Annotated in this window: 45 protein-coding genes (1 of these 45 running past the window's edge); 11 read left to right on the top strand and 34 right to left on the bottom strand. The window is 32.4% G+C overall.

Annotation, left to right across the window (positions count from 1 at the left end):
- The 14 genes from ACJJVO_RS02760 to ACJJVO_RS02695 all read right to left on the bottom strand — a co-directional run.
- Positions 1–867, bottom strand: the beginning of a protein-coding gene (locus tag ACJJVO_RS02760; protein WP_405570149.1) for a virulence factor SrfB. It extends 2106 nt beyond the left edge of the window; the window shows 867 of its 2973 coding nt (coding positions 1–867); it begins with the start codon at positions 865–867; the stop codon falls past the left edge of the window.
- Between the two features lie 15 nt (positions 868–882).
- Complete coding sequence (locus ACJJVO_RS02755; protein ID WP_405570146.1) at positions 883–2241, bottom strand: SH3 domain-containing protein; 1359 nt, start codon at positions 2239–2241, stop codon at positions 883–885.
- Between the two features lies 1 nt (position 2242).
- A complete protein-coding gene (locus ACJJVO_RS02750; protein ID WP_405570145.1) occupies positions 2243–4012 on the bottom strand; it encodes a hypothetical protein in 1770 nt (589 codons plus the stop codon).
- A complete protein-coding gene (locus ACJJVO_RS02745) occupies positions 4005–5204 on the bottom strand; it encodes a hypothetical protein (protein ID WP_405570142.1) in 1200 nt (399 codons plus the stop codon). Before ACJJVO_RS02745 ends, ACJJVO_RS02750 begins: the two co-directional genes overlap by 8 nt.
- Before the next feature lie 9 nt (positions 5205–5213).
- Complete coding sequence (locus ACJJVO_RS02740; RefSeq protein ID WP_405570139.1) at positions 5214–6311, bottom strand: hypothetical protein; 1098 nt, start codon at positions 6309–6311, stop codon at positions 5214–5216.
- A gap of 281 nt (positions 6312–6592) precedes the next feature.
- Complete coding sequence (locus ACJJVO_RS02735; protein ID WP_405570137.1) at positions 6593–6886, bottom strand: TM2 domain-containing protein; 294 nt, start codon at positions 6884–6886, stop codon at positions 6593–6595.
- Positions 6887–7293: 407 nt separating this feature from the next.
- Positions 7294–7959, bottom strand: coding sequence for a DNA-binding response regulator (locus ACJJVO_RS02730; RefSeq protein WP_405570136.1), 666 nt, complete (start codon positions 7957–7959; stop codon positions 7294–7296).
- A gap of 1 nt (position 7960) precedes the next feature.
- Entirely contained in the window at positions 7961–9583 is a 1623-nt protein-coding gene (locus tag ACJJVO_RS02725; protein WP_405570133.1) for an ATP-binding protein, read from the bottom strand.
- A 255-nt stretch (positions 9584–9838) separates the two neighbouring features.
- The gene (locus ACJJVO_RS02720) at positions 9839–10201 is read right to left on the bottom strand and encodes a hypothetical protein (RefSeq protein WP_405570131.1); all 363 of its coding nucleotides are present in this window, start codon (positions 10199–10201) and stop codon (positions 9839–9841) included.
- A 72-nt stretch (positions 10202–10273) separates the two neighbouring features.
- A complete protein-coding gene (locus ACJJVO_RS02715) occupies positions 10274–11356 on the bottom strand; it encodes a hypothetical protein (protein ID WP_405570128.1) in 1083 nt (360 codons plus the stop codon).
- Positions 11357–11629: 273 nt separating this feature from the next.
- Positions 11630–12835, bottom strand: a complete 1206-nt coding sequence (locus tag ACJJVO_RS02710; RefSeq protein WP_405570126.1) for an aspartyl protease family protein — start codon at positions 12833–12835, stop codon at positions 11630–11632.
- 211 nt (positions 12836–13046) lie between these two features.
- Positions 13047–18914 carry an immunoglobulin-like domain-containing protein gene (locus tag ACJJVO_RS02705; RefSeq protein WP_405570124.1) on the bottom strand — a complete coding sequence of 1956 codons (5868 nt, stop codon included), beginning with the start codon at positions 18912–18914 and terminating at the stop codon, positions 13047–13049.
- Between the two features lie 371 nt (positions 18915–19285).
- Positions 19286–20290 (bottom strand): PorP/SprF family type IX secretion system membrane protein, encoded by a 1005-nt coding sequence (locus ACJJVO_RS02700; RefSeq protein WP_405570121.1) that lies wholly within the window; start codon positions 20288–20290, stop codon positions 19286–19288.
- A 7-nt stretch (positions 20291–20297) separates the two neighbouring features.
- Positions 20298–26051: a PKD domain-containing protein gene (locus ACJJVO_RS02695; RefSeq protein ID WP_405570119.1), complete on the bottom strand. Its 5754-nt coding sequence runs from the start codon at positions 26049–26051 to the stop codon at positions 20298–20300.
- 800 nt (positions 26052–26851) lie between these two features.
- Between ACJJVO_RS02695 and ACJJVO_RS02690 the strand changes: the two genes are divergently transcribed.
- Positions 26852–29659 (top strand): LamG-like jellyroll fold domain-containing protein, encoded by a 2808-nt coding sequence (locus ACJJVO_RS02690; RefSeq protein ID WP_405570116.1) that lies wholly within the window; start codon positions 26852–26854, stop codon positions 29657–29659.
- A gap of 59 nt (positions 29660–29718) precedes the next feature.
- On the opposite strand, the gene hisS is transcribed toward ACJJVO_RS02690, so the two are convergent.
- Entirely contained in the window at positions 29719–31101 is a 1383-nt protein-coding gene (gene hisS, locus ACJJVO_RS02685) for a histidine--tRNA ligase (protein ID WP_405570114.1), read from the bottom strand.
- Between the two features lie 223 nt (positions 31102–31324).
- Here hisS and ACJJVO_RS02680 point away from each other — a divergent pair, with 223 nt between their 5' ends.
- A complete protein-coding gene (locus ACJJVO_RS02680) occupies positions 31325–32566 on the top strand; it encodes an ABC transporter permease (RefSeq protein ID WP_405570112.1) in 1242 nt (413 codons plus the stop codon).
- Between the two features lie 194 nt (positions 32567–32760).
- On the opposite strand, the gene ACJJVO_RS02675 is transcribed toward ACJJVO_RS02680, so the two are convergent.
- The 5 genes from ACJJVO_RS02675 to rpsF all read right to left on the bottom strand — a co-directional run bounded on the left by ACJJVO_RS02675 (position 32761) and on the right by rpsF (position 35376).
- On the bottom strand, positions 32761–33237 hold the full coding sequence (locus tag ACJJVO_RS02675) for a DUF6495 family protein (RefSeq protein ID WP_405570110.1): 477 nt from the start codon (positions 33235–33237) through the stop codon (positions 32761–32763).
- 26 nt (positions 33238–33263) lie between these two features.
- Positions 33264–34133 carry a glycerophosphodiester phosphodiesterase family protein gene (locus ACJJVO_RS02670; RefSeq protein WP_405570109.1) on the bottom strand — a complete coding sequence of 290 codons (870 nt, stop codon included), beginning with the start codon at positions 34131–34133 and terminating at the stop codon, positions 33264–33266.
- A gap of 118 nt (positions 34134–34251) precedes the next feature.
- Positions 34252–34713, bottom strand: coding sequence for a 50S ribosomal protein L9 (gene rplI, locus ACJJVO_RS02665; RefSeq protein WP_405570107.1), 462 nt, complete (start codon positions 34711–34713; stop codon positions 34252–34254).
- Positions 34714–34726: 13 nt separating this feature from the next.
- Positions 34727–35026 (bottom strand): 30S ribosomal protein S18, encoded by a 300-nt coding sequence (gene rpsR / locus ACJJVO_RS02660; RefSeq protein WP_173588564.1) that lies wholly within the window; start codon positions 35024–35026, stop codon positions 34727–34729.
- On the bottom strand, positions 35026–35376 hold the full coding sequence (gene rpsF / locus ACJJVO_RS02655; RefSeq protein ID WP_115818131.1) for a 30S ribosomal protein S6: 351 nt from the start codon (positions 35374–35376) through the stop codon (positions 35026–35028). Before rpsF ends, rpsR begins: the two co-directional genes overlap by 1 nt.
- A 201-nt stretch (positions 35377–35577) precedes the next feature.
- Here rpsF and ACJJVO_RS02650 point away from each other — a divergent pair, with 201 nt between their 5' ends.
- The gene (locus tag ACJJVO_RS02650) at positions 35578–36273 is read left to right on the top strand and encodes a LytTR family DNA-binding domain-containing protein (protein ID WP_020894444.1); all 696 of its coding nucleotides are present in this window, start codon (positions 35578–35580) and stop codon (positions 36271–36273) included.
- A 75-nt stretch (positions 36274–36348) separates the two neighbouring features.
- Here the strand turns inward: ACJJVO_RS02650 and priA are convergent, their stop codons facing one another.
- The 6 genes from priA to ACJJVO_RS02620 form a co-directional block, all read right to left on the bottom strand.
- Positions 36349–38802 (bottom strand): primosomal protein N', encoded by a 2454-nt coding sequence (gene priA, locus ACJJVO_RS02645; RefSeq protein ID WP_405570105.1) that lies wholly within the window; start codon positions 38800–38802, stop codon positions 36349–36351.
- A gap of 101 nt (positions 38803–38903) precedes the next feature.
- A complete protein-coding gene (locus ACJJVO_RS02640; RefSeq protein ID WP_405570103.1) occupies positions 38904–39425 on the bottom strand; it encodes an outer membrane beta-barrel protein in 522 nt (173 codons plus the stop codon).
- 232 nt (positions 39426–39657) lie between these two features.
- Positions 39658–40194 carry a DUF6252 family protein gene (locus ACJJVO_RS02635; RefSeq protein WP_405570101.1) on the bottom strand — a complete coding sequence of 179 codons (537 nt, stop codon included), beginning with the start codon at positions 40192–40194 and terminating at the stop codon, positions 39658–39660.
- Positions 40195–40227: 33 nt separating this feature from the next.
- Positions 40228–41118, bottom strand: coding sequence for a tetratricopeptide repeat protein (locus ACJJVO_RS02630; RefSeq protein ID WP_405570099.1), 891 nt, complete (start codon positions 41116–41118; stop codon positions 40228–40230).
- Between the two features lie 19 nt (positions 41119–41137).
- Complete coding sequence (locus ACJJVO_RS02625; RefSeq protein ID WP_405570096.1) at positions 41138–41572, bottom strand: hypothetical protein; 435 nt, start codon at positions 41570–41572, stop codon at positions 41138–41140.
- A gap of 42 nt (positions 41573–41614) precedes the next feature.
- Positions 41615–42148 (bottom strand): hypothetical protein, encoded by a 534-nt coding sequence (locus tag ACJJVO_RS02620; RefSeq protein WP_405570094.1) that lies wholly within the window; start codon positions 42146–42148, stop codon positions 41615–41617.
- Between the two features lie 229 nt (positions 42149–42377).
- Between ACJJVO_RS02620 and ACJJVO_RS02615 the strand changes: the two genes are divergently transcribed.
- Both ACJJVO_RS02615 and ACJJVO_RS02610 read left to right on the top strand, forming a co-directional pair.
- Entirely contained in the window at positions 42378–44102 is a 1725-nt protein-coding gene (locus ACJJVO_RS02615) for a histidine kinase (RefSeq protein ID WP_405570092.1), read from the top strand.
- A gap of 1 nt (position 44103) precedes the next feature.
- Positions 44104–44838 carry a LytR/AlgR family response regulator transcription factor gene (locus ACJJVO_RS02610; protein ID WP_405570090.1) on the top strand — a complete coding sequence of 245 codons (735 nt, stop codon included), beginning with the start codon at positions 44104–44106 and terminating at the stop codon, positions 44836–44838.
- Here the strand turns inward: ACJJVO_RS02610 and ACJJVO_RS02605 are convergent.
- Both ACJJVO_RS02605 and nadC read right to left on the bottom strand, forming a co-directional pair.
- The gene (locus tag ACJJVO_RS02605) at positions 44831–45829 is read right to left on the bottom strand and encodes a YihY/virulence factor BrkB family protein (RefSeq protein ID WP_405570088.1); all 999 of its coding nucleotides are present in this window, start codon (positions 45827–45829) and stop codon (positions 44831–44833) included. The two genes, ACJJVO_RS02610 and ACJJVO_RS02605, sit on opposite strands and share 8 nt — an antisense overlap.
- Positions 45830–45924: 95 nt before the next feature.
- Entirely contained in the window at positions 45925–46782 is an 858-nt protein-coding gene (nadC, locus tag ACJJVO_RS02600) for a carboxylating nicotinate-nucleotide diphosphorylase (protein WP_405570085.1), read from the bottom strand.
- A 118-nt stretch (positions 46783–46900) separates the two neighbouring features.
- Between nadC and rlmH the strand changes: the two genes are divergently transcribed.
- Entirely contained in the window at positions 46901–47374 is a 474-nt protein-coding gene (gene rlmH, locus ACJJVO_RS02595; protein ID WP_405570082.1) for a 23S rRNA (pseudouridine(1915)-N(3))-methyltransferase RlmH, read from the top strand.
- 36 nt (positions 47375–47410) lie between these two features.
- Here rlmH and hpf read toward each other — a convergent pair whose 3' ends face one another.
- On the bottom strand, positions 47411–47710 hold the full coding sequence (gene hpf, locus ACJJVO_RS02590; RefSeq protein ID WP_115818143.1) for a ribosome hibernation-promoting factor, HPF/YfiA family: 300 nt from the start codon (positions 47708–47710) through the stop codon (positions 47411–47413).
- 100 nt (positions 47711–47810) lie between these two features.
- Positions 47811–48848, bottom strand: coding sequence for a DUF4421 family protein (locus ACJJVO_RS02585; RefSeq protein WP_405570078.1), 1038 nt, complete (start codon positions 48846–48848; stop codon positions 47811–47813).
- A 73-nt stretch (positions 48849–48921) separates the two neighbouring features.
- Between ACJJVO_RS02585 and ACJJVO_RS02580 the strand changes: the two genes are divergently transcribed.
- Positions 48922–49497 carry a non-canonical purine NTP diphosphatase gene (locus ACJJVO_RS02580; RefSeq protein ID WP_405570076.1) on the top strand — a complete coding sequence of 192 codons (576 nt, stop codon included), beginning with the start codon at positions 48922–48924 and terminating at the stop codon, positions 49495–49497.
- Between the two features lie 112 nt (positions 49498–49609).
- On the opposite strand, the gene ACJJVO_RS02575 is transcribed toward ACJJVO_RS02580, so the two are convergent.
- A complete protein-coding gene (locus ACJJVO_RS02575; protein ID WP_405570072.1) occupies positions 49610–51034 on the bottom strand; it encodes an ATP-binding protein in 1425 nt (474 codons plus the stop codon).
- A 369-nt stretch (positions 51035–51403) separates the two neighbouring features.
- Between ACJJVO_RS02575 and ACJJVO_RS02570 the strand changes: the two genes are divergently transcribed.
- The gene (locus tag ACJJVO_RS02570) at positions 51404–53275 is read left to right on the top strand and encodes a DEAD/DEAH box helicase (protein ID WP_405570069.1); all 1872 of its coding nucleotides are present in this window, start codon (positions 51404–51406) and stop codon (positions 53273–53275) included.
- Between the two features lie 275 nt (positions 53276–53550).
- The gene (locus tag ACJJVO_RS02565) at positions 53551–54366 is read left to right on the top strand and encodes a carboxypeptidase-like regulatory domain-containing protein (protein ID WP_405570067.1); all 816 of its coding nucleotides are present in this window, start codon (positions 53551–53553) and stop codon (positions 54364–54366) included.
- Positions 54367–54377: 11 nt separating this feature from the next.
- Here ACJJVO_RS02565 and ACJJVO_RS02560 read toward each other — a convergent pair whose 3' ends face one another.
- Positions 54378–55043 carry a TrmH family RNA methyltransferase gene (locus ACJJVO_RS02560; RefSeq protein ID WP_405570064.1) on the bottom strand — a complete coding sequence of 222 codons (666 nt, stop codon included), beginning with the start codon at positions 55041–55043 and terminating at the stop codon, positions 54378–54380.
- Between the two features lie 32 nt (positions 55044–55075).
- Between ACJJVO_RS02560 and ACJJVO_RS02555 the strand changes: the two genes are divergently transcribed.
- Positions 55076–56284: a tetratricopeptide repeat protein gene (locus ACJJVO_RS02555; RefSeq protein WP_405570061.1), complete on the top strand. Its 1209-nt coding sequence runs from the start codon at positions 55076–55078 to the stop codon at positions 56282–56284.
- A gap of 11 nt (positions 56285–56295) precedes the next feature.
- Entirely contained in the window at positions 56296–56970 is a 675-nt protein-coding gene (locus tag ACJJVO_RS02550; RefSeq protein WP_405570058.1) for an SIR2 family NAD-dependent protein deacylase, read from the top strand.
- 13 nt (positions 56971–56983) lie between these two features.
- Here ACJJVO_RS02550 and ACJJVO_RS02545 read toward each other — a convergent pair whose 3' ends face one another.
- Together ACJJVO_RS02545 and ACJJVO_RS02540 are read right to left on the bottom strand one after the other, a co-directional pair.
- Positions 56984–57184 carry a helix-turn-helix transcriptional regulator gene (locus ACJJVO_RS02545; protein ID WP_405570056.1) on the bottom strand — a complete coding sequence of 67 codons (201 nt, stop codon included), beginning with the start codon at positions 57182–57184 and terminating at the stop codon, positions 56984–56986.
- Positions 57184–57633, bottom strand: a complete 450-nt coding sequence (locus tag ACJJVO_RS02540) for a hypothetical protein (protein WP_405570053.1) — start codon at positions 57631–57633, stop codon at positions 57184–57186. The genes ACJJVO_RS02545 and ACJJVO_RS02540 overlap by 1 nt, the downstream gene beginning before the upstream one ends.
- Positions 57634–57671 lie beyond the last annotated feature (38 nt).

Below are 57671 nucleotides of genomic sequence, written 5' to 3'. Positions count from 1 at the left end.
CTTGGATGACGTAAAATCGAATGTAGTGTTAGGTTTTGGGGATGTCGTTTCAACAATTAATCCACAAGTTCTCGAATTCCCAATGTCTAAAACCAAACCAGTTTCAATTGTTTTATCGTCAGTTAAAAGTGCAATTTCGGGAAAACCATTGGCTTGATCCAAGATATCTAAGAGCACAAAATAGTTAGCATAATGCCTAAAGTAATTTTTTGACCGATTTACTTTTAAATCATAAATATTGGACAACCAACTATCAATTTCAGCTCTACTATAGAAATCAGTAAAAAAACGCTCCTTAATAACACATTTAAATCGTGTATTTCCTGATGATGTAGCGTCAGAATGGTTAGGTTTTAAATAATTGCCTTGCTCATTATCTATAGTATCAGTATCAAAGGCTAGAACAATTTTATGCGTGCTATTTTCTTTTTTCTGAGTTTCTAAATCTACTTCCCCAAACCACATTCTACACCAGTCGTGTGGTCCAGAATGAAATGGTTTTGATCGGTCATTTCTAGTTCTAAAATATGGTAATGGAATCCAATGACCTGTATAAACATCGAACGCTTCACGACCTCTAACTTTGTAAATATTACTCTTATCTATAATTTTAATGAAATCTTCTCGTATTTCTTCAGGAATTACATCACCGTTTCTATCAATAGCTTCGGCATTAATCGAGTCAAAATCAACATAGCTATCATTCCATTTATAAGGAAATAATATGGAACCAGATTCTTCCTTTCCATTTTCATCATAAATGATTTCCTCTGCAAAACTTTTTTCACTACTTAAGTTGTCATCCTCATTTATCTTAAGTGGAATTTCTATAAATTGTATGCCTGTATTTTGAATTAGTTCAATCATGTATTATAGAATTATTTAATGATATATAAAGTCTTTTCTTTTTAAAAAACCATTATATATATTATTATTTTTTTTTAGCTGAACACTATACCAATTATTCTTTAAAATTTTATTTTTTACAAAAACCTTATCATTTTTATCTAAAAATATCAATCTTGAATCAGGATCTTCATTTCCTATTTCTTGTGGAAAAGCATATAATGCAATCCTACCATAGGTCCATCCTACTTTTGCAGATTTATTAATAGGTTCTATACGATTTTTAGCTATATTTTTAGAAACAAACCGATTAGACACATAACCTATTTCACTCCGATCATTATAACTGATTTTTGCCCAAAGTGTCTTTTTATCAAACCCAAGTACAAAAACCTCATCACCATCAGATAATACTGTTTGTAAATTATCTACTGCTGCGTTATAAAAAGGTGCACTTCTAACGTTAACATTGTATGCAGTATTACTAATATACATTTTGTCTTCAATTGGGTATATGGAACTGTCTGCGGTTTCGTCTGAAGTTCTACCAGATCTATTCATCGCAAACATTAGAACTAGAAAAATTGAGACACAAAAAAGTATTATTGACAAAATTCTATATATCTTTTTGTCTTTTTTTTCCCTGTTTAGCTCAGTAGTAACATTTTCCAGCTTATTTTGAAATTCAACATTGACTTCATTCTTATTAATAGGTGGAATGATAGTTTTCTTTACTTCTTTTATAGGACGTTTTAATGTTTCTTTATTTATTTTTACATAACCATTATCATTACGTTCCAATTCACTAAACATAGAATCTGAAGACACCAATAAAAGGCTTACTATATTTGAAAATGACTTATTCGTACAAAAATGATGTAAATACTTTTTTGCGTCAGTACTAGAAAATGAAATTAGATTATAACCGTTTATGTAATTTTTAATAGACTTATGTCCTAACTTTTCATCCTTAAATATTTTAAAATCTTTGTTGGTACTAGGTAATATTACACCTAAATCATTATCCTCAATATTATAATCATTCTCAAAATTACGCTTCAATTGACTTAATAAATATTGAACACCATTTATAATTTTATCTTCATTTACTTGTAAATCCTTAAAACAAATAGCACTTCCTAAAATAAAGTTTTGATTGTTTTTGTTAACCCATTCTAATAAAACAACTAAATAAGTATCTTTAATATTTTGGTTACTTTGTGTACTGCTAACTCTCTTAAAACAGAGTAATTTTTGTCCAACTTCATTTTGTGTAAATAAGGTATTTGTAATTGTGTTAATTTTATTTTCCAACTGCAAGTCTTCAAACAAACCGTTTGAATCTATAACTAGATTCGAGGTTTTTTTTAATATGGCATATCCAATATTATTCAAGTCAATTATTTATTTTATAAAATGGTAGTTTTATTTTATTCCCTTTTTTTAAATCTTCTAGCTTTCCGTTTTCTTTATAAATCACCCATTTAAAATGCGATTCTATTAGGTTTGAATCCTTCAAGACCTCGGGATTTACGTTTTGGTATATATCGTTAGGTTCTTTCATATAATTCTCTAATTGCTCAGCTATTTTATCTTCTCCTCTCCATGCAACCTGAGGCTTTAGTTGTTTTATTTCATTTTCAATGGTTATAAAATATGTCTTTTTAGAATTAGGACTTAATCTATTTACTAATGCATCATCTTTATAATCAAATTCCCAAAATTGCCATTTATGATCTACAATAAATCGATACTCATCAGAATTTTTATTGTCCATAAAATTTTTCAACAAATCATCGGCTGCTTTCCTGAATTCAAAATGGTTAGCCGTTGTGCTACTATTTTTAAACTTATTTAGTTTGTCTAAAAATTCTTTTGATTTTTTCTGTGCCGCTGCAATTTCAGCATTCTCAGCGTTGACTATTTGCTCTTTTTTCTCTGTATCTGCGATATGTTCATTTAACTCAATTTCTTTGAATATAAATAAGCCAATAAAAGTTAACAGTAAAAAAGTAAGAATTATAAATAATGAAATAATTTTCTTCCAAGCCTTAGATTTTCTTTTTGGCATTTGTTCAAAATAAGTATCTACATAAGCCTTATTTCTAATTTCTTCAGAATTAGAACTCTCTGCGATTTTTATATTTGAATATTCCCTTATTCTATGAGATGCTTCTTCAATAGTTCTTCTTAATGCTTCATATTTACGATCATTTTCACTTGGCATACTATTATTTTTGCTAAAACCTATTGGTCGCTGAAAGTTTGTGTTTCTAGAAACTTTCCTATTTTTGTTTACGACTTCCTCCAACTGATTTTTAGCATGTAAAAGCTCTTTATCAACAATTTCAAGTTCACTTTTATAAGAAGATATTTTATCTTCTAAACGTTTTGCCTCATCGTTATCAATAGCAATTTTATTTTGAAGATTAGCAGCATTTCTATTAATAAATTTCAACTTCTCATCGTCTTTTACTAACCTGTCTTTAAAGAAGATTAAATAACTATTATAATTGAATAATTCAGCAAGTGGTAACTGTTTAAAACCATTTGGCTTCATTTTCTCAATAACTGAGTTCGATGTGCTTGCATATAAATAATCTACCGAATGAAAAGAACGGTTTAAGGCAAAATTATATAGAAGTGATGCGGCTTCTTTCTCTAAGCTATTAAGTTTAATAACTATATTATTATTCGATGAAGATATTGGTGCATAATTTAATTTACTTTCTTCTAGTCCGAATTTTTTATTGGCATCGGGTAAACTTACATTCCAGTTATCAGCATCAATTGAATTAAATCGATTATCTGTATCTACATTTTCTTTCATTTTAGAAAACAAATACACTAGTCCAGAAATCATTTCTTCAGCATTTGGCATTTTACCTTTAAAACAAATAGCGCTACCTACAAAACCTCCAGCCCTATTTTCGCCATACTGTAATGCATTTTCGTATAAAGCTATGAGTAACGCGTCTTTTTGTTCTAAATTATTTAAGTTAGAAGGAATTCTTCTTATCACAATGATTTGTTCTCCTTTATCAAGAACAATATGCGAATTATTTAAGTATAAAGACTTATCTAAATTTAAACTCTTAAATAAACCGTTTGAAACTACTGCTATTCCTTTAGGACTTCCAAATACTGCATATCCGATATTATTCATTTGAAAATATGTTTTTTATCGACTTTAAAAATTTATTCAAAGTAGATGTATTAACTTCTTCATAGAGAGATCCACCCGTTGCTGTTTCATACATCCAATCCAATAATTTTCTTGAGTCTTCAGGTTTAAATATGTAGGTATCTCCTTTTATTGTGTCTGACACCACATCTCCTATGGAAAATTTCATATAAGCCATTTCCCTATTTGTGTCGAATAAATTATTTGTAAGTATTGGTAATTTCTCTTCTAAATAATCTTTTACACTATCGTATTGATTCGCAATTTTATCCCATTTATTTACTGTTATTAGGACTGGGTTAGTAGTATGGCCCTCCTTATGCACATACATTAAAAACTGATTTATTAAATCTTCACTGTTCTCAGGTGTATCGACATCCACCACGCATATAAATTTCATATTGCATTCTGGATGCTGAAGGTAGGCATTAATACGAGCATCAAAATCACCTCCTGCCTTACCTTCGTCTCGAAGTTCTATCTCTCTTAAATCTTCTCCCGCCATTTCTAATAAACAGAAAGGCATATTTGTTTTTCCATTAGGCTCAAATTCTAAATTTATTTCTGTAGGAAATACAAATTCAGTAGTATCTAAAGTTTGAGTTCCAGCAATAAATTCACCATTTCTGACTTTTTTGGTCATTTGACTTAAAGCATAGTCCCCTTTTCTATGATGTGCTTGATCATTTAATCCAAGTGACCTTAATTGACCAATTCTCGATGTTTGTATGTAATATAAAAGACCTGATAGCATTGCTGACTTACCAGCGGTAGAGTTCCCAAAAACGAAAAAATAAGGCATATTAGGATCAATTACTAAATCTACATTTGGTGTGTTTGGAATTATTGGCTCATCGATGCTTATATTATCGATACTTGAATCTTCATCAAAAGTTTGGTCGATTGAATTAAATGGGTCTTCAGGTTGAACATCATCAAAATCCTCCACATTATCCGCAAAAGGATTTTTAGTAGTTTCTAAATCATCTAATGTATCTCCATCAAAAAGCGTTGGTCTTTTATCTTCTAATTCTAAACTAGAAAAAGGATTTGATTCTTTTGTACTTTCGCTTTCAACTTCAGACCTTAATGGCATTTCTTTTTTGCTTTCGGTATCAATTTCATCAATCCTTTTGCGATTGAGCGGTAATTTTGTTTTACTATTCTTAGCCATAACTGTATTTTATAATCTTCTTGGACCTGTAGGTATTTGTTTTCTTTTATTAGAATTATAGGGAAAAACTAAAAACAAAAATCCAAGAGGAATTAAATCAATGATTAAACTAAAAAATGAAGCAAAAATACTTGCTGTTGGATTCTCCCATTTTACAAATGCACTTTCTAAAGAATGCTTAATAGTACCAACTTGCCTTTGGTCACTTTCCTTTAATTCATTAAAGTTAAAATCAACTTTGTTCGTCAAGCTCCCTAAATAACCTTTAACAGGATTCCCAATGACTTCATTGTTTGTTTTTCTTAAATCTTCAAGCATTTGAAACCCTAGTACTTTTACCGAGTCATTTTTAACCATTGAATCATATTGGTCATTCACAATTTTATATTTGGATTTTATAGGATCGAAAACTTTATTTAGTTCAGCTTGTTTTGCTTTTTCTATAGAATTATAATAACTTATTGCTGTTTTTTTGAAATTATTAAACTTTGTTGTGTTTTGAACCTTAGTTAATTCTCCTATACTATGATCTAAATATTTAATATTATAATTTTCAAAAAGATTATTAATATCTGTCCATTTCTTTTTGGCAGCTTTACCATAGCCATTGTAAGGTCCTTGTTCTTCCATTTGAACTCGTAACTGTTCTAACTCAGAATCTAAATTCACCTTCAAGTCTAACAACCCTGTAGATTTATCCATAGCTGAAATAGCAGAATTGTATGTATTATTAAGCGCTGTTGAATAGACAGCTAATTCACTTCCTACTAATTCCCCTTTCATTTGAGCTCCATAAATTGCATTGAAGTTTCCAAAAAAACTAATACCAAGTGGTAAAAGATATCCAAGAATTAGCATTTTATGAGGGATTCCAGCAATTCTTTTCTCCATTATGGTGTAATTAAGACCGAAAAATATTAAACCACTGACAATTGCAATTAATATTGCAGGAATAAATCCGAGAAATTTTTCATAACCAATAAATGTTTGATACGAACTAAATGGTACAAGCAAAAAATTTAATGCAAAGTATATTATTTTCATTCCCAGACCTTGCTTATTATCAGTCTTTTTTGGGTTGTTTCTAGTAGTGTAATTTATTGCCATCGTTGGTTATTAGTTAGCGTCAATATTTAATATGTCACTTAGTTTTTATTATAAAAAATAAATGCATGTTGCGGTTAGGTTAAATTTAGTTTTTAAATATAATAGTTCTAATTTAAACACATTCAATATTTTATTGGAAATGCAGAAAAATAGTGTTGATGTGTTAACTTATTTTACAACTATCCCAAATCTAATTTTCTCAATGAAAAAATCTTTACGATTTCCCGTAAAGATGTATAATTTTAGCAGAGATAAAACTACTTATTAATTTAAAAATAATTTTATTTATTTTTTGATGCTGCTATCATTGCCATATTTCTAGAATGCATTTCTTCTTTTTCATTTTTTTCAATGTCTGCAATTTGACTACTGATTAACATATTGTGATTGCTGATTTTAGTTGGAATATGAAATAGATCAACTAAACACCAGACGCCTATCCCTCCAAAAGTGAACCAATACAAGAATTGTAAACCCCATTTTCCTAAATAGGCATAGTGGCACCCTAAAAAGAACCAACATAAATATGCTGTTCCTGATGATTTCATTTTTGATACTAAATAATGTTTATTCATTTGTTATTTGATTTTTTAACTGTTTTTATTTACGAGTAATTATTTTACTATATTTCAATAATTGATTTGAGTGTTACTTTGAATTATTACCTAATTCAAAATTTATTTCTTTTATTCATTTTGCACTGCACTCGACGTTATACAAATCATTACGTTTAATACTAATTTTTTCAAACATAAAACCATTAAAAGCCAAAACCTTACGGTAAACCGTAAGCAAAAAAAAAAAAAAAAAAAGACAATTTAATAACCATAGCACCATTTTTAAAAGGCTAAATAAAAAAGTGCACATTTAAAATGTGCACTTTTCATTCCCCTCAAAACTACTTTAATAGCAAAATAATAATGAATTGCAAACTTATAAGAGCTTGATCTATTCTTATTACGGTTTACCTCAATCGTGTAAATTAAATAAGCCCTAAATCTTTTACGATTGCCACTAAGTGTATGGCATTATTGGCTTTGAATTGTATACGTAGTTTATTTAAATGTTTTTCTACCGAGCTTAAACTGCTTGGTGCTATGGCATTGCTTTTAAGAAAATTACTTATTTCATCTTGTGATAAGCCGTTGGAAAGCTGTTTTAGCAATTCTATGTCGTAGTCGTCAATTTCTAAATTTGAATTAGAACTTAATGCATGCTCAACTTGTTGTGAGACATAAATACCACCTGCATACACCGTATTAATTGCTGCATCTATTTCCTTTAGCCCATTTCTTCCTTTACACACATAAGCATCAGCTTTGTACGTTTGAATTAATGTTCTCACTTTTTGCAACCGATCTTCCACGGAATACACAATAACTTTTAGATCTGGATATTCTTGTTTTAATTGTTTAACTAAATCTTCACCTGAAGCGTACGTTTGGGCTCTATGGTCTGATTTAAAAGATAAATCTGTTATTAATAAATGAAAGGACTCTGCATTTTGATAGGCACTTTTTATTTTTAAATAAGCGTCATCACAGTATTGTACTTGTGTTACATTTGTAATTCCCAGGGCATCTAAAACCGTGCGCACCCCTTGGTTGATACTTCCTAAATCGTCGGATATTAATACTTTTGAAAACATACTAAATTATAACTTGTGCTTTAAAGCCTTTATTAATTTGAGACTCAAAAGTAATTGATCCGTTGATAGATGCGATACGGTTTTCCGCATTTTGCAAACCATCACTTTTAGTTATGTCACTTCCTACACCGTTATCTTTATATTCGATAGTTATTTTTTTATTGGTTTGACTGAAATTTAAAACCACTATGGATGCTTTGCTATGTTTGCGCATATTGGTCATTAATTCTTGTAATACTCTGTAAAGGATTGTTTTTTTGATATCAGACACACCATCCCAATTGATATTAGAACTATTTTTAGTTATCACATTGACCTCTTTGGTTCTATAACTCCATAGTAAATCACTGATTTGCTCATTAAAATTACCTTTTACATCTATTACACTATTTTCTTTTGAAATATCTCTTGTTCTGATATAAATATCCTCTAAATCGTCTAAAAGCTCTTCATTTACATTTTCGCTATTTTGAAGTTTAGCCATAACGTGATACACATCGTTAGCCACTTCATCATGCACTTTTTTTGAAATACGTGTTTCTGTATTATATACCTGCTGTAGTTTTTCTTTTTTGTGTCTATCGTTAAGCTTTAGCACAATAAATACTGTTAACAGTATAATGAATGCTGCTATTGATTGATACATCAATCGTTTCGACTTCTCTTTTTCTTTTAAAATTTCATTTTCATCTGCGCGTTTTTTCTCTTTAAAAAATTCATACTTGCTTGATGCAAATTGATTTTTGAATACTTGATTGGCTAGATTGATGCTATCATTTAATGTTTTAAACCTAATGACCTCATCATCGTTATTCAATGTCATTTTAAACCCTAAAACATTAGCTTCGTAATACTTATTACCACTATTCTTTGCTATTTTTAAGGCTTTATTAGTGGCATCTAGTGCTTTAATTTTATTGTTTCTATCACTATAATATTCCGCCAAATGTAAGTAGCTGGTTATTAATCCGGAATTTGACTCTTCATCCGCTCTCATCTTCAATCCTTTTTCTAAATTGACTAAAGCCTCAGGATGATTAATTTTTGATTGTGCGTAACCTAAATTATCATATAGTCTTGCGACTTTCCTTTTAGACTCATTTGCTAAACTAAAATCTAAAACACTTAAATAATCTGCTATAGCATCTTGATACCTCTCTTCTTTAAGGTACACATTTGCGCGATTTTTTATGACAGAATTCTTACTACTCAACTCATCGGCAATTACAATGGCTTTATTATAATAATTGAGTGCTAAGGCATTGTTCTCTAACTCTTCGTTAATAAGTCCTAAATGATTATATAATGCTGTTCGAGATTCATTATCTAAGGCATCGTTTTTATTAGAATGGTCTAATAGTTTTAGCGCTTCAATAGCATAATTCTCACTTTCATGCAAAAGTCCTTTTTTTCTAAGCGCGATAGAAATTAAGCGTAGGTCATATATGGCTCCAATAGTATCTGATCTTTTTAATTTATCTTCTTTAGCATTTAAAAAGAATCGAAACCCCTTTGTTAAATCTGAAATATTTTTAGGTTTTAGAATTAAACTTCGGAAGTCTATAGTGTCTCTATTTTCTTGTCCATAGAGGTTTTGACTAGTGCTAAAACTAAGTATTAGCATTAAAAAAAAACAAAAAAAGAGGCATGAAATTTTGGTTGAATTCATTCCTCTAAAATAATAATAAATTTAATATTAACCACCAATAATTGGTGTTGTAATTGTAGAATTTGAAGACAGTATCCCTTCATATTTAACACAACAGGAGTCTAGATATTTTAAATCTCATTCTCACTACAACGGTAAAAGTCTAGCACGACCTAATTAGAGTTTTTATACATTAAAAAGAAACGAGAACAAAACCAGAAAAACAAAACCTCAATTCACTAGCTCACGGCTTTGCGTCCCTACCCTATAACAACGTTCCTCACCAAGATACAACGGATTGCCATGCTTCTCTGACCAAAAGCCATCTAAAACATCTTTAGTGATGCATTTATACACCACAACGCCTTTATAAATAACGGCATCATCGCCTTTATAATTAAAGTTAATGACCAAGATGTTATCTTTAAAAAAGCCAGTGCCCAACTGTTCTTGGCTATTATTAATTAGCCATGTTGCTTTTATTCTGTTGTTCTCATCTAAAGCTAATTCTAATATCCCTTTGTAAGCTATACCTTCCTCGTTTTGATTGCTTCCTATAATATTGTAGGTTCCTGGTAGTTGATCTATGGTCATTTGATGTTTTGTATAATTTGTTTGGGATTTAGCCGTTCTGCGCTTTTTAGTTTACTATACTAAAAATGGTACCTACTCGATTTCAGTTATACTAAAATCTGCAAATAATACCTCTTCATCTCTAAGGTCTTGCGCATTTATTAAACTCCTATAAATTCCCCATTTTGGTCTCACAAAACTAGCATCTGCTCTCCAGTTTATAATTGAAGCATTTGAATAGGTAAATAAAACAGTGCCATCACTTACTTTTTTTATCTCAATATCATAAGTTCCGGATGTGCCATATTTTATGGTTTCAGTCACCTCTAACCATGAATCTATAAAAGCAGCTAAATTAGCTTCTGCGACGTTAATTTGAGTATCCGTTTCAGCATATCGTAATTGCAATTTATCAGGACTCCCTTTCTTAGCAGATAACGTATACATTGGCATGCTTGCTAATGATCCACCTACTGACTTGAGTTGATGTAAATGTGTGAAATTTGTAGAGGATTGAAATCCTGCTTTTAATTTAAATTTCCATTTGTAAACCACTTTCTCATTCTCTATGCCTAATAAATTATCGGGTGACTGGTCATACGTTTTTATCTCATTTCGTTGTCGATCAAAATTTATACAGCGATCGTTGTCTGGTGACGTATGCATGTAAAATCGAAAAACATTTTTATTCAATTCATTATCAAATAACTCATCGATATGATCACCAAATTCGGGATGATTACAGTCTGGCGCTTCTATAGGATCATAACCTGGAGCCAACACTGAGGTAATTAAATCATAAGTATTTCCTGGACCATCAGCACTTAGAACAACTCCTTGCGGAATTGGATTTTCTATGTCTTTTACAAGCGCAATGGTGACTGAATTATTAGTTGAGTTTGAATCGTTATATACACTCTGATTTTCTATTTTAAAAGCTATTGTTGCAATCACTTGAGTTGTATCCGCATTGAAACTTAGCTGTTTTTCGATTTCACTTTCTAAAGCTATTCCGTAATTATAACTTATTGCATTTTCTAATTTTTGCATTAAATCTGCCGCATCACCCCAAGAAATTAAGCTTTCTGATGATGAAATAGAAATGTCTGTTGTCACTGGCTCTATAGTTTCATCATTTTCATTGTTATTGCAACTACTTAAAATAATTACGAACATTAAAAAGCATACTCTTATACTATTTAAAGGATGTCTTATCATATGCTATTCATTTATAAAATTACGCGCAACCTGTTTATGCCCAATTAGTCGTGTGGTTGGCTACTAATTTAGTAAATAAATCACAGTTAAAATATGCAATAGTAATGTTTGAAAGTTGGCCAAGACCAAGCCATCTAATTATATGAGTTTGGCAAATTGTTTTAATCCTTAATTAACGAAAAACTTAATTTGCTATTTATAGTATTAGCTATTTGGCTTTGATTTTTTTTTTTAAAGTAATTCAGTTTTTAATAATTGAAACGTCAATTCTTTTCCTTCTCTCAAGACTGTAATAGAAACTGTGTCTGTTCCATTATCATAACCGTCACGATAGAAACCACAATAGTCCTCTTCTGTTATACTATCATAACTCGCATCATCTATACGTATTATTTTATCGTCTTGCTTTAAAAATTGAGATGCACTCGACGTTTCTACAATTCTATTTACGTAAATACCTTCATTTTCAAAAAGTGTAGAAAACCCATAACTTTTATAAGAATCGTTACCTGCTTTAGTAACTTCTATCAGTCTCAGCTTTTTCTTATTCCAGTTTAAGATGACTCTATAGTTTTTAAAGAATGTTAAACCTAAATTATTACCAGCGCCACTTTTTACCCTTGCATGTATATTATTAACCGTATGATTTCCAATTTTCAATTCATCAATATTAGTTTGGTAAAACGTTTTGGCCTCAGTACGTCCAAAGCCACCAAACGCTTTTTCAGTACCTCTTACATACCTTGTAATTAGATTGGCATCCCTTTGTTTTACAAAATAGTCTCCTCTTAATAGATTAGTGCCACCATTTCCAAAATCTACTGTATTATTTAGCACTTTCTCTCCATTAATTTTTAATGTAATAGAAGGTATTCCTGCAGTTCCTATATACATTTTAGAATCTATCGTTTCTGAAGGAATATCTAATTTACTTTCGTCATTAACGATTGTAATTAACTGATTTTCAAAATCGAAATCCCAAACGGCTTTTCTCATTAAGTTAGACCCAATAAATCCATCAATTTTAACACAACCAATTTCGGTTATTTTATTGAGATCAACGATACCAGCAATCGTATTTTGAAAATCAACATTTCCTATTTTAATATTACTAAGTCTTGTATATTCAGTTGAATTCGCAGTATCATTGATGTCCTCTATTTTCTCAGCACCGAGCACTCTACTATTCAATTCCTCTGCGAATTCTTTTGTTATTAAGTTTGAAGAACCTGTATCTAAAATAAAATTATGAGCTTTACCTTGGATTTCTACTTCTAAAACAATCCAGCCACTAACGTATGTAAAGGGAATGGTTGTTTTAAAATTTTCTTGAAGCACATTACCTTGTTCTAATACTTTGTCAATTTTAGAACCTGCACAACTCGTCAGCAATACTAGTAATGTAATAATTGAATAAAATAGTTGGTTTAATTTCATGATTAGCGTTTTTTGATTGATTTTTTTTATATAGAACAAACAGTCGTTCATCCCTTCTTAATAATAGACGCTAATTTTTATGATATGGTTGCCTGAGTTGTTTTTTAATGATACTTATTTTAAAGCGAATTGACATAAAAAAAACCTAACAAATAAGACAATATGACATCTTACTTGTTAGGCTTTAACCCTTTAAAGCTGCTTAAAAGAATTACATTTTAATCAACTTCTTTTGATATAATTCACCTTTACTTGAACTTGCTTTAACAGTATAAACACCATTAGGTAAGCCTTGCACAGAAATTTGCTTGCCTTCTTTATCTATTTTACCACCATTAAAACGTTTTACCATACGTCCGGTTAAATCGTAGATCTCAATAGACTCAATCTCTGTCACCTCCTCAAAACTTAGCCATGCATAGCCTGACGTAGGATTAGGCGAGAGCTTCATTAAATCAGATATGTTTTCTGGTCTTAATGGAACTTGATATGCCTCTGGTAAATACTGTATAAGTGTGGCTTTAGTTTCAGTACCACTATCATTTCTATAATTAGATATACCTCCACGACCTCTAAGATGAATACTTACCAAATCGGTTTCTCCATCGCTATACACTTGTACTCGTAATGCAGCAGCAGTTATTGTTGACTCATATCTGCCATCCCATTCGTAGATACCACTATCAATCCAGCCTCCTTGGCCTTCTTCTATAGTGATCCATTCGTCATTGTTTAAATAACTCACTCTCCACATCGCATTGGGTTGTGGTTGGTTAGCATAAGTACCTCCAAAAGTAACATAGTTAATGGCTTTTGGTACTGTCCAATCTACTTGCCATACAAAACCATTATCTGCCTCTGGACGTCCTAAATTCTGCCCAAATGCTACACCATACTCATTCCAATCTGTTCTTATAAAATAATCATCTATAGACGGATCATATAAAATAGCTTGTGGTCTGCCACGGCCATCAGGTGTTGATCCTGTTACGGTTGCATCTTCCAAGAGTGCTAAGTTGATACTCTCATCTGGTTCATTTACTGCGGTACCATCACTTACCGTGACTTCCTTAGAAATTGTACCTTCTAATCCATCGTTATCTGTAACTTGTAACGTTACTACATAAATCCCTGGAGATGCATAATTATGCACTACTATTGGTCCAGAACTAGAAGTATTACCATCACCAAAATTCCATTGATAATTTACTATACTACCATCTTCTATAGTGGTACTACTATCAAAAGTAACATTAAGTGCATCTGTAGCAGCCGTAAAATTGGCTATTGGTGTACCTACAGGAGCCAAATACTGAATGAGTGTTGCCTTTGTAGCTGTATTACTATCATTTGTTCTATTAGAAATACCACCACGGCCTCTAAGATGAATACTTACTAAATCGGTTTCTCCATCGCTATATACTTGCACGCGTAATGCCTCTGCAGTTATTGCTTGTGATGCTGTGCCATCCCATTCATAAATACCACTATCTATCCAGCCTCCTTGGCCTTCGTCTAAGGTTATCCATTCCTCATTATTGAGGTAACTTATTCTCCACATCGCATTGGGTTGTGGCTGATTATAATACGCGCCACCAAAAGTAACATAGTTAATCGCTTTTGGAGTAGACCAATCTACTTGCCATTTAAAACCATTATCTGCGTCTGGACGCCCTAGATTCTCACCAAAACCAACTCCGTATTCATTGTAATCGGTTATTATATGGTAATCATTAATTAAAGGATCATAAAGTATAGCCTGTGGTGTACCACGACCGTTAGAAACAGAACCTGATAAAGTGGCCTCCTCTAATAATGCTAAGTTGCTGTTTTCATCTGGGTCGTTGTCTGCAATTACGATATCACAACCATCTGGTATACCATTGCCATTAAGGTCTATGTTGTCATCAAAACCTTCACATATATCAAATTCATTACAAACACCGTCTCCATCTGAATCTGCGGTGTCGTTGTTTTTGTAGATTGAGAATCTATGATCACCACTTACTTGAATTAGTTCTAAAGAACCTCCCACATATAACCTTTGTCCATCCAAATAATTATCATTTCTTGGGACAGTTACTTGATGCGACGTATTGGTATCAACTAATGTTATTAGAAAATAGTAAGAATTACTAGGTATTAAGCTCACCGTATCACTAAATTTAAAATCAAACCCGTCACCACCAATAGAAATAGATTGAGGCCCTTCTGTAACTAAAAAAGTAGCAAATGCCGAAATAATAGGGTTAGTTGGGACTATACCTTCTCCACTTCCTTCATATAAACCTAAACTAAATTCAATATCGGAATTTGGATTAGTAATTTCCATATTAATTTGAATACCATCTACTTCAGTTATACCTTCTGGCATTTTAAACGATTGACCTACGACTTGATTAGGAAATGTAATACCTGCATAACCTGATGCTACTGCGCCATTTTCTATGACACCTACAGAACTTCCATTAACACAACCTTGCACATTAACCATTCTAGTCACTTCAGTAGCTGCATTAGCAGCAGCATCAGATACATTATAGGTTACCAAGTAATTACCAGCACTACTTGTATCTACTGCTGAGGCATCTATAACAATAGTATCCGTAAGATCGCCATCTACGTCATCTAGTGCTGTAGCGCCAAACTCTTGGTAAGTATCGCCTACATTGAGTTCTATAGGGTTATCGCCAAGTAAAGTGATTATTGGTGCTGTCTCATCAATTATATCAGGTCCACACTTATAAATTGAAAAAGTGATATCAGCATTAGCGTCGTGGTGATAAAAGGTACCATCATCGTTTAATTGAAAGGAAGCTCCATCAGGGTAAGGGTTTGCCCATGGTGTAGAATTTAATGCATATCCGCCATATCCATGATAATCATCATACGTTTCTGGAGTAAGTATAAAATAATAATTATCTCCTGGTATAAGACTTAAAGTGTTAGCAAATTGAAACTGCACTTCATAACCTCTATTTGTTTCCTCGCTCGCTGCTTGTGTATAAATAGAAGAAGAAGCAATAACTGGATCTAGTCCATCCGTAGTTAATCCTTTATAAAGTTTTACAGTGAATTTATAATCTGCTCTCAATTCGGAAAATGCCAAAGTAATGCCATCTATTTCGTTAACACCTATAGGTACAACAAAAGATTGACCAAAGCTCATACGTATCGAAGGAACCGAGGCAATACCACCGGTCCAAACGTTATTTTCAATTTGAGGAATTCTATTTATACAAGGTTCAATAAATACTAATGAATCATTAACAGTAACTACTCTAGTAACTTCTGTAGCCGCATTACCTGCAGCATCAGATACATTATAGGTTACCATGTAATTACCTGCAGTACTTGTATCTACTGCTGAGGCATCTATAACAATAGTATCCGTAAGATCGCCATCTACGTCATCTAGTGCTGTAGCGCCAAACTCTTGGTAAGTGTCACCTACATTGAGTTCTATAGGGTTATCGCCAAGTAAAGTGATTATTGGTGCTGTTTCGTCTATTTCAACCATCAACACATCAACATTATCGGATGCTGAACCTGTACAACCACTTGCGTTTGTAAAAGTATATGTTAGCGTATGCGTATCAACTTCTGCTACTGCTGGGTCAAAACTATAGGTAAGTCCATTACCATCATCTGTAACACCAGGTCCAGAATATGTACCACCTATTGGCGATCCGCTACCAAGACCTGTCTGTACTCCTGCATTTTCATCTAAGTCTGCTGGTGCTGTAAAAGTTACTGTTGGTGAAGGTGTAATATATATAGTTACAGCTGAACCAGATACCGCAGTACAGTCATCAGATAAATCACCTGGTGTTGTATTGTCTGATTTCACAACTATTCTGTAATAATAATTGTCTGGTACGGTTGGTGTCACTGTTACAGTAGAGCCTGTTGCACCTACTATATCTTGCCATGGCGTACTAAAATCTGATGGTAAGAACTGCCATTGAAAACTTAGGCTACCATTACCAGTAAACTCAGATTCTAATAGAAAACTATCCGTACTGCCTTCACAAACCTGTAAATAAGATTCTCCATTTACTGTAGTGGTTTGTATAGCTACTTCGCATGTAGGAGTTTCATCTACATCTGTAACATTAATTGATAAATTTTGGAGGGTCTGTGCACCTTGAGAATCTGTGATTAGCACTCTAATATTATAGCCATTATTTCCACCATAATCCTGTGGGTTTTCAAAATCAGGAGCTACAGTAAAAGTAACCACGCCTGTATTAGCTTCAATATCAAACAAGTTGCGATCAATTCCATCAATAGTCGATATTGCATATGTTAAATCTAAGCCTGCAAGATCATCTTCCACATCTGTAGCATCAACATCATAAGCAAATGTTTGATTTTCTTCTACAGATACAGTTATCAAATTTCCGCCTACTGCTATTGGTGGTGTATTACTCGCAACCGCAAACACCTCAACATTATCGGATGCCGAACTTACACAACCACTTGCATTTGTAAAAGTATATGTTAGTGTATGTGTATCAACTCCTGCTACTGCTGGGTCAAAACTATAGGTTAGGCCGTTACCATCGTCTGTGACACCAGGTCCAGAATATGCACCTCCTGTTGGTAATCCGCCACCAAGGTTTGCCTGTTCTCCTGCATCTTCATCTAAGTCTGCTGGTGCTGTGAATGTTACCGTGGGATTTGGGTTCTCTACAGTTGTAACAGAACCCGTACCTATACACCCATTTTCATCAGTAACTGTAACTGTAAATGTTTCGGCTGTATTTACAGAAATGGTTGGCGTAGTTTCACCAGTCGACCAAAGGTAATTTGTATATGCTCCAGCGTCTAAAACGGTTGAGCTGCCTATACAAAAATTAGTTGCACCGCTTATTGTGGGTGTTGGTAATGCGTTTACTGTTATTTCCACATATGGTCGGTTACTAAATGAGCTTCCACAACCACTAGTTACATCTAGATCTAATAAAGTATATGTAGTGTCACTTGTTGGGTTTACGTCTAGACTCCAAGATCCATTACCTGAGCTATCCACATGAATATAATCAAAATTACCGTTAGCATCTTCTGACAATATTGTTAGACGCCAACCCTCATCTATACCTGATTGAAGACCGTTTAACGTTACAGTACCGCCTATTGTTGTACCGTTTCCGTTGCAAATATTACTACTACCAATAACCTCTAGTGTTGCTGTTGAAGGATTAGGAACAGTAAATGAAGGGGAAAAAGCACTTTCGCTGTTGCCGTCGTAGGCAGTTACTTGCACAACATCTCCTGGTGAAAATCTAGGGTTAATATCGGCAATCCAATAATTTCCATTACCATTGTTAGGATTATAAACCGTAGTTGTATAAGCTATACTGCCATTTTTATATATTCTAATAATAGTACCAACTGGATTAGATGTATATCCTGTTAAAACTGAGCTAGCAGTGCATATAGGATTTTGAATAATTGTTGGGACTTCTAGTGTGTTGCTCACAGCCATAATATCCACGTTAATATTATGGAACCCAAAATTATTTAAATCAGAAACTCCTGTTGGAGTAATTTTTACCTGAGAAATATCTAGAGCATTAACCGGATTAGAGGTCACCAAAGTTCCACTACCTACACCATAGGTAGTAGGATTAGAAATAACATCACCATCTTGATTTGTAACTGATATAGTGCCTTGTCCAAGTGTATCATAATCAATACTATTAAGACTGAAGTTTGTAGGGCTTCCATTCTTTGTAATAGATAACGTGTAAGGCGTCAATGGATCTATAGCACTTAAGTAAAATACAAGATCTCCTCCTCCAAGATGATCGAGCTCTTCATTACCGGAATGAAAAACAGTTAATACATAAGTATCGCCTCCACTAACAATCGTTTCTGTAATACTTGTACCATTATCAACAGCTGTATCAATTGTAAAATTCAAGTTTTGAGCATTACTTTGCCAACTAAAGGCAAGCATAACCACCAGTAAAAACTTTGTTATGCCGTTACGAGCGAGATGAATTGCATCTTTATCGAAAATTGAAAAAGAGAATTTCTTGTTTTGAAATTGGAATGTTGTTTTTGTTTTCATCTAAGATAATTGTTTTAGTTCAACAGAAAACACTTTTAAATACTGAAAATGCACAAAAGACCACACCAGTTTATGGTGCAGCCTAAATGCAATTTCTATATGAAAATTGTGTTGTAATGTTGAGGGTTGATTAATTAATAGCTTGTTAAAATTAAGCATTAAAAATCAGTAAATCAGACTCTTATAATAAAAAATCGACGAATTGTATTAGAAATCGGTTTGGTAGAAATTGTTTTCGGTAAAAAGTAAATAAATGCGTTTAAACAAGGCCCGAAATACACATAAAAGCCACTAACACACCTCTTAAAATACTGAAAATGAATACTATATTTTAAAATAAATGCTTAAACTAAAATTTACCGACTAATGCATTAACGCTTTCGATTTCGATTAGTAGGACAACTACGACAACGCGACATATAGGTAAGCGAAAACTCGTACACTCCATTGGTATTCCCAATTTTTGAAATATTGGCATCATATGACAATCCGAATCTAAAATTGGTGTATTCTAATCCTAGAAATCCATTTAATGAGGTGACCAAATGACTGTTATTATCATTACGGGCTGGATTTGTAGCTGCTGTAAGACCTAATAAAAATTGATTCACCTGAAACAAAGTACCAACATCTAAACGATTATACTGACCTTGTTGCATGTAGTTCACTGTCATCATTATATTATAATCTATCATAAACGGAAAACGATAATTACCATGTATAGAATAAAAGATATCTAAGGGCACATTCTCATCTCTTAGGAACGAAATATTTGGTCGGTTTAAATGTTTTGCCGAAATCCCAAACCAGTATGTGGTACCGTTGTAGCCCTGTTTCTCGAAAACAAAACCAGAAGACACATCGAAAAAGAATACATTTTCTGTATTACCACTAAATGGATCTACAGATACCGACGCAATTTCGCCTGTATTAATATTTATTTGATCGGCAAGCGTTAAACTTTTAAACCCAATATCTTTAAATCCAAAACCAACTTCTATCGCTGGTCTAAAATACCAACCACCATTAAGATTTACACGATGCATATAATTTACATTCGCCTGATAATAATTATAATTGCTAAACGATTCATTTTGCCATAACGCATTAAAACCTATGCCTGAACCTGAGCCATTTCTATTTTCGTAAGATTTATTAATATAAAAATATTGTGTTCGCACTTTTAAACCTAAGTTAGGCCATTGCGTTCTGCTTAGCAGACCTGCACTAATTCTGTCATTATCCTCAAAACCAGAGAACCCTGGATTTATGGTTTCTTGTATATAATTAGACTGCGTAAATATTGGGTCTTGAGCATTAGAATTAAAGCCTAATAAAACCGCTATAATGATGGTAATTTGTATTCTTTGTGTCATTTTGGTTTTATTTGATAAATATAAAAGCTCCTTGTTTTTTAATTTCATTTCCGTAGAAGGTCCTGGCTGTAAACGTGTAATAATAATTACCATTTTCGGCGTCTTCATCTTTTACTTTTCCGTCCCAACCTCTAATAGCATCACCTGTTTCATTATAGATTAGACCTCCCCAAGTATCGTAAACATTCATTTCTAAACTATTGAGCCCAATAAAAACAGGACCAAAAAAATCATTAATACCATCTTCGTTTGGTGTAAATGCATCTGGCATTACCAATTTATAACCTTCTTCAACGATTAGAGTAATTGTTTTTTGGTACACACAACCATAAGGATAAGTAACGGTTTGTTTTACCACGTAGCTGCCAGGAGTGAAATAGGTATGAAAAGGATTTTCTTCTCCAGAGAAACTACCATCACCAAAGTCCCACAGAATAGTTTCGTAATGTCCTGTTGCTGTATTAATAAATTCAATAGGATCTTGAATGGCATAAAGACCATAATTTAAATAACCAAAGGAAGTAGTATCAAAATCAGCATCACCTAAAACCGTTAATTCCACATTAAAGGTGTAATTAGTTGAACAACCCAAACTATCTATAACGTCTAAAATAACTAAGCCATTTTGATCAGTAGTCATCAACTCATTGTTAACACCACTTACAGTTCCGCTAGACCAATTGTATTGAAACGGTGGCACTCCTCCACTTGCTACAGCCACAAAAGTTTGATCTATAGTTTTGGTGTCGCAATTGACCTCAACTTGTTCTTCAACATTTAAAACCAATGGCTCAAAACGTGTAACCTCCCAACTGCCTTCTACTATACAGCCATTAGCATCTGTAACCGTAACTATATAAGTATTTGGTGGCACATTACTTAAATCTTCTGTTATCTCACCGTTAGACCAAGACACATTAAAAGGAGGCGTTCCTCCTTGTATAAGTAAATTAATGTGGCCACTATTGGTGTCTTCACAATCTAAAGCATTAGTAATAGTAGCAGAAACTTCTAATGGTAAAATATTAAATATGGTAAAGCTCTCTTGAATAACACAAGGCACGCCATCTGTAATTGTTACCGTATAAGTACCTGGTGATAAATTATTACGCTCTGTACCAGCTGTAGCATCATCATCCCAAACCAAATTAACAGGGTCAATGCCACCAACAAAATTAAGTGTTATGCTTGCGTCATTTTCGCCAGCACAAGTCATTTGTGTGATTTCAGGATCTATTAAAAAAACTGGTGGTTCATCAATAACTACAGGGAATTCGCGTACACAATCTTCCGCATCTGTTATTGTAATAGTGTACGTCCCTCCAGAAAGATTAAATTGACTATTTCCGGTTCCTAAATTACTCCACTCAATAGTATATGGCGATACACCTCCCAAAATTGAATTAATAATTATTGAACCATCATTATCTCCGTAGCACATAATTTGTGTAACACTGAGATCTACTTCTATTTGATCGTTTTGAATAATTTCTACCTCTAAAGTATCTGTACAACCAGAAATATCTGTAACTGTAAGATTATAAATACCTGCGATTAATGTATCTATATTCTGATTTGTACTCGAAAAACCATCAGGTCCAGACCAGTTATAACTATAATCTGTACGACCACCAATAACGTTTACCGAAATTGCGCCTGTAGCATCACCAAAACATAAGACATCTGTTTTAGCATCTAATGTTACTTCTAATTCATCTGGTTCTTCTACGCTAAAACTAAGTGCTATTGGTCCACAAGAATTAAAATCTGTAACAGAAATAACATAATCTCCTGGTGCAAGATTAGATACATCCTCGGCTGTAGAAAATGGACTTCCATCTAAAGTCCAAGTGTAAGCATAAGGTGGAGTACCGCCTGAAACATCTATTCCTATTTCACCATCATTTGCACCAAAGCATGAAATGGTTTCTACATCGAAATCTACTGTACTAAAAACCAATTCATCTGGCTCAGTAATTGTTATGCTTTCTGTGTACGGACAACCACCATCATCTTCAATATCTAAAGTATATGTACCAGCTTCAAGATTAAAAATATCTTCGCCTGTGCTAGAAAAACCGTTTGGTCCTGTCCAAGTGATGTTATAGGCATTTCCTGTTGTAAAAGGCACTCCTCCAACTATGCTTATGTCTATAGATGCTGTATTCACTTGATAACATAAATTATGAGTTACACTAGAACTAACTGATATTGAAGGATTAACCGTAACTACAACTTCAAACTCTAATCCTGGACAATTCCCTGAAACTGGAGTGACCGTATATGTGACAGTTGCCGGATTTATAGTGGTATTTTCTAAAAACTGAGATACCGTAGCTGTAGGAGTTGACTGATCTGTGGCACCTGTAACACTACCTGCAGGACTAACCACTGGAGTCGTCCATGTGTATAATGTATTTAACGGCACTATATCACCTGTATTGGTTGTGTCTGGCATAAACTCAAAGGTGTTACCACTGCAAATTAAGGTCTCAGAATCATCAATAATTGGAGTTTCATTGACTATAATTTCTGCCGTGTTAGATATTATCTCTGTACAACCACCAGAACTAAATGTGATTATGGCATAATAATATGTGGTTCCAATTGAAGTCACATCAGGATTATATGTCGCTGAATTTGCGCCTGTAATAGCTGTTCCTGTTGTGGTATCATCTACAGGGTTTAAATACCATTGGTATGTTGCAGTTCCTGTTCCGCTAGTATAAGCTACCGTTAATGCAGACGTGGTTTCACCCAAACATAATTCATCTGAAATAGGTTGTGCACTAAATTGTGCTCCTGCACTAATTTCAACCTCAGCTATAGCACTTATAGCTTCACAGCCTGAAACATCTTGAGTTACAGTACAATAATAATAAAGTGTTCCTACAGCTGTTGTTGGAGGTGTATAAATACTGGAGGTTGCGCCTGCTATTACTGTTCCTGAAGTCGTATTATTTGCAGAATTCACAAACCATTGGTAAGACAAATTCCCCAAGCCACCAGAAATAATAACTTCTAAATCTTGAACTGTTGAGTTTTGACATAAACTTTGGAAGTCTATAGGTTGAGTGGCTAACATAGGATCGTCAACCACTTCAATTTCTGAAACATTGCTTATAAGCATTGAACAACCATTAGACACAAAAGAAACTTCAACATAATAATAAAACATCCCAACCGTACTGAACACTGGAGGTGTATAATTTGAAGTTGTTGCTCCAGAAATTAATGTACCACCAGAATTACTATTTGTAGTATTACTATACCATTGATAAGTAGGATTACCTGACCCACCAGAAACAACTACTGAAAGTTCTTCTGAATTACCACCAACACATATGGATTGCGTTACCAAAGGTTGCGCATCTATTTGCGGAGCATTGGCTACTTCAATCTCTGCAGTATCTGATATAATTTCATTACAACCTCCAGACGAAAATGTGATAATCACATAATAATAAGTGATGCCTACCGTATCTGTTGGTGGCGCATATGTTGCAGAAGTTGCTCCTGAAATAGCAGTTCCGGATGTGGTATTGTTTACCGTATTTTCATACCATTGGTAAACCGGAGTGCCTGTGCCTTGGTATGCAACTGACAAATCTGCGGTAGTTCCATTTTGGCAAACTCCATTAGATATCGGTTGCATAGTAATAATTGGTGCAGGTTCTACCGTAATAACAAAAACAAGAGACGTTCCTTCACAGCCATTAATTTCTGGTGTCACCGTATATTCTAAATTAATTGGATTAGTTGTTGTGTTTATTATGGTTTGCTCTGGGATTATATTAGAGATTCCACTAGCTATATAACCTGTAAGTCCTGCAGGACTATTAGACGTCCAAGTAAAAGTTGTACTCGCATTATCTGAAGTTAAATTAATAGCAGCAGTAGATGCACCAGAACAAATGGTTTGTAAAACATCTGTATTTGTAAGCGTAGGAGATTCATTAATAGAAAACATTTCTGTTTCTGTGGTTGTACCACAACTATTAGTTACACTAAATGTAATGGTATAATCTCCAACCGCAGTATATGCTATGGTTCCTGGATCTAACTGATTTGAAGTTGCAGGAGAACCTCCAGGAAATAACCAACTATATGTTATTGTTTCTGCAGCAGAAGCACAAGTATCAACAGTAGCCACAGGAATAAAAGACAATGAACCACAAGCGTCTGCTATTGGATCTAATGTTACTGTTGGTGGTTGTTTAACTTCAATAAATTGAGAAGTTGAAAAATCACCACAAGAATTTGTTGCAGTCATAACGAGTTCATAAGTACCTGCTTCATCAAACTGAAACGACGGATTCTTGGAATTTTCGTCTGTACCATTTGTAAAACTCCAAGATTCTGAAGTGCCACAGAATTCAGAAGTATAGATAACTTCCCATGCATATGTTGGAATAATGCAACTCACAGATTCATCAGTAGAATTTGTTACCGTTACAGCTAATGGTGAACAGCCTTCATTAACGTCTGTAGTAAAAACAGGACTTAATGGAGCTTCAATACATATTTCTTGAGTGACGGGATCTGTGATGCCACAATAATTCTCAGCATATAATGAAATTGTAAAAGTGCCAAACGTAGTATAAGAATGTGTAGGTTCAAAATCGGTATACGTTGTACCATCTCCCATATCCCAATACCAATTAGCATCTGTTGTGCAATTAATATTAAAACCGCCTATAGACGTATTAGTAATTGGTACATTGACATTAATACAAGCACTCTCTTCTATTTCAAAACTAACTTCAGGTTTTTTATAAACGGTAATAGGACCTGCTGTTAAATTAGATGTTCCACAAGACGTAATAATATCTAAAAGCAAAGTATAACTAGAGTTTGGACAATTAGATTCAGTATAAGTATGCGGAATTGGAAAATTCTCTGATGCTGATGGATTAGAGCTGTTGTAATATATTGAAGATTCTAAGTCGGCTTGAGTTAGAATAAATGTTGTACCATCTCCAAAATCTATATCATATAATGTATCTGGTGGATTCTCTCCCCAAGTACTAATTTTAAAATCTAATGGACTTACAGGCAGACATAAATCAACTGTACCTCCTGGTGTAACTATACCACCAGTAGGATTACTAGAATTACTTACTAAATACGTTCTATTTGTAATACAACCGTTAGAACCTGTGGCACTAATTACCATATTAAAGGATCCTAAAGTTAAATAAGTATGGGTAAGTGGGAAAGTTACATTAGCTTCTGAATTTCCGTCACCCCAATTTATCGAATATGACGTAACACAACCATCTGAAGTTGAATCATTTTCAACAGTAATGGTATACTCTATAGCAGTCGCATTACAGTTTTCAAATGGAGTCCCAAAATTAGCATCTGGATCAATAAAACTAATATCTGGTCTTCGCTTTATCGTTATCGTTTCTGAAGTTGTACTTACCTCTCCATTATCGTCTGTTACTGTAAGGATAACATTAAAATTTTGTGTCCCACATCCAAGCGCTAAAAACGAATGGTTAGGATTGGCTTGAGTGGAAGATCCTCCATCACCAAAATTCCAAACATATTCAAAAGGGCCATTACCTGTTACTGTAGAGGTAAAAGATACACTTTGGCCAGAACAAACATTATTATTGTTAAAAGTAAAGCTGATAGTAGGTGCTACATTTCTTACTTTTATTTTTTTATACGCTATCGTTTCATTCAAAGCAATTGCTGAACTAACAATAATGAAAAAAAATATAAAAAAGTTGATATACTTTTTAATCTTCATACCTCAATAATTAATTTAATATCATTTCTGAATGATGTCTTCAAACAGAATAAATGTTAATAACTATTATATTATTGAGCATAGAACCATAGCAAAGACCAATGCTTAAAAGCAGTCAATCTTGTATTCTCCCCATAAACATTTAATAGCTAATTACTTAAAGATTTCAAAATAGTTAAATTCATGTTAATCCTAACTTAAAAATTTTAACTTTTCGATGAGATTAAACTTTTAATCTTTGAATAACACATTACAAATAAAAATTTAATCATTATTATAAATTGCATATTTTCAAATAGTTAATAAAATTCTTATCATTTGCTATTACTTTCAATAACCAATGGTTGCTATATTAAACTTGAATTATTTAAAATAGGGTACTAGAAATTGCTATGCTTGATGACCTCTTTATCTATTTATAGGGCTGAATGTCTAACAGCTAAAAAATTATGACAGTACATAAAACGTCCTAAATTCTGAATAACTTTTAGACGAAAATCTCACAACATTTTTTTTAAATAATTTCTGTAATCCAAATTCCTTCATTTATTAATAAAATGAAGGTTTAAAAATTCCCAAAACAAACAAATTGACCATCCTAAGCTAGTTGATTTTCAGTTTTTTAACCTTTAAATAAAAATTTTACACATTTAAAAAACTCAGTATTTCTGATGGTTTCAAGACATGAACCTGTCTTAATTCTTATGTATAATTACATTTTAACGGATTTATTTGCGTTTAAAAGATAAAAAATGTATGTTTGTCGAATAATTTAGTCCCAAACTAAAATTTAACCAACTATGATCAGTGTTATTTCTATACTGAAACGTTTTACATTATGTACACTTTTATTGTGCAGCTATAACGTATTCACACAGAGTGTCTTAACCACAGATAATTTAAATTCTGACTGGGAAAATTGGACACAAGAAAGTACCAACAATTATTTATCGAACGCTTCTCCCATTAGAGCGACCACTGCAGAAAGTACCACTATGAACCAAAGTGACACTTCTGATACAGAAAACTTATTATATAGAGCACCAATAGCTATTGATGGCAAACACCAACTCTACTTTGATGGAGTTGATGATTATGTAGAAGACTCCACTTTAATAAGCGAATGGTCTGAAATTACACTCATGGGATGGATAAAAACTGACTCTTCGGGATCTATGATTCAAACTATTTGTGGTCAGGATAATTTTTCTTTATTTCTAGTATTTAATCGTTTAGTCGTTAAAGCTAACAGCACCACATTAACATATTCTACACCACTACCAAACAATCAATGGATTCATGTTGGTGCAACATACAGTGATACTGAAAATAGATTAAAACTTTATATCAATGGAAAAGAAGTAAGTACTAAATATCTTAATGGACCACTTAATACAGATACGACACCTTTTTACATTGGTAGAAGGCATAACGGATCTGATAAATGGTTCTATAATGGCAACGCAGATGAAATTAGACTCTTTAATAAGGCACTTTCAGATGATGAAATTCAAAAACTAGTTTACCAAGAGATTGAAGATAATGGGAAGGTTCGTGGTACGGAAATATCCAGAGATATCAGTAGCCTTTCTTGGTCTAACCTTATAAAATATTATCGTTTTGATAGCTTTAGAGATAACATTACAGATAATTTAACTACTCCTGGTATTGATGTTGGCACAGGTGCTTCGCTACACAATATCTCTTCCTCTCAAATTCAAGCTCAAACGGCACCAATGCCATTTGTAACTCAATCTAGTGGTAATCTCGTATCTTCTTTAACCAATGCTTCTGCTGGAATTAATGGTGCTGATGCCATAACATATGATTGGTCTATTGTTAAGATAGCACACGATGGAGTAAACTACAACGACAGCCAAGTGCACTTAGGCTTAATTGTTAACGAAAATGATGCTAGTTCTAATCCGATTGAATACAATATCACCAACGATTCAGAACTTAATGTTTCTTGGTATTTAAAACTAGATGGTTCTATTGATTTAGAAGGAGAATCTCAATTAGTTCAAGGAGATGAAAGTATATTAGAACCAACCAGCAAAGGTAAAATTGAACGCGATCAACAAGGTACTGCAGACATGTATACTTATAATTATTGGTCGTCACCTGTAAAAATTCAAAACTCAGCTTCAAACAATTTTAGGGTTTCGGATATTATGAACGACGGCTCTGATTCAAACAATCCATCGAGCATTAACTTTTCATCATCAGGTTATGATGGTGCAGCAACTAACCCTATAAAAATAGCGGATTATTGGATATGGAAATATGCCAACCTACCAACCGGAACTTATTCAGCATGGCAGCACGTTAGACGTACAGGCACCATATTTCCTGGCGAAGGATATACAATGAAAGGACCAGGTACAGGTTCGGTATCAACACCTCAAAACTATGTGTTTTCAGGAAAACCTAATAATGGCGATATTAATCTAACTTTAGCTGCAAATAACGATTATTTAGTTGGTAATCCTTATCCTTCAGCTATAGATGCCAATCTATTTATTTTAGATAATGGTCCTGAACTAGACTATGACAACTCACCAGTTACAGATTCAACACCATTAATTAGTGGTACACTTTATTTCTGGGAACATTGGGGAGGAGGCTCACATTACCTGCAAGATTACCAAGGTGGTTATGCAACATACAACTTTTCAGGTGCAGTTGCTGCTGCCTATAAAGGTGATAATTACCCAGAATTAGCTACTGGAGGTATTCCAACAAAAAAACCAGGACGCTACATTCCGGTTGGACAAGGCTTCTTTGTCACTGGTGAAAACTCAGGAACTATCAACTTTAACAACGCACAACGTGTCTTTAAAAAAGAAAGCACCTCTTCTGTATTTATGAGAAGTGCAAATACTACAGCTTCCCAAAATAATGAAGCTGCAGAAGAGGAAGATCTAAGAATGAAATTTAGAATTGGCTTTAACTCTATCAATACTATACGTAGACAATTACTATTAACCATTGACGATAATGCCACACCAAATGAAGACTGGGCTTACGATGGTAAATTAAACGAAACGCAAATAGATGATATGTATTGGGTTATTAATGATAATGCATACATTATTCAAGGTAGTAACGAAGCTGAAATTTCTACTATATATCCGTTAGGAATTAAGACGAACATGGATGGTTTAAACACCATAATGCTAGACGATTTAGAAAATGTACCTGATGCCATAAATATATATCTGCATGACATTGCACTAGATATTTATCACGACTTAAGAGCCTCTGATTATGAAATTTTCTTAAACGCAGGCGAATACCTTAACCGTTTTGAAATTACATTTGCTACACCAGATCAACTTCTAAGTATAGACGACCAAGTAGTCAACCAAATTGATGTAATTTACTCTAACGACATTAAAAAAGTTGTGATTGTTAACCCTAGTCAATTAGAAATAAAATCTATGACGCTTTATAATATGTTAGGGCAATCCGTTTATAACAATAATACTATAGCGCAACGTAATTATTCGGAATACAATATAAATAATTTAAGTGTTGGTACTTACATTATTAAGCTGCAAACCCAAACAGGCTCGCTAGTAACCAAAAAAGTTTTAATAAAATAATGGATTGTTATTTGTTAGTGATTAGAAAGTCTCAGCTTTAATAAAAGCTGAGGCTTTCTTTATTTTAACACCTCTAAAAGCGCATTATAATCTAATTTCTGCTGCTCACCAGAAGCCATATTTTTTAATGTGAACACTTCAGATTTTAATTCTTCCTCACCCATTATAACCACAAACGGAATGTTACGACGGTTTGCATAATTCATTTGCTTTTTCATTTGTTTCCCAGAAACTGCAGCATCTGGAAATAGCTCTGCCTTTACACTAGCTTGTCTTAATTTGGTTACTGCACCTAAACTATATAGGGCTTCTGCATCACCGAAATTAATGAAAAGTACTTTTGTAGATTCTGCAATAGTAGATGGAAATAAATTCAATTCTTCTAATACCAAATAGATACGATCTAAACCAAAGCTAATACCTACACCACTCATATCTTTAAGGCCAAAGATTCCGGTAAGGTCATCGTAACGACCACCTCCACCAATGGAGCCCATTTTTACACCTTCAGGCGCTGAAACTTCAAAAATGGCACCTGTATAATAATTTAAGCCTCTTGCTAACGTCACATCTAATTGAAGTGTTGCTGTTTTTAGTTTTAAGTTTGAAATGGCTGTATTTATAAATTCTAGTTCTTCAATACCTTTTAATCCGATTTCAGAAGTACTTAAAATAGATTTTAAACTTTCAATCTGATCACCAAAATCGCCTTTTAACGTAAATAAAGGTTGAAGCTTAGTAATACCATCTTCAGAAATGCCTTTACCTCGCATTTCTTCTTTTACCTTCTCCTCTCCTATTTTATCTAACTTATCTAAAGCAACAGTAAAATCGATGAGTTTATCTTGTGCTCCAATCACTTCTGCAATACCAGATAAAATTTTACGGTTGTTAATTTTAATAGTAACACCTTCTAATTTCAAAGCTGAAAATACCGCATCATACAACTGTACAAATTCTACTTCTTGAAACAAAGACTTTGAACCTACCACATCAGCATCACATTGATAGAACTCTCTAAAACGCCCTTTTTGTGGACGGTCTGCACGCCAAACCGGTTGCATTTGGTAGCGCTTAAATGGGAATTCTATCTCGTTTTGGTGTTGTACGACGTAACGCGCGAAAGGCACTGTGAGATCGTATCTTAAAGCTTTTTCTGATATTTTTGATGTGATTAAACTTTCAGATTTCTGGTTATAATCTTCATCTGAAATCTTCTTTAAATATTCACCACTATTCAAAATCTTAAAAATCAAGCGATCTCCTTCATCTCCGTATTTTCCCATTAAGGTATCTGAGTTTTCAAAGCTTGGAGTTTCAATAGGTTGAAATCCAAAAATTTGAAACTGTGCTTTTATCGTTTCCATGATATAAGAACGCTTCGCTACTTCCTCTGCGTTAAAATCTCTTGTGCCTTTTGGTATGCTTGGTTTTTGTGCCATATTTATCTCTCACTAAAGTGGGAGTCTATTTTAATGAAACTTAATTTAAAATTGAACCTAACTGCGATCAATGAGACCGTTTAAATAACTTGATGTTGATTCAATTGCTCACAAAAATATTATAATTTTTAAAGGTCTTACTAAGATAATTGGTTTTTATAGTAACTTTATAGTGTTTTAGTCGTCTTATTGAATAAAGAACCCAACTAACGCCACAAAAACTATGTTTTCATTAGCTAGAGAGAATATTAGAATTGCCTTCGATTCTATTAAAAGTCAACTGCTGCGTACCATTTTAACGGTATTAATTATCGCTATTGGCATTATGGCTTTGGTAGGTATATTAAGTGGTGTGTCTGCATTAGAAAATACTATTTCTAGTAATTTTTCTTCCATGGGTTCTAACACATTTAATTTTCAGCGTTACGAGTTTACTGCGAGACGCCAAAGTAGTAGAGAACGTCAAAAAATAAATCCGGTAATTGACTATAGAAATGTGAAGGATTTTGAAGACAATTACAACTTTCCATTTACTAAAGTTGCAGTATCGTTTTTTGGGACATCTACGGCTGAGGTAAAATACGACAATAAAAAAACAGATCCGGAAGTTGGTGTACTTGGTGCAAATGAGTTTTATATTGAAAATGCAGGACTAGAGATTGAAAACGGTAGATCTTTAAATGTTTTTGATGTTAAAAATAGTAATGCCGTTTGCGTTATTGGAAGTGATATACAAAAGGCTTTATTTCCTGTTGAAAATCCGGTTGGAAAAACAATAAGCATCAGAGGGTCTAAATTTAAAGTGACTGGTGTGTTAAAAGAGAAAGGCTCTACGTTTGGTAACAATCAAGATTTAAGAGTGATTTTACCCATACAAAAAGCACGTTCTATTTTTACAAATGCTAATATAGATTATAGCTTAAGTGTAAAAGTAGATAAATCTGATATGCTCGATGCTGCACAAGAAGATGCTATTTTAACTTTTAGAAATATTAGAGGATTAAACCCAATTGAAAATAATGATTTTGGTATTGTACGTAGTGATGATTTACTAAATCAAGCCACACAAAACATCGATGCGCTTTATATTGCAGCATGGATCATTAGCATTATTACCATTTTTGGTTCTACAATTGCCTTAATGAATATTATGCTTGTTTCTGTTAGTGAACGTACTAGAGAAATTGGAGTTAGAAAAGCACTTGGTGCAAAAAGTAAAACTATAGCATTTCAGTTTTTTATGGAAACCGTAATTATTGGTCAGTTTGGTGGCATATTAGGAATTATACTCGGTATTTTAATAGGTATGGCTGTTGCTAATGGTTTTGATCTTGAATTTTCTACACCTTGGGTTGCGATGATTTGGGCCACAAGTATTGCTTTTATAGTAGCGGTAGTTTCTGGTTTATATCCTGCGACTAAAGCAGCCAAGTTAGATCCTATAGAATCCCTTCGCTACGAGTAAGGAATACGATTGGTATTTATGAAAGATTTCTTTATAAAATTGAATGACTTTTTTCGCAACATTCTTCTTGATGATGTCGATAAACCCTACGAGAAACCATTACCATATCACAGAAAATTTAATTCAAAAGAAAGGCAGAAAAAGGACATTAAACTCAAAAGAGCTAATGAACGTAAACAACAGACCAATGGCTTTTAAGCTCCTTTAACTAAATTAGCAAAATAGGTAAACAATTCTCCTTTTGTAATATTAGCACCAGACTGAATCATTTTAAAAATATCTAAATACTTATCTTCTGAGTATTCTTTTTTCGCATTAAAAAACTCAACAGAATCAGACAATAAGTTATCTCGCAACCAATTAAATCCTTGTTTGGTTGTAAAGTCTACTCCTTTGTTTTCAATTCTTAGAGCAATTAAACGCATGCTTTTTTCATTGCATTGAAACAAATGAATTTGTTGTGGAGAAATATGTTCTAAAAATTCTACTTTACTCAAAACGCCAAGCCAAACCAAATCACTAAAAACATCGAGTTCTTGCTCTGCTGTTTCTGGCTTATTCTTTTTTATATCTTCCCACTCATCACCAGTTATTGACTGAGTTGCTAAAAAATTGATGAATTCTTGGTGTAATTCTTCAAATTGTTCTTTTGTTAATCTTGAATATTTCATGTTCCGAAAATTATTCGTTTTTAAAATTAATTAATCGCTTTAAAAGCTTCAAAAGGTCTATCAGTTGCCATAATATCAACTCCACCTTTTTTCCATTGCATATATAATTTATCTCCTTTTGCTTCTGCACTTTTATCTAAGTTCCCTAAAGTTCCTAGCATACAAACGATATCATTATCGTGTAATCTTTTATATAATGAAACATCTGATAAACGTGTTCCTGTAAAGGCTAACATATTTTTAGTAGGAATATTAGCATCCAACAAACGATCAAATTCTTCATTATTTCTGGCAGAAACGGATAACAATAAATCTGGAGCTAATTTATAAGCTGAAATCGCTTGTTCTACATTGTAAGTGATAATAATACTAGTATTTTCTGCTTTTGCCTTTCTAATGGCTTTAATAACCGTTTCTTGGCCTACAGATCTTTTAATATCAATTGTTAAAACCACCTTATTCTTTACACACCAATTTAATACTTCAGAAAACAAAGGAATCTTAAATGCGGTTTCATTTCCGTGATCATCTACTAAATTAAATTGCTGTAATTCATTGTAGGTTAGTTCACTTACTTTTCCGTTTCCAGTGGTAGTTCTATCTATAGTATTATCATGTAATAATACAAGCTCACCGTCTTTGGTTTGTGCTACATCTACTTCATATATGGCATAAATACTATCGTTGAGGTAATTAATTGTTTCTAGGCAGTTTTCAGGATAATTAACTAAGCCTTTACCTCCACGATGAACACTAATGTTTGGATAGTCTGATTGTGATGCTCTAAATAATTCAATTAGTTTAGAAGACTCTATTTCTGAAGTCTTAGCTGATTCTTTAGCTTGTTTACAGCTAAATAAAGAGACTATTAAAAAGATGAAAAGAAAATGTTTCATAAAAATACCTGTTTAAGTCTAATTGACTTAGTGTATAAACGTGTGATAATCTGACAAAAAAAGTAATAAAAAAACCGCTTAGAAAACTAAACGGTTTTTAAAAATTGTAATAAAAAGATTATGCGTCTGCAACAACGTCGAAAGTTAAATCAACTGTTACGGCTCTGTGTAATCTAATTACAGCTTCGTACTGACCTAAACGCTTAATGTTACCACCATTGATAGAAATGAATTTCTTATCAACATCGTGACCAGCGTTTTTAAATGCAGCTGCCAAATCCATATTGGTAATAGAACCAAATAATTTGTCACCAGCAGTAGCACCTGTTCCAGCTTTTGCTGTTATTTTAATTTCTAAAGCTTTTATTGCTTCAGCTATTTTTTCAGCATCTGCAATAATAGTTTTCTCTTTGTAAGCTCTTTGCTTTAAAGTTTCTGCTAATACTTTTTTAGCAGAAGAAGTAGCCATTATAGCTTGTCCTTGAGGAATTAAAAAGTTTCTACCATAACCGTTCTTAACAGATACAATATCGTCTTTAAATCCTAAATTATCAACGTCTTGTTTTAATATAAGTTCCATTGTTATGATTGTTTTATTTTAATAAATCAGCTACGTAAGGCATTAAAGCTAAATGTCTAGCTCTTTTTACCGCTACAGATACTTTTCTTTGGTACTTTAAAGAAGTTCCTGTTAAACGTCTTGGTAATAACTTACCTTGTTCGTTTACAAAACCTAATAACCAATCTGCATCTTTATAATCTACATACTTGATTCCAGATTTTTTGAAACGACAGTATTTTTTTACTTTAGACGTCTCAATATTTAACGGAGTTAAATATCTAATTTCGCCGTCTTTTTTTCCTTTTGCTTGTTGTTCTATTGATGACATAATTATGCTTTTGCTTTTGCTTTAACTTTCAGTTTCTCTCTTCTTCTCTCAGCCCATGAAATAGCATGTTTGTCTAATTTCACAGTTAAGTAACGCATAAAACGCTCATCACGTCTAAATTCTACCTCTAAAGGTTCTATTGCTTCACCAGCAACAGTAAATTCAAATAAATGGTAAAAACCACTTTTTTTGTTTTGAATTGGGTAAGCCAACTTTTTCAAGCCCCAATCTTCTTTGGCAATCATCTTAGCACCTTTAGAAACGAGCATATCCTCGTATTTCTTTACTGTCTCCTTTATCTGATCGTCAGATAAAACGGGATTTAAGATGAAAACAGTTTCATAATGATTCATAATAAATAATTTTGTTTATTGTTAAAACGGCTGCAAAAATAAGCATTTATTCTATATTTGCCAACGTTTTTTGAAAGTAAAAAATATAATACTCTCATACTCTCAGAATTGTGTTAATTTTTACGGTTTGTCGGTATTATTTGTTTTTTAACCGAATTTATCGTACTATTGTCGATATCTTAACCTAAAATTAATAATGTTATGACTTTAAACTGTGTAGTTGTTGATGATTCTGCGATTCAGCGCCTCTCTATAGTAAAGTTAATTGAGAATCATTCCTCACTTAACCTTATTGCGGAGTACAGTAGTGCGTTAGAAACAAAAAACGGTCTTAATACCCATAAAGTAGATCTTATCTTCCTAGATATAGAGATGCCTGTATTAAACGGTTTTGAGTTGCTAGATGTACTCAACAACAAACCCCAAATTATTTTTGTTACTGGTAAAACAGAATATGCTTTTAAAGCATTTAATTATGATGCCACTGATTATCTTCAAAAACCAATTACTAAAGAACGTTTTAATGTTGCCGTAGAAAAAGCTATTGAGCAACATAAATTAAAATTAGACTTTAATGAAACGGATGGCGAGCATATCTTTGTAAAAAGCAACCTTAAAAAACGTAAGGTTTATATTAAGGACATTAAATGGATTGAAGCTTTAGGTGATTACGTAAAAGTAGTTACGGAAGAGAACAGTCTTGTTGTTTTATCTACAATGAAAGCTTTTGAAAGCGAATTACCTGAAGGGAAATTTTTAAGAATCCACAAATCTTATATTGTGAATCTCGATAAAATTGACCGATTTAACAGTAAAAACGTTGAAGTTGGTGCTTACGAAATTCCTTTGAGTCGAAACAAAAAGACTCAATTAGTTGATGCTTTAAATAACATGTAGATCATTACATTAACATTTTAAGCATTACATTATAATTTTAAAAAATCCTGAGCTATGGCTTAGGATTTTTTATTTCTAATAATTATCTACATTAATTACAACTCTTACTGGTCTAAAATCTTTTACAGCATTAAAACTATTATCTATTCTTTTAATTGCCTCTTTAGTCTTAACTAACGATTGTTGATGCGGAATTTTAATTAAAATATTTTTGTGGTATAAATTTCGAATTCTAGACACTGGCGGAAATTCTGGACCTAAAACATTAGATTTAAAAAGTTGCTTCAAAGATTTAGCGTACCAATCTGCTGCTAAATTTACACGATTATAATCTTTATGCTTAAAGGTTATTTTAATCAATCTAAAAATTGGTGGATATTTAAAATTGTAGCGCTCGTTCATCTGCTCAGCAAACATTTCTTTGTAAGCATTTGTAGACACTTGTTGCAAAATATTGTGATGCGGATTATAAGTTTGAATCAATACTTTTCCTCTTAAATCTGTTCGACCTGCTCTACCTGACACTTGTGCCATTAATTGATAACTACGTTCGTGTGCTCTAAAATCTGGAAAGTTGAGCAAGTTATCCGCATTCATAATCCCAACTAATTTTACATATCTAAAATCGAGACCTTTAGTTAGCATTTGTGTACCTACTAAAATGTCAACTTCACGCTGCTCAAAGCTGTTTATTATTTTCTCGAAACCATATTTTCCTCTGGTGGTATCTAAATCCATACGTGCTACTTTCTTTTCAGGAAATAACACTTTTACTTCTTGCTCTATTTGCTCTGTTCCAAAACCTTTAGTATCTAAAGTTGCACTACCACAAGCTTGACAACTTTTTAACATGGCTGAATTATAACCACAATAATGACATCGCAATTGATCTCTATATTGATGATACGTTAAACTCACATCGCAATTGGGACATTGAGGTGATGTTCCGCACGTAGTACATTCTATAATAGGCGAAAATCCTCTTCTATTTTGAAATAATATAATTTGAAACCCTTCTTCTAGCGTTTCAGTCATTTCTTGGATCAATCTATCACTAAAATGACCTTTCATGCGTTTACGCTTGTACTTATCCGCTAAATCTACTAGCTCAATATCTGGCATTAACACGTTATTATAACGTGTATTTAATTCTACCAAACCATATTTCCCTTGGCTCGCATTAAAATAACTTTCTAAACTTGGGGTTGCTGATCCTAAAAGTGTTTTTGCTTTAAATATATTTGCTAATACAATGGCAGCATCTCTTGCATGATAACGTGGTGCAGGATCAAATTGCTTGTAAGACGACTCATGCTCTTCATCAACAATAATTAATCCTAAATTGGTAAATGGTAATAGTAATGAAGAACGTGCTCCAATAATCACTTGAGCTTTTTCAGAATTAGTCAACATATTTTGCCAAACCTCTACCCTTTCGTTTCCTGAATATCTAGAATGAAAAACAGCTACTTTGTCACCAAAATAATCTTGAAGTCTATTTACTAATTGTGTAGTTAAAGCAATTTCTGGTAATAAATACAAAACTTGCTTTCCTATTTCTAATTGCTTTTGAATGAGCTGCACATAAATTTCAGTTTTTCCGGAAGAGGTTACTCCATGCAATAATGCAACAGACTTTTCTTCAAAAATAGCTTCAACCTCATTATAAGCATCTTCTTGAGCTTCACTTAATCGTTTAGCATCTGCATCTCCATCACCATCAAACTGAACACGATCTACCTGGATGTGGTATTCTTCTAAAATCTGTTTATCTATTAATGTTTTAACAATAGACGTTGATGCACCACTGCGCTCGGTTAATTCTGAGACTTTAATTGGTTGTTTTAATGATGCCTCCATTGTAAATAAGGTTAACACCACTTCGCGTTGCTTTGGTGCTCTACTTAATTCTTCTAATAACTCTTGTAATTTTTCTTGCGATTTATGGTTGTGATGCAACTTTACATAACGCACTAATTTAGGTGTGTATTTTTCGTAAAGTTCTTCTTGAAGATGTATGACTCCTTTTTTTACTAAATCATTGATAATAGGCAATACACGTTTTTTATCTAAAATAGAAACTACATCATTTATCTTTAATGAGGATTGATGTTGTAGTGCTTCGTATATTAAATATTCTTCGTCTTTTAATTCAGATTGCTCAACCAATACTTTTTCATTTTTAGAAATAATTGTTTCACTCTCTAAAAGAAAAGCATTAGGCATTGCTGCTCGCATTACCTCTCCTAAACTACACATGTAATAATCAGAAATCCATTCCCAATGTTTTAATTGACAAGGTGTGATTACTGGTGAATCATCTAAAATCTGATGAATCGTTTTTGCTTCGTAAGCCGTTGGTGGATTTTGATGAATAGAATAAACTAAGGCTGTATAAATTTTACTTTTTCCAAAAGGTACAGCTACACGCATTCCTGGTGATAAAAATTGAGATTCTGCTTCAGTAATATGATAGGTAAATGCTTTTTGAAGCGGAATTGGCAGAATGACGTCTATAAAATGTAGCATACTTCAAAAGTAATGCCTTTAAATAAAAAAACAACCTCTTAAGAGATGGTTTTATATCAAAAATTAATTGTGATAATTCAATTAAAAAAAAGAACTTCAGCTTAAAAGTCGAAATAATAGTGCACACTAGCACCATAAGAAAGACCTGCAAAACTATCTATACCATTGCCAAAATCACCACCTACATAACCCAATTCTCCACTAAACGTTAAGCCTTCGACAAAATCTGGAATTTCACACTCTACTCCTCCTCCTAAACCAAAGCCAACAGTATTAAAGGAATCTGAAGCTCCATAATAATCATACTTCACAGTAAAATAACTTAATTGAGCATACCCATAAGGCTTGAAGAAAAAAGAATCACCAAGGACATCAAAATTATAAAGGTATCTACCTGAAACGCCAAAAGAAAAGCTAGTAGAATCATAACCATATGAAGCACCACCTAAAATCAATTGTGCAGCATGGGTTTCAGTAAAATTATATTTGGCACTTAACCCATATGCAGGGTAAGATGACGCTATTCCGGCACCCAGAACACCAGGTTCAGCCATCCGTTGGGCATGTACTGATGATAAAAAAATAAAACTGAATACGAGGGTAAAAAGAAAATTGGTTTTCATATTGATTAAATAGATTGATTAATTTTTTAAATTTTTATTAAAATGTAAATACACTTCATACAAGACTTAAGCTTTTAATTTTAAGACAAATAAAGAACTTTAAATTAATAGTTAACGGCAAAAAACAACGATAAATGGCAAAAATACTAGCTAAAATAGAATTACCTATTTAACAGTTAGGTCATTACTACACAAGTCAACATAATTATTCTTAAATGATAGATAAGCAAGCTTAATTTATATAGAACGGGATATTAGTAAAGCTTCCGTTTGAAACTGTATAGGTAATACCTGTATTTGAATCTACAGTGACGAAGCTAAAAGTACCAGAAATTCTTTCAGCTTCAACATCTACAGATGTAATACTAAGGTTTGCGCTAGTAGAATCATCTCCATCAATGGTAGTAGAACCATTTTCATCTTCGTAAGTATATGTGCCACCTAAGAGATCATTAGGATAAGAAAACGATGCTCCAGCAACAATAGCATTTGGATCATCTATTACTAAAACAACACCAATAGCTGTAGTTTCTGAGTTATCTGAAATGCCATCAGTGGAAGCTGCCATACCAAAAGTGTAAATAGTAGCAGGAGCTGAATCACTACTTGTAATAGCTGCTGCGACAGAATTTTGCCCAAAAGTAAATGTTTTAGTTTCACCGTTAACGTCTGCTTTTACGGTACCATCTCCTAGTATATTAGCTATTTCTTCTTCTACATCACAACTTACCAGAATAATAGCAAATAAACATATTAGTAATTTCTTCATAGGTTTTAAATTTGATTTTGATTAATTGAAATTTTATTCGTTTCCTATTTTAAATAATTTTCGAAGCTTAGATGTATCTTTCGCTTTATTCTCTATAGGTTTTGTTGTATTTCCTCTATTCGATTTATTAGATTTTGTTACAGTTGCTTCAGAAGATTTATTGTTTTCAGTTTTACTACGTCTTGTTACCGCTTTAGTTTCCTTATTTGATTCAATTTCCTTAACTGCTGGAATATTAGCCATTGTACCTCCTGCTTTTTTATCTGCAAGCGCTCTTAATTTTGCGACTTCTGTATCTAATTCGCCAAAATAAATCTTATCATAAAGTGCAACCGCTTCTTTAAAGCGTTCCTGCTCCTCGTAAACCCAAGCTAATAAAAGCAACTGGTGCCTAGTTGATTTAACATTTTCTTTATTAGGATTTAGCTCTAAACTTTTATTAACATCCGCTTCGGTTGCTTTTATATCACCCAACTTAAACTGCACTTCTGCTCGCATAAAATAAGACATTGCATTAGGTGTTAAGGCTACCATTTGATCGTACTTTTCTAAATCACTTTCCTTCACATTTTCTCTTGCTATTAGTTTTTTACTTGTTCTTTGGTAATTGAGATGCTTGTAATATGTTTCGCAAGTGTAAATCAATTCAGTTTGCATTGACAGTAACAAATCTTTACGCGCTATTTGGCCCAAATAATACTTTTTATTAACATCTGCTTCCATAACTTGAGCATCAATCTGAGTCGCGTATTTAGGAAGTGTTTCCCTTAAACAGGCTTTATACGCATTTTCAGTGAGTGTGCGTTTTAGATTTTCTTCAGTTAAACAATCGCACATATCTGCTCTAAAATCACTTTTATAAGTTTGCGCTTTAATAGCTAAAGCCCCAACCGCATACATTAAAATGGTTACAATAAATTTCATTTTTAAAACTTTAAAATAATTAATCTTCATCCTTATCTTCTTCAGTTCCTAAGAAATAAGCTTTTACAGAAAGCATACAGAATTTTAATGCTTTTTTTGATTTGTTTAAATTTAAAGTAGCTTTAGCTTGCCTCATAAAAGGTGCATCACTAATATCATCAGCAATATCTGGCACCTCTCCCCAAAGACTATCAACATCTTTCTCTGCACGTTCCATTAATTCGTCTTCAATTTCTGCTGGTACTTCTATACCTGCTTTTGTTAAACTATCGTAAACAAAAACTTTGTGATACAACTCAAAAGAATGCTTAACAAAATTATCTACACTTGTAATTTTAGACACTTTTCTTGGTGGATTTATTCTATTTTCTTGAGACCAACAATTTGTAGACAACAAAAAAAGCATTGATATTATTAAACACATATAACTACATAATTTGCTAATTGATTTCATAATATTTTAATTTAAAAAGTTAATAGTTTAACTACAGGTAAATCAATTATAGTCTATAATTCCATCCATTATTAAAATAGCACCTGAGTCTACATTAATAACTGTTGTATTATTAAAAACAATTAATTTCTCAGTTTTATCTACGCTGTATCCAGAACCACAATCGGTATTATCTGCTGCACTTATTGCAGGAGTCCTACACACATAACTAAAGGACTCACCATTCTTAACTATGGTCATGGAGATTGTTTTTTCTACCGCAGCATTATCATCTGCATCAAATTGTGCAACGACAATGACAAAACCATTAGAAAAGTCCGTTGAATTCAATTCACCATTTTCAATAGTTGTATTTTCATCTAATAAAACCACAGAACTATTGGTGCCTGTTGTACTAAAAGCATCTGCATCAATATTAACTACAGTTAGTGTATTTCCTAATATGGCTGTATCAGAACCAGATAACTGAATAGTGCCTAAAACTGCACTGCTTTGCGAATCATAATCATTGCTAGAGCAACTTATAATCAATAAAAAAAATGATATAATTTTTAGAATATGGAATTGTGTTTTCATATGTGAGGTTAGTATTAGATTAATCACATATAAAGGAATAACTATTTATGGTTTAAACTGACCACCAACCTATTATCGTTGGTTTTGAATTTATTAACGTTGCATATCTAGCCTATTTTTAACATTTAATTACTATTTTTAAACCAGCTATTAATAAAATTTTAGAATGAAAAAATCCCTAATGATCATCTTTTTAATGACGTCGCTATTTTGTTTTTCCCAAAACAAGATGTTAGATTCATTAGAACATGTTATTAATAATTATAAAGAAGTAGACACCAATTATGTGAACTTAAGAATTAAGTATGTATCAAGAAAAATGTTCTTAACTCCTGCCGATACCACATGGACAGATTACAACAACAAAACACTTGATATTTCTAAACAACTTAATTACCCAAAAGGCATAGGGATATCTTATAATAATTTAGGGATAATTAAGCATTACTTTTTGTCTGATCCATTAGAAGGTTTAGAATATTACCAAATGAGTTATGCTATTTTTGAAAAAGAACCAAAGTTTCAAAAATACGTGGTTGGTGTACTTACTAATATTGGTCTTATAAATTTAGAACAACAAGAATACGATAAAGCCTTAAAAAGCTTTAAAGCGTTACTAATTAATCCTGAAAACAAGAGTAAATTTAATACAGAATTCTATATTGGAAATGTATTTGGCGAACAAAAAAAACTAGATTCTTCTATTTATTATTATAAAAAAGCACTTGTAGGCGCTGAACAAAGTAATCGTCCATTGTATATAGCTAACATAAAGACTAATTTGGGACTAATAGAAGCCAATGCTGGTTTGTTAGAAGATGGTCTAACCACTATAAATGAAAGTTTAGATGTAATAGAAACACATAATATTGAAGGGTTACGCGTTACTGCTTACACCAATGCAGCCGAAATATATTTAAAAAATAATGACGTTGAAAACGCCGAATATTATGCAACAAATAGTTTAAAACTAAATGAAGGACTAAACAGTTTATCAACAAAAAGTAGTGCTTTGGGCACATTAGCTAATGTCTATTCTCAGAAAGGAGATTATAAAAATGCATTAACCACTTATAAGGAACACATTGTTTTAAGAGACAGTTTGATTAATGCAGACCGAAAATTAGAAATTTTACGTCAAGAAATTCAATACGAAGCAGATAAAGATCGTGCTATTGCACAAGTAGAAATTGAACGTCAAAAATCTATTAAAAATGCTTCTATTGCAGGTGGAACTGGTTTAGTACTCGCTTCAATAATTGGGTTTATATTATACCGAAGAAAACAAGATGCGGTTTCTAAATCTAAAGAAGCAGAATTTAATGCTAAAGTGTCTGATACCGAATTAAAAGCATTGCGTTCACAAATGAATCCACATTTTATATTTAATTCTTTGAATTCTATTGGAGATTATATTCTAAAAAATGACACACAATCTGCAAGTGATTACTTGAGTAAATTCGCAAAACTTATGCGACTCACTTTAGAAAATTCAGAAAAAAAAGAAATTCTATTGATTGAAGATATTGCACTACTAAGAACTTATATGGATATTGAACGCAAACGTTTCAATCAAAAATTCAATTATACAATTGATGTAGATTCTCATCTAGATGCCGAAAACATAGTTGTACCTCCAATGATACTTCAACCTTTTATTGAGAATAGTATTGTTCATGGATTGTCTCAAAAGGAAGATATCGGACTCATAACAATTTCATTTAAAGCTGAAAAAAACATGCTAATTTGTAGTGTTGATGATAATGGCATTGGCCGAAAAAATTCAGCAACAAATAAAAACAACCCAGATAATAAATCAATGGGAATGGCCATAACCAAAAGTAGAATTGAAATTATAAATAAATTGAAAAACACTAATGGAACGGTTAATATAATTGACAAAACTGAAGGCACAAGAATAGATGTTTCATTGCCAATACAATTTGCTTTTTAACATGATAAAAACCATAATAATAGACGATGAAACTCATTGCTCTGACCGTATTTTAAATCTTATAAAACAACATCCAAACACCTTTAAGGTGTTGGCTGTTATTGACACTGTAGATGAAGCTTTAAAAATTGTACCTGAGCTCAATCCTGATTTAGTATTTCTAGATATTAAGATCCATAATAAAACAGGATTCGACTTTTTACAAGATATAGAAGCCATTACATTTAAGGTTATTTTTACAACTGCTTTTGATAATTATGCTATTAAAGCTTTCAAGTTTAGCGCAATAGATTACTTATTAAAACCTATTGATAGTGATGATTTTAATGATGCCATCGCTCGTTTAAAGGAAAACTTATCTCAGTTAAGCATGGAGCATCAACTTCAAAACTTATTCAAAAACTTAAAAACAGATCAGAAAAAAGTGATTACAATACCATCCTTAACCGGATTTGAAACTTTAAAAGTTGAGGATATTATTCATTTAGAAGCAGATACTAGTTACACGCATATTTTTACCAAAGATGACAAAACAATGGTATCAAAGCCTATTAAATTTTATGAAGATTTATTGGCCGACAATTCATTTTTTAAAACGCACAAATCTCACCTCATTAACATCAATCACGTAAAAAAATATTTCAAAGGAAAACAAAGTTATGTCGTTATGTCTAATAATGCCCAAGTCCCTATTTCTATTAGACGAAAAGACGAATTTCTAAAGCATTTTATTTAACTAACTTCTCAAGGTCTTTTTGCTTAATCTCTTTTCTGGCTCTTGGGTTTTTTCTTAAAAATTGAAGTGATGCATTAAGTTCATAACCTAATAAAAGAATGTTAGAGTTCAACCATAGATACAATAGCAATATTAACAATGCACCAATTGAGCCATAGAGTTCATTGTATTTAGAAAAATTCTCAATATAAACACCAAACAAAAAAGATGTAAGCATAATAAGCAACGTGGTTAATAAGGCTCCAACTGAAAAGAATTTTGAGGCCTTACCTTCTTTAGTTCCAAAATAATATAAAGTGGCAGTTGCCAAATATGTCATTATAACAAAGAATAAGTATTTTGCAAAAATAACCCAACCTAGTCCTTTATCATCTCCTACATATTCAACTCCACTTAATCCTTCATACATTTTATACAAAGGGCTTAATACATAAATTTGAAAATATCCAAATACAGCAACAGTTAACAGTAAGAGAAATACAAGTATTAATGCAACACCAAGAGCATACATATATTGTTTAAATACATTTCTATACAGTTGTTTATGGTAAGACGTTTCAAAACCCGAAAAAACGGCATTCACACCATTAGCCATTAAAAACATAGACAATAAAAACACTGAAGATATTAAGCCACCACTACTATTACTGCTCATATCTTGAAAGATACTATCTATAAAAAATTCTGATGTTTGAGGTGGTAAAATTGAGTTTAAGAAGTCTAAAAAATCAGCTCTAAAGCCAACAATTGGGATATAAGGTATTACAATGATTACAAACAATAAAAATGGAAAAATAGCAGAAAAAAAACTGAAGGCAATTGCACTTGCTCTTGTGGTTAATGCACCATTGACAATACCCATAATGTAAAGCTCTAACAAATCGTAGATTGATAAGCCTTCAAATCCTGGTAACTTAATTTGCTTAAAAAAGCGCATTACTAAATTAAGCACTGGAATTTTACTTATTTTATCTTCAATGGGTTTTGACATTTCTCTGGTTTTAACCTTTGGCCTATAGCCTTTTGCCCTACAATTGTTATTTTATTACAGCAGTTATTTGTTACAACTGAATATTTTAAACCGATTTAAACAGCTTTTAAACTCAAATCCATATTATAAACAGAATGTGTTAAGGCACCAGACGAAATATAGTCTACTCCACATTCAGCATAATGTCTTAGTGTATTTTCATTAATTCCTCCTGAAGATTCTGTTAGGCATTGGTCTCCTATAAGCTTAACGGCTTTCCTTGTATCTTCGTAATTAAAGTTATCGATAAGAATTCTATAAACACCTCCACAATCTAAAATCTTTTTAATTTCATCAAGGTTTCTAGCTTCAACAATAATTTTTAAATCACGATTAGTATCCTTTAAATATTGCTTAGTTAAATTAATAGCTTTAGCCACTCCACCTGCAAAATCGATATGATTATCTTTTAACATTATCATATCGTAGAGAGCGAATCTGTGATTTTCACCTCCTCCAATTTTTACTGCCCATTTTTCTAATGCTCTAATACCTGGAGTTGTTTTACGCGTATCTAAAATTTTTGTTTCTGTACCTTCTAACAAGTCCACAAACTGTCTGGTTTTAGTAGCAATAGCGCTCATTCTTTGCATGGCATTTAACACCAAACGTTCTGCTTTTAGAATGGATTGTGATGCACCTTCTACATAAAATACAATATCACCATGCTTCACTTTACTACCATCTTCAATTAAGGTTTCCACCTTCATATTAGCATCTACATAAGAAAATACTTGTTTCGCAAATTCAACACCAGCAATAATTCCTTTATCTTTTACTAACAACTTTGCTTTTCCTTGTGCAGTAGCAGGAATACATGCTAACGAGCTATGATCGCCATCACCAACATCTTCTCTGATGGCATTAGAGATTATTAATTCTATTTCTTTATCGAATTGTGCTTTTGAAATCATCTGAATACATATTTGATGTAAAAATAGGAAATTGATTAACGAAATCCGATTTTAGAATTACGAATTACAAAACATAAAAAAATCTAAAATGATAATTTGAAAATTGTAAATTTGAATCATGCAAATAAAACTCATAGCCATAGGTAAAACTGATAATAAAAATCTTCAAGCTTTAATCACGGATTATAGCAAACGACTCGGTTTTTATATAAAGTTTAAATTTGAGATAATTCCTGATTTAAAAAAGGTTAAGAATCTTTCAGAAGCACAACAAAAAGAAAAAGAAGGAGAACTTATTTTAGCTAAAACACAGACTTCTGATGTACTTATACTCTTAGACGAAAACGGAAAACAATTAGATTCGGTGGCGTTTTCTAGCTATTTGCAAAAACACATGAATTCTGGTATTAAAACTCTAATCTTTGTTATTGGTGGACCTTATGGGTTTTCTGATGCTGTTTACTCAAGAGCCAACGGAAAAATCGGTTTATCTAAAATGACATTTTCGCATCAAATGGTACGTTTGTTCTTTATAGAACAATTATATAGAGGGTTTACAATTCTTAGAAATGAACCTTATCATCATCGCTAAAAACTATAAACCCTCTAAATCAAACGTCAATCTTTATTAGTGCGTTTTATAAACTTCTTTTCTTTTTTTAAGTTGGCGTTCTAAATCCTTAATCGTTTCTCTTACAGCAACTTCATAGTTTGCTTCATTTGAAGTCGCAAATAATCGTGGTCCTGGAAGACTTAATTCGATATCACAAATTTTGCCTTTATCATGAAAATTATCATCGTGCTTAAATTTTATTGATGCACTGATTAAAAATTCATATCTATTAAATAATTTCTCTAATTTTTCTTCTGTGAAAGCTGATAATGTTTCACTTACATCTACATTTACATATTGAAAATTTACCGTCATAATCTATCTTGTTTTAATGAATAGTTCTTTTGTCTAAGATACAATTATTAAGACGTTTTATGACTGATAATTATCATAAATAATCGCTAAATTTTCTGTTTTAAAATTCCGGAAGAAGTTTTCTGTCTCTCTTTCTCTTAAATCTATACCCTATTGCTAATTTTGCTTTAGTGAGATTTAAATTGTAAGTATTATCGTAATCAATACTTGTAGAATACCAACCATTACTATAAGTTAAACTCACATAGTATTGTTTATAATTATACCCCAAACCAATTAAAAAATCTAACTTATAAAGCATTGGATTAGATGGTCTAAAAGTATCATCTTGTAATGTGATTCTTTTATTTACAACACCAATTCCTGGCATTACATTAAGTGTTGCCGTAATATTTTCAGGCAGTTTAAAATATGATATAAATCCGGCTAAAACTCCTGCTGCAAGACCTTGATATCTCTTAACATCTGCTTGTTCATTAAAATAAGGACTCGTTGTTTCTGATAAGATACTAGGCTTTGCTGAAAAATAATCTATACCAGTAAAAATACCCAAACCACCAGTTATAAATATGTTTTCATTTCGCTTTTCTGCAAATCCTGCTTTTAGAAGAGAATAAGAAAATTCAATCTCATCTAAGGTGTATAAATAATTAAAACCTACACTAACAGAGCGTATATCATTTCTAAAAACAGTAGATTCATCAAAATCATTTTTAGCATTAAACCCTCTATATGTTTGTGCATAAATATTTACATAGTGTTGCTTTTTTATAATAGTGGTTCCCTGTAAATCAAACCTTTTTGTCTCCTCTTTATTTTTATTCTTAATGTTAAATGCAATATCTATAATTACTTTTTTATTTGCAAAACCAAACCCAATCCCATATCTGTTATTAGGCACAAATTTTACTTTGGAATTGTCATCCTTAATATTAAATTTATTGACCTTATAATTGGTAAATATTCGGATAGAATAATTTTCAATATCCCTATCAATAAGTAGAGAATCTAAATCATTAACATCTTGTGCGTAGAGAGAAATACATGAGAAACAAAAAGAGACAAGTAGAAAAAACTTTAAGATTAAAGACTTTTCAAAAATGTTTTGTTTTGACAAATGATATATAATTAGATTCATATTTTTACAAAAGCTAAATTATGCCATTTTAATCATATAATTAAATTGGTATTACATTAATTAATAATATAATATGCAACTCGTTTTCGCCACAAATAATTTAAATAAGCTAAAAGAAGTTCAAGCTATTTTACCTCAACACATTAAACTCTTAAGTTTAAAAGAAATTGCCTGTAATGAAGATATTCCTGAAACACAACCCACTATAGAAGGCAATGCTATACAAAAAGCCGAATACTTAAAAAAGCATTATGGTTACGATTGCTTCGCAGATGATACAGGCTTAGAAGTTGAGGCTTTAAATGGAGAACCTGGAGTTTTCTCTGCACGTTATGCTGGACCTCAACGTAATGCAGAAGACAACACCAATAAATTATTAGAAGAACTTGAAGACAAACCCAACCGAAAAGCACAATTTAAAACCGTAATTGCTCTACATCTCAATGGCAAAATTCACACATTTACAGGGATTTGCAAAGGCGAAATCACCACAGAAAAACATGGCGAAGGTGGATTTGGCTACGATCCTATCTTTAAGGCTGATGGTTACAAAAAAACGTTTGCAGAAATCTCTTTAGAAGAAAAGAACAACATTGGACATCGTGGTAAAGCGGTTGCTCAATTGATTTCATTTTTAAACAATATATAAAGTTAAATTATATAAATGAATTCCTATTTAAATGAGTTTATACCCAACAAAATTGAGTCCAATATTTTTAATAATATAAGTACAGACTATCTCTTATTGAATCGTAAATTTTCTAATCAAAAAAAATAGATATTGTAAAGTCATTTTCAACCAAGTCTAATTTATATGCGTTTTCTACCACTCCAAATACGCTAATAAATGTGAGATGTACTATTTTTTTAGTTTTAGTAACTACTCTTAAGCCTTCCTTTTTTGTTCTTAGATTTTGCGCGTAGGTTTTATTAATTATAAACTCGCTAGCATAAAATTTCATTTCACAGACATTAATAATATCATCTTTTCTATCTATTAACATATCTATTTGAAAACCTTGAGCAAAACTAGCATCTTTTCTATGCAAATAACTATTAATATTAGCTTGCACACCAGAAATACCTAATGCCTTTTTAATAGCATCAGAATGCTTAATACAAACATTTTCAAATGTATAACCACTCCATATTTTATATTGCTGACTTTCACTAATTCTTAACCAGTTTCTATTTTTAGGTTGCCCATCAATAAAGGTTAGATAAAATAAGGAGTATTCATCTGTTAATCTATAGATTGTATCTTTTTTCTTGTTTTCTAATGGATTAAATGCGGAGATAAAACCAGAAGTTTCCAATTCGTTTAATATGTTAGAAAACCAACCTCCTTCAGACATATTTGTCTTTTTTAAAATCTCTTGTCTATTTAGCCCACTGGCCTTACCTGCTAAAGCTTTTACAATTTCAATATGGCGTTTAGGATTATCAAACAACGCAGGATATAAATTATCAAACTCAGACTTAAGTATACCATCTTTCTCAAAACATAATTCTTGTATATTTTGTGGCACACTTTTCCCTTTAACGATATGATCTAAGTAATGAGGGACTCCACCAATAATAAGGTAAAGCTTTATAATTTGATAATCGGTAAAGCGAATTGACTTTGCTTCTAAAAAAGCCTTCGTTTCACCTAAGGTAAATGGCATTAAAGTAATCAATTTTGTAATTCTATTGTGCAAACCACCTTTTGCATTGACTAAATTTTTAAGCATCCAAGAAGCTGCAGAACCACAAACAACAATAATTATATTTTGTTGTGACGCCCAATTATTCCACCAATGCCCTAAAGCCTCCATAAAATCAGATTTCCGACTAACAATCCAAGGTAATTCATCAAAAAATACCACTGGTTTTGTTTTTTTGTTTAGAGACTCAAGCTCCACCGTTAACATGTTAAAGGCTTCTAGCCAACTTTTAGGATTCGTATATATATTGCCATCATTAAAATATTTACTCATCTGAAATGTAAAATTTAACAGCTGCTTTTTAATACCAGCATCTTTCAAACCTGTCATTTCAAATACTCTATTATCCTTGTAAACTTCTCTAATTAAAAATGTTTTACCAACTCTTCGTCTCCCTATAACAGCTAATAAATGAGCCTTCTTATCTTTTTTGTAAGATTGCATTATTTGTTGCTCGCTCTTTCTACCTATAATTTTCATACACATTAACAATAATTCATATCACGCGGAATTACCCAAATATACACAGTTTCCGCTAAATAAAATCACATTATACGCGGAATCTATTAAAAAATAATACTTTCCGCGACTTATAAGTGATTTTATCCAAAATCTATTTCTAAAGAAATGTACAAAAAACAGTAAAAGAGCCAATGAAAACGGGTCATTAAACATCATTAGTAAAATCCAAATAAATAACCTACCTTTGCACCTTGCAAAAAATCTACGTTAAGATTTTTTATATTCCTCAGAGTGAGGATGTGTTACCTAGAAGTTTAAGTGTTTAGTATGTCGATTCGCTTCTTTTGTAACACCAACAGAACATAATCGAATACATAAAACTCAAGAATGAGCACATTCCAAGAATTAGGTCTTAATGAAGACCTTCTCAAAGCTATTACAGATTTAGGTTTTGAAAAACCAAGTGAAGTACAAGCAAAAGCAATTCCATTATTATTAGAAGAAGACAAAGACTTAGTGGCTTTGGCACAAACTGGTACAGGAAAAACAGCAGCCTTCGGTTTCCCGATGTTGCAAAAAATTGATATCGATAGTAGAACCACACAAGGTCTTATCTTATCTCCTACTCGTGAACTTTGTTTACAAATCACCAACGAGCTTAAACTTTATGGTAAATACTGTAAAGGTTTAAATGTTGTTGCCATTTATGGCGGATCTAGCATTTCTGATCAAGCAAGAGCTGTAAAGCGTGGAGCACAAATTATTGTGGCAACTCCAGGTCGTATGAAAGATATGATTAGCCGTAGAATGGTTGATATTTCTAAAATACAATACAGCGTTTTAGATGAGGCTGATGAAATGTTAAACATGGGCTTTAAGGAAGATATTACAGATATTCTTTCTCATACACCAGAAGATAAAAACACATGGTTATTCTCTGCAACAATGCCTAGAGAAGTGGCAACTATTGCAAAGAAATTTATGCACAATCCTACAGAGATTACAGTAGGAAATAAAAATGAAAGTACAAGCAACGTTTCTCACGAATACTATTTAGTAAACGCAAGAGACCGTTACCAAGCTTTAAAACGTTTAGCAGATGCTAATCCAGATATATTTTCTGTGATTTTCTGTCGTACTAAACGAGATACTCAAAAAGTAGCAGAAAACCTAATTGAGGACGGTTACTCTGCAGGAGCATTACACGGAGATTTAAGTCAGAATCAACGAGATTTAGTTATGAAATCTTTTAGAAACCAACAAATACAAATGTTGGTAGCTACAGATGTTGCTGCTCGTGGTATTGATGTAGATGACATTACTCACGTAATTAATTACCAATTACCAGATGAAATAGAAACTTACACACACAGATCTGGTAGAACAGGACGTGCTGGTAAAACGGGTGTTTCTATGGTTATCGTTTCTAAAAGTGAAGTTAGAAAGATAAAGAGTATAGAACGTATTATTAAAAAGGACTTCGATAAAAAAGAAATTCCTTCTGGTACTGATATCGTTGAAGTACAATTAATGTCTTTAGCCAATAAAATCCATACAACAGAAACTAATCACGAAATTGATAAACATCTAGAAAGTATTAATGAATTATTCGCTGATACTGATAAAGATGAATTAATCAAAAAATTCTTTTCTGTAGAATTTAACCGTTTCTTCAACTATTACCAAAAATCAAAAGATTTAGGAGTTGTAGAATCTAGAGGGTCTGATAGAGATGGTGGCCGTGATTATGGCAAACAATCTAACGATTCGCGTTATTTTATAAACGTTGGTAGTAAAGATGGTTTTGACTGGATGAAGTTGAAGGATTTCTTAAAAGAACAACTAGAATTAGGACGTGATGATGTCTTTAAAGTAGATGTAAAAGAAAGCTTCTCATTCTTTAATACTGAAAAAGGATTACAAGAAAAAGTACTAGCATTTTTTACCGATTTTAAGCACGAAGGTCGTTTTGTAAACGTTGAAGTTAGCGAAGATCGAGGAGGTAGAAGTCGAGGAGGCAGAAGTGGCGGAAGAAGTCGTGGTGGCAATGATAGACGCTCTGGAGGCGGAAGTCGCAGACGTGACGATAAACCAAGAGGTGATAGACGTTCTTCTGGAGGCTCTGGAAATAGAAGCGACAGAAGAAGATCTGATGACAATAGAGGTGATAGACGTTCTAGCGACAGAGGAGATAGACGTTCATCTGAATCTAGTAATGCTGGTTCAGATAGGCCAAGACGTTCTAGACGAAGAGACTAAACAACAGAAGCTTTAGTTAATCTAATACATATAAATCCAAAACTTGAAGTTGATCTTTAAGTTTTGGATTTTTTTTATTTCAAACATTTAGAAAACTGCAAAACCAAACTCATCCTTAAATACTAAACAGATTTTTTTACAGAATTACCACCAACAATCAACTTTAGACAGAAGATTCTAGATTGAGGACTATAAAAGTTAATATTAAGTCAAAAATAAGGGTGTAATATGTTAAATCCGTTTTGTTTATTACCTTTACCTCGTAACACACATACATGCGATATTTATTAATTCTATTTTTATGTTTAACTACAGCACATAGCTATAGTCAGGTTAGTATTGAAACTCAAGACAGTACCGCAAACAAAACACCGACAAAAGTAAAAGGAACTCTAGTTAGTTCTACAACAAACTTGCCGCTAAGCGAAGCCAATATTGTAAATATCAATCAAGTGGTAGGAACCGCAACAAACGATGAAGGTGTTTTTGAGATTAGAGCAAAAGTTAACGACACATTACACTTGTCTTATATAGGTTATAAATCTATAAAAGTACGTGTAACTAATGACTGGTTAAAATTTGGAGATACAGAAATTCAAATGACAGAATTAGCATTAGCCTTAGAGGAAGTTACCGTTAAACAGTTAGAGTTAACAGGATATTTGGTTGTTGATATGAAACAAGTTCCTGAAACCTCAAATAATCGCTATCGTATTTCTGGCTTACCTGGTCAAGGTTATGAAGCTGGTAAACCTAATATTGCAACCAAAGTTTTGGGTGCTATTTTTAATCCTGCAGATTTCTTATACAATATGTTTGGTAGAAAGCCAAATGAAATGCATAAGCTTAAAAAAATGAAAGAGGATGATGAAATTAGAAATCAATTGGCTAAGCGTTTTGATAGAGAAATGTTATTGGTTTTACTTCAAGTTACAAAATACGATTTAGATGAAATAGTTAACCAATGTAACTATTCTAAGGATTTTATAAATACCGCTAATGATCTTCAAATATTAGATGCTATAAGCGAATGTTTTGAAGAGTATAAAGTCATTAATCGTAGTAAAGATCGTAATAAAAAGAAAGATTAAGCAACTCTCTTTTAAGTTGAAACTTTTTCTGAATGAAACCGTTCAACAATAGCATCATAATCCTTCACGGTTTTTTTAATCCAATCAAATCGTTTTTCTATTATTTCTTCTTCTGTAAGTTGCCAATTAATGTCAGACTTGCGCAATAGCGCTGTTACATGTTGTAAAATAATAGCCGCAGAAACCGAAATATTAAGACTTTCAGTAAAACCAACCATTGGTATTTTAAGAAAACAATCTGCTTCGTCTATCACTTGCTGAGATAAACCTTCAGTTTCTCTACCAAAGAAAAAGCACGACTTTTTAGTAATATCAAAATCTATTAATTCGCAATCATTTACGTGAGGTGTAGTGGCTACAATCTGATAGCCTTGTGCTTTTAAATCTGTAATGCATTCTGCAGCAGAATGATAACGGTTAAGATCTACCCACTTTTGCGCTCCCATAGCAATTTCATTATCTATAGTTTTAGAATTCACTTCCTCAACAATATTTAATTCCTGAATGCCAAACACATCGCAAGATCGCATTACAGCACTTGTATTATGTAGTTGAAAAACATCTTCTGTAGCCACAGTAAAATGTTTAGTGCGCTTAGGTAGAACTTCTTTAAACCGTTCTTTTCTTTTTTCAGTTAAGAATGTTTCTAAGTATTCTAGAAGCTTCAAATTGGTCATAAAATCTTATATTTAGTGCTTATTGCAAAACTATGAAATTTAACACTACTATTTTTTTACTGTTTTTTGTATTATTTAGTCATCAACTAAGCTACACACAAGATACTAAACAACCTTGCTCCTGTCTTCTACTCAATGAATCTGAAGAAAATGACGAAAAAGTGATTGAGTTAGCAGAATATATTGAAACGTCATTTCATAATCTAAGTTCAGATGGTTTTAATGAAAAGTTTGATATACCATCGTTTTTAAATTCCATAATTGACCATAAACAAATTGATAAAGAAGATGGTTTTACTATGGGTTACATTGAAGGCATATCCAATACAGGTAATAAGCTCTCTCAGCAAATAACAGCCTCAATAGAAGCTGGTGCGTACTATAACTTAATTAATTACAGGTACAATATTGAGGATATGGCTTATTATTTCACCTTCAGATTATATTCTGATGATATAGGTGTTAATTATCACGATTATAAAGTATGCTCTAATGGTGAAGATTTAAAATTCAATGACATTTATATTTATATCACAGGAGAGCCTTTATCGTCCACATTACAAAGGATTTTTTTAGTATCTAAACCACCAGAAGAAAGCCCAAATAGTTCTGCCACAACTAATGCCACAAAGAATATCTTCTATTTTGTAGCCTCCAAAAAACTCGCAGAACAAGGCAAATACGAAGAAGCCTATGATAAGATTTCTCAGTTAACAGCACCAATGTCTACAGAGAAATTTACACTCTTAATAAAAGCAAATTATGCGAGTTCTTTTGATGACGAATTATATGAAAGCACATTAAAAGAATATGCAGATTTATACCCTCAAGATCCAACCTTATATTTAAAAAAAATAGATTATAACATTATAAAAGGTAATTACAATAAAGCCATACAAAACATAGACAAACTCATTTTTGAAACTGAGGATGATTTTTTAAACCTTATTAAAGCCAATGTATATGTATTAGATAAGGACTACAAAAATGCAGAAATACACTATGAGTATATAGTTGAAAATTATCCTGATCTCTTACAAGGCTATATTGGATATATCATCGCTCTAAATTTTCAAAATAGATTTGAAGAGATAATAGTTGTTATTGAAGACCTCATAGAACAAGGTTATGATAAAGACGCACTTTTAGATTTTTTAGAAGAGAAAGAACCAGATGGCACTAATGAACTTGAAGCATTTGTAAAATCGAAGCTTTATAAAAAGTGGAAACGTAAATCTTAGCATCATTTAGCATGAAACATATTGTTGTATTAACCGGAGCTGGTATTAGTGCTGAAAGTGGCATTAAAACATTTAGAGATGCAGATGGACTTTGGGAAGGACATGATGTAATGGAAGTGGCTTCTCCTCAAGGATTTGCTCGCAACCCAGAATTAGTTCTAAACTTCTATAACGAAAGACGAAGACAATTAAACGAGGTAAAACCTAACCAAGCACATAAAGATTTAGCAACGCTTGAAAACGATTACAAAGTCACTATAATTACGCAAAACGTTGATGATTTACACGAGCGCGCAGGCAGTAGAGATGTCATTCATTTGCATGGAGAACTACGTAAAATAAGAAGTACCAATAACGAGAATGATATTAAAGTCTGGGAAGAAGACCTTAAGTTAGGTGATACTTGCGAAAAAGGGTATCAACTAAGACCACATATTGTTTGGTTTGGCGAAGCAGTGCCTATGATAGAAAAAGCTGTAGAGATTTGTTATACTGCAGATATTCTAGTAATTATTGGCACAAGTATGCAAGTCTATCCTGCAGCAAGCTTAATTGATTATGTTCAACCAAATACTCCCATTTATTACATAGATCCTAAACCTGCAATGAGTAATAATGGAAAAGTAACCGTAATTGCCAAATCGGCTACAGAAGGTATGAAAGACCTTTTAAGCACTTTAAAATAAAGCTATTAAAAAGCTAATCATCACTACTTAACTTAAAAAAATCATTCACTGGCTTATTAAAAACTTCAGAAAGCTTTAGTGCTAAAACCGTTGAAGGCACATAACGATTAGCTTCTATAGAATTAATAGTTTGGCGAGATACACCTATTTTTTTTGCTAAATCATCTTGTGTTAAACTTAAAATAGCTCGCTCTACTTTTATAGTATTCTTCATTATCTGTAACGCTTTAAAGTGTGGTAACACATCAGTTGTACCATGAGCATAAAAAGTAGCACCTGAAAATCGCCTAAATCTTTATAAGCCTCACCTCCAGAATGGACTACATTAGAAACACCAAACTCCACATAAGGCATAACCAAGGTGTACACTACTCCAACCATAAATGCCCAACCGTAAGACTGCATTCTTAATTTTATAGTAAGCTCATCCTCTTGTTTATCTCTAGACACCGACATAAACAACATACCAATTAGTAATGTTTTTTGTAACAACAACTTTAACCATTCTGTATCACCATCTATTGCAAAAGCACGCACAAACATCATCAAAATAGATATTGCAGCAATTGCTATACCTACTATTCTAAAAATATATGGTAATCTAAAATTGGTGATTTTCTCTAACCCATTACGTTCGCAGCTTATAATTTTTTCCGTATTCATAATTGACAAGTATATTTTATATTAAGTAAAACTAATTT

Origin of the sequence: Winogradskyella sp. Asnod2-B02-A (genome assembly GCF_045063645.1) — a bacterium.
GTDB lineage: Bacteria > Bacteroidota > Bacteroidia > Flavobacteriales > Flavobacteriaceae > Winogradskyella.
This window is presented reverse-complemented; position numbering and strand designations above follow the sequence as displayed.

What these genes read in the sequence shown, in the direction of transcription:
- ACJJVO_RS02750 (WP_405570145.1), bottom strand. Translation starts at nt 4,012, where the DNA reads ATGAATAATATCGGATATGCAGTATTTGGAAGTCCTAAAGGAATAGCA.
- ACJJVO_RS02745 (WP_405570142.1), bottom strand. Translation starts at nt 5,204, where the DNA reads ATGGCTAAGAATAGTAAAACAAAATTACCGCTCAATCGCAAAAGGATT.
- ACJJVO_RS02740 (WP_405570139.1), bottom strand. Translation starts at nt 6,311, where the DNA reads ATGGCAATAAATTACACTACTAGAAACAACCCAAAAAAGACTGATAAT.
- ACJJVO_RS02735 (WP_405570137.1), bottom strand. Translation starts at nt 6,886, where the DNA reads ATGAATAAACATTATTTAGTATCAAAAATGAAATCATCAGGAACAGCA.
- ACJJVO_RS02730 (WP_405570136.1), bottom strand. Translation starts at nt 7,959, where the DNA reads ATGTTTTCAAAAGTATTAATATCCGACGATTTAGGAAGTATCAACCAA.
- ACJJVO_RS02725 (WP_405570133.1), bottom strand. Translation starts at nt 9,583, where the DNA reads ATGCTAATACTTAGTTTTAGCACTAGTCAAAACCTCTATGGACAAGAA.
- ACJJVO_RS02720 (WP_405570131.1), bottom strand. Translation starts at nt 10,201, where the DNA reads ATGACCATAGATCAACTACCAGGAACCTACAATATTATAGGAAGCAAT.
- ACJJVO_RS02715 (WP_405570128.1), bottom strand. Translation starts at nt 11,356, where the DNA reads ATGTTCGTAATTATTTTAAGTAGTTGCAATAACAATGAAAATGATGAA.
- ACJJVO_RS02710 (WP_405570126.1), bottom strand. Translation starts at nt 12,835, where the DNA reads ATGAAATTAAACCAACTATTTTATTCAATTATTACATTACTAGTATTG.
- ACJJVO_RS02705 (WP_405570124.1), bottom strand. Translation starts at nt 18,914, where the DNA reads ATGAAAACAAAAACAACATTCCAATTTCAAAACAAGAAATTCTCTTTT.
- ACJJVO_RS02700 (WP_405570121.1), bottom strand. Translation starts at nt 20,290, where the DNA reads ATGACACAAAGAATACAAATTACCATCATTATAGCGGTTTTATTAGGC.
- ACJJVO_RS02695 (WP_405570119.1), bottom strand. Translation starts at nt 26,051, where the DNA reads ATGAAGATTAAAAAGTATATCAACTTTTTTATATTTTTTTTCATTATT.
- ACJJVO_RS02690 (WP_405570116.1), top strand. Translation starts at nt 26,852, where the DNA reads ATGATCAGTGTTATTTCTATACTGAAACGTTTTACATTATGTACACTT.
- hisS (WP_405570114.1), bottom strand. Translation starts at nt 31,101, where the DNA reads ATGGCACAAAAACCAAGCATACCAAAAGGCACAAGAGATTTTAACGCA.
- ACJJVO_RS02680 (WP_405570112.1), top strand. Translation starts at nt 31,325, where the DNA reads ATGTTTTCATTAGCTAGAGAGAATATTAGAATTGCCTTCGATTCTATT.
- ACJJVO_RS02675 (WP_405570110.1), bottom strand. Translation starts at nt 33,237, where the DNA reads ATGAAATATTCAAGATTAACAAAAGAACAATTTGAAGAATTACACCAA.
- ACJJVO_RS02670 (WP_405570109.1), bottom strand. Translation starts at nt 34,133, where the DNA reads ATGAAACATTTTCTTTTCATCTTTTTAATAGTCTCTTTATTTAGCTGT.
- rplI (WP_405570107.1), bottom strand. Translation starts at nt 34,713, where the DNA reads ATGGAACTTATATTAAAACAAGACGTTGATAATTTAGGATTTAAAGAC.
- rpsF (WP_115818131.1), bottom strand. Translation starts at nt 35,376, where the DNA reads ATGAATCATTATGAAACTGTTTTCATCTTAAATCCCGTTTTATCTGAC.
- ACJJVO_RS02650 (WP_020894444.1), top strand. Translation starts at nt 35,578, where the DNA reads ATGACTTTAAACTGTGTAGTTGTTGATGATTCTGCGATTCAGCGCCTC.
- priA (WP_405570105.1), bottom strand. Translation starts at nt 38,802, where the DNA reads ATGCTACATTTTATAGACGTCATTCTGCCAATTCCGCTTCAAAAAGCA.
- ACJJVO_RS02640 (WP_405570103.1), bottom strand. Translation starts at nt 39,425, where the DNA reads ATGAAAACCAATTTTCTTTTTACCCTCGTATTCAGTTTTATTTTTTTA.
- ACJJVO_RS02635 (WP_405570101.1), bottom strand. Translation starts at nt 40,194, where the DNA reads ATGAAGAAATTACTAATATGTTTATTTGCTATTATTCTGGTAAGTTGT.
- ACJJVO_RS02630 (WP_405570099.1), bottom strand. Translation starts at nt 41,118, where the DNA reads ATGAAATTTATTGTAACCATTTTAATGTATGCGGTTGGGGCTTTAGCT.
- ACJJVO_RS02625 (WP_405570096.1), bottom strand. Translation starts at nt 41,572, where the DNA reads ATGAAATCAATTAGCAAATTATGTAGTTATATGTGTTTAATAATATCA.
- ACJJVO_RS02620 (WP_405570094.1), bottom strand. Translation starts at nt 42,148, where the DNA reads ATGAAAACACAATTCCATATTCTAAAAATTATATCATTTTTTTTATTG.
- ACJJVO_RS02615 (WP_405570092.1), top strand. Translation starts at nt 42,378, where the DNA reads ATGTTAGATTCATTAGAACATGTTATTAATAATTATAAAGAAGTAGAC.
- ACJJVO_RS02610 (WP_405570090.1), top strand. Translation starts at nt 44,104, where the DNA reads ATGATAAAAACCATAATAATAGACGATGAAACTCATTGCTCTGACCGT.
- ACJJVO_RS02605 (WP_405570088.1), bottom strand. Translation starts at nt 45,829, where the DNA reads ATGTCAAAACCCATTGAAGATAAAATAAGTAAAATTCCAGTGCTTAAT.
- nadC (WP_405570085.1), bottom strand. Translation starts at nt 46,782, where the DNA reads ATGATTTCAAAAGCACAATTCGATAAAGAAATAGAATTAATAATCTCT.
- rlmH (WP_405570082.1), top strand. Translation starts at nt 46,901, where the DNA reads ATGCAAATAAAACTCATAGCCATAGGTAAAACTGATAATAAAAATCTT.
- hpf (WP_115818143.1), bottom strand. Translation starts at nt 47,710, where the DNA reads ATGACGGTAAATTTTCAATATGTAAATGTAGATGTAAGTGAAACATTA.
- ACJJVO_RS02585 (WP_405570078.1), bottom strand. Translation starts at nt 48,848, where the DNA reads ATGAATCTAATTATATATCATTTGTCAAAACAAAACATTTTTGAAAAG.
- ACJJVO_RS02580 (WP_405570076.1), top strand. Translation starts at nt 48,922, where the DNA reads ATGCAACTCGTTTTCGCCACAAATAATTTAAATAAGCTAAAAGAAGTT.
- ACJJVO_RS02575 (WP_405570072.1), bottom strand. Translation starts at nt 51,034, where the DNA reads ATGAAAATTATAGGTAGAAAGAGCGAGCAACAAATAATGCAATCTTAC.
- ACJJVO_RS02570 (WP_405570069.1), top strand. Translation starts at nt 51,404, where the DNA reads ATGAGCACATTCCAAGAATTAGGTCTTAATGAAGACCTTCTCAAAGCT.
- ACJJVO_RS02565 (WP_405570067.1), top strand. Translation starts at nt 53,551, where the DNA reads ATGCGATATTTATTAATTCTATTTTTATGTTTAACTACAGCACATAGC.
- ACJJVO_RS02560 (WP_405570064.1), bottom strand. Translation starts at nt 55,043, where the DNA reads ATGACCAATTTGAAGCTTCTAGAATACTTAGAAACATTCTTAACTGAA.
- ACJJVO_RS02555 (WP_405570061.1), top strand. Translation starts at nt 55,076, where the DNA reads ATGAAATTTAACACTACTATTTTTTTACTGTTTTTTGTATTATTTAGT.
- ACJJVO_RS02550 (WP_405570058.1), top strand. Translation starts at nt 56,296, where the DNA reads ATGAAACATATTGTTGTATTAACCGGAGCTGGTATTAGTGCTGAAAGT.
- ACJJVO_RS02545 (WP_405570056.1), bottom strand. Translation starts at nt 57,184, where the DNA reads ATGAAGAATACTATAAAAGTAGAGCGAGCTATTTTAAGTTTAACACAA.
- ACJJVO_RS02540 (WP_405570053.1), bottom strand. Translation starts at nt 57,633, where the DNA reads ATGAATACGGAAAAAATTATAAGCTGCGAACGTAATGGGTTAGAGAAA.